The 48,156-nt window shown below is 53.2% G+C and carries 46 protein-coding genes and 1 other RNA gene; 44 read left to right on the top strand and 3 right to left on the bottom strand.

What is annotated here, in order from left to right; genetic code table 11:
* Window positions 1-677 precede the first annotated feature (677 nt).
* The 7 genes from J7M22_05155 (at window position 678) to J7M22_05125 (ending at window position 9,501) form a co-directional block, all read left to right on the top strand.
* Window positions 678-1,736, top strand: a complete 1,059-nt coding sequence (locus J7M22_05155; GenBank protein MCD6505997.1) for a Gfo/Idh/MocA family oxidoreductase — start codon at window positions 678-680, stop codon at window positions 1,734-1,736.
* Between the two features lie 49 nt (window positions 1,737-1,785).
* Window positions 1,786-2,514, top strand: coding sequence for a sulfite exporter TauE/SafE family protein (locus J7M22_05150; GenBank protein MCD6505996.1), 729 nt, complete (start codon window positions 1,786-1,788; stop codon window positions 2,512-2,514).
* Between the two features lie 99 nt (window positions 2,515-2,613).
* The gene (locus J7M22_05145; GenBank protein MCD6505995.1) at window positions 2,614-4,488 is read left to right on the top strand and encodes a polysaccharide biosynthesis protein; all 1,875 of its coding nucleotides are present in this window, start codon (window positions 2,614-2,616) and stop codon (window positions 4,486-4,488) included.
* Window positions 4,488-5,780, top strand: coding sequence for a histidinol dehydrogenase (hisD, locus tag J7M22_05140; GenBank protein ID MCD6505994.1), 1,293 nt, complete (start codon window positions 4,488-4,490; stop codon window positions 5,778-5,780). Before J7M22_05145 ends, hisD begins: the two co-directional genes overlap by 1 nt.
* A 197-nt stretch (window positions 5,781-5,977) precedes the next feature.
* Window positions 5,978-6,436 (top strand): Hsp20/alpha crystallin family protein, encoded by a 459-nt coding sequence (locus J7M22_05135; protein ID MCD6505993.1) that lies wholly within the window; start codon window positions 5,978-5,980, stop codon window positions 6,434-6,436.
* Window positions 6,437-6,578: 142 nt separating this feature from the next.
* Window positions 6,579-7,229 (top strand): hypothetical protein, encoded by a 651-nt coding sequence (locus J7M22_05130; GenBank protein ID MCD6505992.1) that lies wholly within the window; start codon window positions 6,579-6,581, stop codon window positions 7,227-7,229.
* A 259-nt stretch (window positions 7,230-7,488) separates the two neighbouring features.
* Window positions 7,489-9,501, top strand: coding sequence for a diguanylate cyclase (locus tag J7M22_05125; GenBank protein MCD6505991.1), 2,013 nt, complete (start codon window positions 7,489-7,491; stop codon window positions 9,499-9,501).
* A 1-nt stretch (window position 9,502) separates the two neighbouring features.
* Here the strand turns inward: J7M22_05125 and J7M22_05120 are convergent, their stop codons facing one another.
* A complete protein-coding gene (locus J7M22_05120; GenBank protein ID MCD6505990.1) occupies window positions 9,503-10,417 on the bottom strand; it encodes a radical SAM protein in 915 nt (304 codons plus the stop codon).
* A gap of 292 nt (window positions 10,418-10,709) precedes the next feature.
* Between J7M22_05120 and J7M22_05115 the strand changes: the two genes are divergently transcribed.
* The 4 genes from J7M22_05115 to J7M22_05100 are packed head-to-tail and all read left to right on the top strand — an operon-like array spanning window position 10,710 to window position 15,400.
* Window positions 10,710-11,516 (top strand): 4-hydroxy-tetrahydrodipicolinate reductase, encoded by an 807-nt coding sequence (locus J7M22_05115; GenBank protein ID MCD6505989.1) that lies wholly within the window; start codon window positions 10,710-10,712, stop codon window positions 11,514-11,516.
* Window positions 11,513-12,619 carry a DnaJ domain-containing protein gene (locus J7M22_05110; protein ID MCD6505988.1) on the top strand — a complete coding sequence of 369 codons (1,107 nt, stop codon included), beginning with the start codon at window positions 11,513-11,515 and terminating at the stop codon, window positions 12,617-12,619. The genes J7M22_05115 and J7M22_05110 overlap by 4 nt, the downstream gene beginning before the upstream one ends.
* A gap of 13 nt (window positions 12,620-12,632) precedes the next feature.
* A complete protein-coding gene (locus J7M22_05105; protein MCD6505987.1) occupies window positions 12,633-13,439 on the top strand; it encodes a hypothetical protein in 807 nt (268 codons plus the stop codon).
* Between the two features lie 23 nt (window positions 13,440-13,462).
* On the top strand, window positions 13,463-15,400 hold the full coding sequence (locus J7M22_05100) for a hypothetical protein (GenBank protein ID MCD6505986.1): 1,938 nt from the start codon (window positions 13,463-13,465) through the stop codon (window positions 15,398-15,400).
* On the opposite strand, the gene J7M22_05095 is transcribed toward J7M22_05100, so the two are convergent.
* The gene (locus J7M22_05095) at window positions 15,397-16,140 is read right to left on the bottom strand and encodes an N-acetylmuramoyl-L-alanine amidase (GenBank protein ID MCD6505985.1); all 744 of its coding nucleotides are present in this window, start codon (window positions 16,138-16,140) and stop codon (window positions 15,397-15,399) included. The two genes, J7M22_05100 and J7M22_05095, sit on opposite strands and share 4 nt — an antisense overlap.
* A 180-nt stretch (window positions 16,141-16,320) precedes the next feature.
* Here J7M22_05095 and J7M22_05090 point away from each other — a divergent pair, with 180 nt between their 5' ends.
* The 33 genes from J7M22_05090 to J7M22_04930 all read left to right on the top strand — a co-directional run bounded on the left by J7M22_05090 (window position 16,321) and on the right by J7M22_04930 (window position 46,807).
* The gene (locus J7M22_05090) at window positions 16,321-16,632 is read left to right on the top strand and encodes a hypothetical protein (protein MCD6505984.1); all 312 of its coding nucleotides are present in this window, start codon (window positions 16,321-16,323) and stop codon (window positions 16,630-16,632) included.
* Window positions 16,633-16,655: 23 nt separating this feature from the next.
* The gene (locus J7M22_05085; protein ID MCD6505983.1) at window positions 16,656-17,354 is read left to right on the top strand and encodes a response regulator; all 699 of its coding nucleotides are present in this window, start codon (window positions 16,656-16,658) and stop codon (window positions 17,352-17,354) included.
* 3 nt (window positions 17,355-17,357) lie between these two features.
* Window positions 17,358-18,587, top strand: coding sequence for an exonuclease SbcCD subunit D (locus J7M22_05080; GenBank protein ID MCD6505982.1), 1,230 nt, complete (start codon window positions 17,358-17,360; stop codon window positions 18,585-18,587).
* 23 nt (window positions 18,588-18,610) lie between these two features.
* Window positions 18,611-19,660, top strand: a complete 1,050-nt coding sequence (gene rlmN / locus J7M22_05075) for a 23S rRNA (adenine(2503)-C(2))-methyltransferase RlmN (GenBank protein ID MCD6505981.1) — start codon at window positions 18,611-18,613, stop codon at window positions 19,658-19,660.
* 177 nt (window positions 19,661-19,837) lie between these two features.
* Window positions 19,838-20,229: RNase P RNA component class A (rnpB, locus tag J7M22_05070), an RNA gene on the top strand.
* A 31-nt stretch (window positions 20,230-20,260) separates the two neighbouring features.
* Window positions 20,261-20,917, top strand: a complete 657-nt coding sequence (locus J7M22_05065; GenBank protein MCD6505980.1) for an ABC transporter permease — start codon at window positions 20,261-20,263, stop codon at window positions 20,915-20,917.
* Window position 20,918: 1 nt separating this feature from the next.
* Window positions 20,919-21,656, top strand: coding sequence for an ABC transporter ATP-binding protein (locus tag J7M22_05060; protein ID MCD6505979.1), 738 nt, complete (start codon window positions 20,919-20,921; stop codon window positions 21,654-21,656).
* A gap of 195 nt (window positions 21,657-21,851) precedes the next feature.
* Complete coding sequence (gene flgF, locus J7M22_05055) at window positions 21,852-22,613, top strand: flagellar basal-body rod protein FlgF (GenBank protein MCD6505978.1); 762 nt, start codon at window positions 21,852-21,854, stop codon at window positions 22,611-22,613.
* Between the two features lie 12 nt (window positions 22,614-22,625).
* Complete coding sequence (gene flgG, locus J7M22_05050) at window positions 22,626-23,411, top strand: flagellar basal-body rod protein FlgG (protein MCD6505977.1); 786 nt, start codon at window positions 22,626-22,628, stop codon at window positions 23,409-23,411.
* A 6-nt stretch (window positions 23,412-23,417) separates the two neighbouring features.
* Window positions 23,418-24,413, top strand: coding sequence for a flagellar basal body P-ring formation protein FlgA (gene flgA / locus J7M22_05045; GenBank protein MCD6505976.1), 996 nt, complete (start codon window positions 23,418-23,420; stop codon window positions 24,411-24,413).
* The gene (locus tag J7M22_05040; protein ID MCD6505975.1) at window positions 24,385-24,984 is read left to right on the top strand and encodes a flagellar basal body L-ring protein FlgH; all 600 of its coding nucleotides are present in this window, start codon (window positions 24,385-24,387) and stop codon (window positions 24,982-24,984) included. Before flgA ends, J7M22_05040 begins: the two co-directional genes overlap by 29 nt.
* A gap of 7 nt (window positions 24,985-24,991) precedes the next feature.
* A complete protein-coding gene (locus tag J7M22_05035; protein ID MCD6505974.1) occupies window positions 24,992-26,104 on the top strand; it encodes a flagellar basal body P-ring protein FlgI in 1,113 nt (370 codons plus the stop codon).
* 5 nt (window positions 26,105-26,109) lie between these two features.
* Window positions 26,110-26,460, top strand: coding sequence for a rod-binding protein (locus tag J7M22_05030; GenBank protein MCD6505973.1), 351 nt, complete (start codon window positions 26,110-26,112; stop codon window positions 26,458-26,460).
* Window positions 26,444-26,875, top strand: coding sequence for a chemotaxis protein CheW (locus tag J7M22_05025; protein MCD6505972.1), 432 nt, complete (start codon window positions 26,444-26,446; stop codon window positions 26,873-26,875). Before J7M22_05030 ends, J7M22_05025 begins: the two co-directional genes overlap by 17 nt.
* Window positions 26,865-28,100: a hypothetical protein gene (locus tag J7M22_05020; GenBank protein MCD6505971.1), complete on the top strand. Its 1,236-nt coding sequence runs from the start codon at window positions 26,865-26,867 to the stop codon at window positions 28,098-28,100. The genes J7M22_05025 and J7M22_05020 overlap by 11 nt, the downstream gene beginning before the upstream one ends.
* On the top strand, window positions 28,079-28,585 hold the full coding sequence (locus J7M22_05015; protein ID MCD6505970.1) for a chemotaxis protein CheW: 507 nt from the start codon (window positions 28,079-28,081) through the stop codon (window positions 28,583-28,585). The genes J7M22_05020 and J7M22_05015 overlap by 22 nt, the downstream gene beginning before the upstream one ends.
* Window positions 28,586-28,589: 4 nt before the next feature.
* Complete coding sequence (locus J7M22_05010) at window positions 28,590-30,698, top strand: hybrid sensor histidine kinase/response regulator (protein MCD6505969.1); 2,109 nt, start codon at window positions 28,590-28,592, stop codon at window positions 30,696-30,698.
* Entirely contained in the window at window positions 30,698-31,348 is a 651-nt protein-coding gene (locus J7M22_05005; protein ID MCD6505968.1) for a response regulator, read from the top strand. Before J7M22_05010 ends, J7M22_05005 begins: the two co-directional genes overlap by 1 nt.
* A gap of 4 nt (window positions 31,349-31,352) precedes the next feature.
* Window positions 31,353-33,170: a methyl-accepting chemotaxis protein gene (locus tag J7M22_05000; protein MCD6505967.1), complete on the top strand. Its 1,818-nt coding sequence runs from the start codon at window positions 31,353-31,355 to the stop codon at window positions 33,168-33,170.
* A gap of 89 nt (window positions 33,171-33,259) precedes the next feature.
* On the top strand, window positions 33,260-33,559 hold the full coding sequence (flgM, locus tag J7M22_04995) for a flagellar biosynthesis anti-sigma factor FlgM (protein ID MCD6505966.1): 300 nt from the start codon (window positions 33,260-33,262) through the stop codon (window positions 33,557-33,559).
* A gap of 11 nt (window positions 33,560-33,570) precedes the next feature.
* Window positions 33,571-34,032: a flagellar protein FlgN gene (locus J7M22_04990; GenBank protein ID MCD6505965.1), complete on the top strand. Its 462-nt coding sequence runs from the start codon at window positions 33,571-33,573 to the stop codon at window positions 34,030-34,032.
* Window positions 34,033-34,034: 2 nt separating this feature from the next.
* Entirely contained in the window at window positions 34,035-35,351 is a 1,317-nt protein-coding gene (flgK, locus tag J7M22_04985; GenBank protein ID MCD6505964.1) for a flagellar hook-associated protein FlgK, read from the top strand.
* A 14-nt stretch (window positions 35,352-35,365) separates the two neighbouring features.
* Window positions 35,366-36,253, top strand: coding sequence for a flagellar hook-associated protein FlgL (flgL, locus tag J7M22_04980; GenBank protein ID MCD6505963.1), 888 nt, complete (start codon window positions 35,366-35,368; stop codon window positions 36,251-36,253).
* 18 nt (window positions 36,254-36,271) lie between these two features.
* Window positions 36,272-36,739, top strand: a complete 468-nt coding sequence (locus J7M22_04975) for a flagellar assembly protein FliW (protein MCD6505962.1) — start codon at window positions 36,272-36,274, stop codon at window positions 36,737-36,739.
* Window positions 36,720-36,968, top strand: coding sequence for a carbon storage regulator CsrA (csrA, locus tag J7M22_04970; GenBank protein ID MCD6505961.1), 249 nt, complete (start codon window positions 36,720-36,722; stop codon window positions 36,966-36,968). The genes J7M22_04975 and csrA overlap by 20 nt, the downstream gene beginning before the upstream one ends.
* 97 nt (window positions 36,969-37,065) lie before the next feature.
* Entirely contained in the window at window positions 37,066-38,259 is a 1,194-nt protein-coding gene (locus J7M22_04965) for an SLBB domain-containing protein (protein ID MCD6505960.1), read from the top strand.
* Complete coding sequence (locus J7M22_04960) at window positions 38,256-39,614, top strand: hypothetical protein (GenBank protein ID MCD6505959.1); 1,359 nt, start codon at window positions 38,256-38,258, stop codon at window positions 39,612-39,614. Before J7M22_04965 ends, J7M22_04960 begins: the two co-directional genes overlap by 4 nt.
* A 3-nt stretch (window positions 39,615-39,617) precedes the next feature.
* Window positions 39,618-40,271, top strand: coding sequence for a CpsD/CapB family tyrosine-protein kinase (locus J7M22_04955; protein ID MCD6505958.1), 654 nt, complete (start codon window positions 39,618-39,620; stop codon window positions 40,269-40,271).
* On the top strand, window positions 40,261-40,905 hold the full coding sequence (locus J7M22_04950) for a hypothetical protein (GenBank protein MCD6505957.1): 645 nt from the start codon (window positions 40,261-40,263) through the stop codon (window positions 40,903-40,905). The genes J7M22_04955 and J7M22_04950 overlap by 11 nt, the downstream gene beginning before the upstream one ends.
* A 118-nt stretch (window positions 40,906-41,023) precedes the next feature.
* Complete coding sequence (locus tag J7M22_04945) at window positions 41,024-41,533, top strand: tetratricopeptide repeat protein (GenBank protein ID MCD6505956.1); 510 nt, start codon at window positions 41,024-41,026, stop codon at window positions 41,531-41,533.
* A gap of 21 nt (window positions 41,534-41,554) precedes the next feature.
* A complete protein-coding gene (locus J7M22_04940) occupies window positions 41,555-44,719 on the top strand; it encodes a DNRLRE domain-containing protein (GenBank protein MCD6505955.1) in 3,165 nt (1,054 codons plus the stop codon).
* Between the two features lie 9 nt (window positions 44,720-44,728).
* A complete protein-coding gene (locus J7M22_04935; GenBank protein ID MCD6505954.1) occupies window positions 44,729-45,691 on the top strand; it encodes a hypothetical protein in 963 nt (320 codons plus the stop codon).
* Between the two features lie 75 nt (window positions 45,692-45,766).
* Entirely contained in the window at window positions 45,767-46,807 is a 1,041-nt protein-coding gene (locus J7M22_04930) for a Gfo/Idh/MocA family oxidoreductase (protein MCD6505953.1), read from the top strand.
* Between the two features lie 13 nt (window positions 46,808-46,820).
* On the opposite strand, the gene J7M22_04925 is transcribed toward J7M22_04930, so the two are convergent.
* The gene (locus J7M22_04925; GenBank protein MCD6505952.1) at window positions 46,821-47,879 is read right to left on the bottom strand and encodes a Gfo/Idh/MocA family oxidoreductase; all 1,059 of its coding nucleotides are present in this window, start codon (window positions 47,877-47,879) and stop codon (window positions 46,821-46,823) included.
* Window positions 47,880-48,156: the final 277 nt, after the last annotated feature.

Genomic DNA, 48,156 nt, shown 5'->3' with positions numbered 1-48,156 from the left:
GCAGGAAAGCTATGCAAAGCGTTGAAAAAACCTTTTGGTAACATTATCATTTGATCTGCATTCTCCTTTCGGTAACATTATCATTTGACTTGACACGGCGTGCAATTGTATGGTTCTGTTCAAGGATGTTGAAAAAAAAGCTGATTCTCGATATAATTGCAGGGATAGTTAGATGAGGCAAGGAGCCCTCAGCAGTTGACCGAAAGTGTGTCGAAGAAGGAACGAGGAACTAGGATTTTTATCTCCTCGTTCCCGGTTCCTTTCTCCTCGTTCCTCCTCCGCACACAGGGCTTCTTAAGAACAGGTTAAGGTTTAGGTTGAGGTTAAGAAGAATCTCAACCTTAACCTTAGCCTTAACCTCTGTTGGTGGCCGCCTACGTGAACGATTCTCGCTTGGCGAGTAAGCATGACAGGGTGTCGCACCAGCCCTGTCTGGCAAAACCGTCGCATTGCCGAGGTGCACCTTAACCCCGAAAGGGAGAGGCAGGAATGCCAAAGTGCGGGCGAAAGATCTTTCGCCCGTACCTCAAGGGAAATAGGAGCGAACACAATTGATAGGCTTCGGCTCATAGAGCGGCCGGGAGCCCTGGTCTATCTGCCGCAATGGGATAGAAAGGAGGGAGGTTCCTCAACCGGCAGATAGGTCAGTTTGACACAGTTTGAGGAACCAGGAGAGGATGGGAAGGATAATTCGCCTGGGCTATGTTGGGGCCGGGTTTATGGCGCAGAAGGTGCACCTGCCGAATTTCACGAGCATCCCGGAATGTCAGGTCATCGCCCTCGCTGAGATGAGAGGTCGGCTGGCGGAGAAAGTGGCAGAGAGGTTCGGTATCCCTAAGGTTTACCGCCATCATACCGATCTGCTGAAGGACCCCGACGTGGATGCCATAGCCGTCTCGGCGCACTTTGCCGCTCAGGGGGAGATCGCACGCGACGCCCTGCTGGCCGGCAAACCGGTCTTTATGGAAAAGCCGATGGCCGTTAGCACGGAACAGGCCGAGCGCATCCTGGCGGCGCAGCGTGAATCGGGCGCGCCTCTCATGGTGGCCTACATGAAACGCTATGATGCCGGTTACGAGCTGGCGAAGGAGCTCGTAGGGAGGTTCCGGGAAAGCGGAGAGCTGGGACGGATCACCTTCATGCGTATACATTACTTCGGGGGCGATTGGACATGCGGTCTGGATACGCCTTTCATCTCGACGGATGAACCGCCGCCACCTCCACCATCCTTCAAACCATCATGGCTTCCTGAGGAGAGGACCGGACAGTTTGTTTCCTTCCTCCAACAGTATGTCCATGCCTTCAATTTCATGCGATGGTTTCTGGACGCCGGCGATAATGCGAAGGTGGTGAAGGTAGATCTGGACGATGACGGCTATACAGGGCTCATCGTGTTAAGGGTGGCCGGCGTGCGAGTGGTGTTGGAGACAGGCGGCATCGCTCACCATAGATGGGACGAACACACTCAGGTTTATTTCGAACGTGGATGGGTTCATACCTGGTCGCCGCCGCTTCTGCATCGCAATCAGCCCGCTGAGGTGGAGGTTTATATCGGGGGAGATCGACACGAGTATCGACGGCCCCTCCCTCAGGAGAGATGGTCGTGGTCTTATAAACGCGAGGCCGAACATTTCATCCGGTGCCTGCTGAAGGATGAACCCTTCCGTTCGCCCGGCCAGGACGCTTTGAACGATGTAAGGCTTTGCGAGGAGGTATACAGGGAATGGTTGCTTTGAACCACCCTCAGAATGTATAATCATTCATCATCCCAGCAGGGAGATGACGTTGTCGGCTTCGATGATGCTTCCTATCGGTTTGATACTGCTCGTGGCGGGGTTCATCCAGGGGTTGACAGGGTTCGGCTTTGGGATGGTCGCCATGAGCCTGATGCCGCTTCTGGTCGATGTCAAGTTCGCCAGCATACTTATAGCCCTGCTTTCTACGGTGAACAATTTCCTGGTTCTCTGGAGCGTCAGAAGATCGGTGAACCTGAGAAACGTCCTGTTTATATTTCTGGGTGGGGCGATGGGTATACCTATAGGAGTTTATCTGCTTAAAACGCTGGATGCAGCTCTCATAAAGAGGATACTTGGGACGGTCCTTGTGGTCTTCTCAGGGTATTCACTGGCCAGGAGAGGTGATCCGAAATTCAGAATAGGTGAGATCTGGGCCGTGCCCATGGGGATATGCAGTGGGGTGCTTAACGGTATCATCAACATGGGCGGGCCGCCGGTGATCATCTATACCTATCATAAGGGATGGGATAAAAGGGTTGTTAAGGCAACCATGGTTTTCTACTTCTGTGTGCTTTCAACCTACAAAATAGGTCTGTTTGTGGCGGCGAGGATGATCTCCAGGGAGATACTAAAGCTTTCGCTCATACTTATCCCTATTATGTTCCTCGGAACAGGGCTCGGGTTCCCGATCTTTGAAAGGATAAACAGGGAAGGGATGCGAAGGATCACCTTCACTCTGCTTCTCGTCCTCGGGGTGATCCTAATTTTAAGGACGTGAGTGAGGGGAAATCATTTTCCCCTAGATTATAGGCTCGTTATGGTGTAAAATATGTCTATGTCCGGGTCAAATCCGCAGATGTACCCGAAAGGGTAGAAGATGACACATCGCCCGATCAAAGCTCTTCTGGATAAGCTCTTAAAGCCCAACGGGGCGAAGAGGGTCTTCCTCTTCCTGATGGGAGATCTCATCGTATTTGCCGTCAGCTTTTATCTCTCCACGCTTGTAACGGGCTGGAGGCCGAATCGATACGGGGTGGCTCTGTTCTTCGCCTCCAGCTTGCCCATCAAAATCCTCTTCAACCATATCTTCAGGCTCTATAACGTGTACTGGAGGTTCGTGAGTATAGGGGAAGCAATAGGAACGATCAAAGCGACGACGATCGGTTCGCTCGCTCTTGCGGTTCTATCCTTCACCCTTAAATCCTTCCCGCCGCCTCGGATGATCTTCGCCGATTACCTGTTGACCATGTCCGGCGTCATGATGGTCAGGATGCTGAAGCGGTTTTATCTGCATATCTTCAGAAATCAGGATTTCTCCAGCTCCACCAGGGTGCTGCTCGTAGGAGGAGGAGAACTGGCGGAGGTGGTGGCGCGTAAGATCGCTAACGGAGTATTGAACCATTATGTGCCGGTGGGGATAATAGAGGATGATCCCTCCAAACGCGGCACCTATCTTCATGGGATCAGAGTCCTGGGAACGCGTGAGAGGATGGAACGCATTATAAAGGAGTATGAGGTAGATGAGATATTGATAACCAACCCGAACGTCGGTCCGGAGGTGATACACGATGTCATAGAGAGGGCCAGAAGCGTAGGACTCAAGAGGATAAAGATCCTGCCCGGCCTCAGGTATATAACTTCCGGCAAGCTCATTCCATCCGAGATAAGGGATATCCGGGTCGAGGATCTGTTGGGCAGGGAACCGGCCGAGGTCGATATGGCGCTTATAGAGAGGTTCGTTAAGGGGAAATCCATCATGGTGACCGGCTCGGCGGGGTCTATAGGATCGGAGCTATGTGAACAGCTCTCCCAGTTCGATCCCAAGGTGCTCATCCTATTGGAACAGGATGAGACCGAGCTTTATGCGCTCAGAGAGAACTTGGGCGCCAAACATCCGAACCTCGCCCTTCAGGCGATCGTCGGGGATATCAGGGACGAGGAGAAGATGCGTTACGTTATGAAGCGTTGGAGGCCGGACATTACCTTCCACGCCGCAGCCTATAAACACGTCCCCATCATGGAGGAAAACCCCTCTGAGGCGGTCAAGACCAACATCTTCGGCACCATGAACGTCGCTCAGGCTGCCCTGGAAGCCGGCGTGGGAAAGTTCGTGCTCATCTCGACGGATAAGGCGGTTAAACCCTCAAGCGTCATGGGAGCGACGAAACGAGTGGCCGAGATGCTCCTTAACCTCTACAATCACGGCAAGGGAAACACCAAGTTCATCGCCGTCCGGTTCGGAAACGTCCTGGGAAGCAGGGGGAGCGTCATACCGATATTCGAGGAGCAGATCCGCAGGGGTGGTCCCGTGACCGTCACACATCCGGATATGACCAGATACTTCATGACCATCCCTGAGGCCGTATCGCTCATCCTCCAGGCAGGTGCGATGGGACAGGGCGGCGAGATCTTCATCCTCGATATGGGCTCGCCGATGAGGATACTGGATCTGGCCCGCGAGATGATAAGACTCTCCGGATACGAGCCCGAAAAGGATATCCCGATCATCTTCACGGGGATCAGGCCGGGCGAGAAACTGCATGAGGAGCTGGTCACGGCCGAGGAGGGAAGCTGCATGACCAGGCATGAGAGGATATTCGTCGCCAGGATGAACTCAGATTTCGATCCGGATACCTTCTTCAGAACGCTCGAGAAGCTCCGCAAGGCCTCCCAGACCGATAACGATGATGAGGTCATAGGATATCTGATGCAGCTCGTTCCATCATATCAGCCCGCCAGAGGAGAGAGATGATGATACTGAAACCCGAACGGCTCAGCGAGATATCCCAGGATAGAATGCGATCGATACTTCAGAGATCCATGGAGGATATCTCCGATATATTCGCCGAGGTCAAAGAGATCGTCGATCGAATTCGGGATGAAGGGGATGTCCCTACGCTTGAGCGTTACAGAAAGTATAAACAGGACATAACACCCTCAGATCTGATCGTCACTCGAGATGAGATCGAGAGGGGATATGAGAGGATCAGCCCCAAGGTGGTGGATCACCTCAAAAGGGCCGCCGTCAACATCGAGAGGTTCCATAGATCTCAGCTTGAGCGTGAGATGTGGGCGGTGGAGGTTTCAAAAGGGGTAATAGCGGGCAGGCTGTATCGGGCACTCGAGGCCGTCGGGGCATATGTCCCTGGAAGACAGGCCGCATATCCATCGAGCGTGCTTATGAACCTCATCCCTGCTAAGGTCGCCGGAGTTGAGAGGATCGTCATCTGTACCCCTCCGGGGGAGGGGATGTCCGTCAATCCCGCCATACTTGTAGCGGCGGATATCGTCGGGGCAGACCATGTTTTCAAGATAGGCGGGCCGTGGGCCATAGGGAGCATGGCACACGGCACGGAGACCGTCCCAAAGGTGGATAAGATCGTCGGCCCGGGCGGCAAATACGTCACCGCGGCCAAGATGGCTGTGTTCGGCTTGGTCGATATAGATTCGCCCGCCGGACCGAGCGAGGTGCTTATCCTGGCCGATCAGGCCGCCGATCCGAACCTGGTCGCCGTGGACATGCTCTCTCAGGCGGAGCACGACGCCGATGCCGCCGCTGTGTTGATCACAACCTCCGAGGATCTGGCCGGAGAGGTGTGTCGAATCATAGACGAAAGGCTCCGCTCGGCCGCCAGAGGGGAGATAATCCTGGAGGCGCTGAGGAGAAACTCGGCCGTGTTGATAGCGGACGATATGGATGAGGCGATCCGTTTCACCAACCAGTATGCGGCCGAACATCTGGAGATACTCACCGAGGATCCGTTGGGGTTACTCCCCAGGATAAAGCATGCTGGATCGATTTTCTTGGGTAGGTACGCTCCTGTTCCCGTCGGCGATTACGCGTCGGGCACGAATCACGTCCTGCCGACAGGTCGGTGCGCGAGGATGTTCAGTGGGCTGTCGGTGGACGATTTCATCAAAAAGCCCACCTTCCAGTATCTGACGAGGGAGGGGCTTGAAGGGCTGAGCGAAACCGTCATCACCCTCGCCGAGGCCGAGGGGTTGCCGATGCACGCCGAGGCGATAAGGGAAAGATTAAGCTGAAGATAGCGATAATATACGGAGTGAAGCGGTCAAAATGGCAAACTGAACCCGGACAGGGTTTGTCATAATGACAGCTGATCCACAGGGGAAAGCGAACGAGACCGGTTCTCTCAGCATCGAGGAGATGGCACGCAAATTGCTCTGTAATATAGCGAGCGGATTGGCCCGAAAAAACCTCAGCTAAGGAGGTGATTGACATGGCCCTGATGAGATGGAGGCCGATGAGGGATCTTCTCTCCATTCAGGAGGAGGTTAACAGGCTTTTCGATGAGTTCTTCGGCAGGTTCCCGTCCAGGTTGGATGTCTTCGAGACGGGGTGGACTCCGAGCGTGGATATAAGGGAAACCAAAGACGATATAATCGTTGAAGCCGAACTTCCGGGGATCAAGCAGGATGATGTAAGCGTGTCTATAACCGACAATGTGCTGACCATAAAGGGCGAAAAGAAGCAGGAGAAAGAGGTTAAAGAGGAGCAGTACCACAGAATAGAGCGAAGCTACGGAGCGTTCCAGAGAAGCTTCACCCTGCCGACCGTCGTTCAGGCCGATAAGGCCAAAGCTACCTTCAAGGACGGTGTGCTGAGGGTGGTGATACCGAAGGCCGAAGAGGCTAAACCGAAGGAGATAAAGATAGAGGTCGGCGAGGGTGAGAGCTGATAACGCGGGAAAAACGGCGCACGCGAAAAGGGCGGCTGAAGCCGCCCTTTTTCTTTCATGTCATTGGATTTGCCTGGTAAAGCTCCCCTGTGAAATCCATATATCCTGCCCATGGAAGCGAACTTGATTTCGAGATAAGCTCATGATAGAATTAGATGTAGAAACATACCCAATGGTAACAAAGGAGGATGCCCATATGAAAAGAGTAGAATGGGTTTTAATTCTCACAGCCCTGGTGGTCGCCTTCAGTATCGCTATAGCAGGGGACCTTATTGAGGTCAAGAACCTCAAGGCGAAAAGTGGGAAACCCTATAAGGTCGCCGAGAAATCCCTTGATGTGGGAGATGTTTACTATATCGATAGGCAGTACACGATAGTTTCAATGCCCGATGAGCTTAAAGGTGGAACGTGGATAATGACCGCAAACGACGATAAGCATTCCAAAGGTGAGGACTTCCTGACGTTTGAAGTTACCCAACCCGTCACGGTCTATATACTCCATGATAGCAGAGGTGAAGAGGAGAAAGGAGGAACTCCACCGGAATGGCTTTCCAAGAACTTTAAGAAGGTAGAGGGTTGGAAAGTTGAAGTGACAGACGCCGGTATGGGATGGTTTAACGTCTGGAAGGCTGATTTTCCCAAAGGGGAGATAAAAATCGGCGGAAATGAGGACGCACCCGCCGCCGGGCATGGAAGCAACTACGTAGTTGTCCTGCTTCCGAGCAAGGGTGGAGCTCCCGTCGAATCCCACGGAAAGCTTCCCACAACCTGGGGTAAGATAAAAACAAAGTAGATAAATCTGAAGGGTGAGCCTTCGCTCACCCTTCCTCCTACCATAGAATATTGACTTTCCCACCGATTTCATGTATGCTCATAATTGCCCTCTTTGGTAAACTATCTACATACTGGGATTGGGAGGAAGGTTTGTCAAACTCGGTAAATTCAGCTTATCATTCCTGGAATGGTTTTTGCTAAATTTAGGGTAAGCTTCCCCTGAGCCATTTCCTCTGATGAAAGGCCAGGGGCGATCATCTCACCTGCCGGGGGAAAAGATGGGACTGTTGAGGGAAGAATTGATGTCCAAAAGGCCGGAGGAGATAAACTTCCTGTTTGAGATCGAACCGATTTTGCTTAGCAGAGATGAGGAGGGTGCATATCTGATTTTACCTCACCTTATGAGAGAGATACTTAATTATGACCTATGTGCAGTGTTCAGTTGGGACTCCGATGAGGGGGAATTAAGCCTGAAGACAATCGAAGGGGAGAAAGGCATTTGGCCGGCAAGACCGCTCTCAAATACAATTGCCGCCTCAACGCTTCGTTCTACAGAACCCGTTTACATACCGGATTTGACGGAATATAAGGGAGATCTGTATCCGTTTGATAAGGATATGAGGTCTCTCTTAGCCATATCGATGCGCTCCTATGGATATCCGGTCGGCGTGATCCAGATAGGATCGAAACGACCGAACGCCTATTCCAAAGAGGACCTGGAGCTGGCGAGGATATTCGGGATTAAGGCCGCCCATTCCATACTTCATCTCCGTCAGATTCCCGCTCCGTCTGATTATTTCGATCCTGTGACCAGAACCTATAGATATCCTGTCTTCCTGGATCATCTCCGCAAGGAGATAAACTTCTCGCGCCGAAATAAGATCCCCACCTCTCTTATCTACATCGATCTAGATGAATTCGATGACTTCAACAGACGTTACGGTTATAGGATCGGCGATCGGATCCTTCGTGAGATCGCCTCGAAGATCAAGGAGAGCATAAGGGCGGAAGATTCGATATGCAGATATGGAGGCGATGAGTTCCTGGTTCTGCTGACGAAGGCCGATAGAGAAGGAGCAATCAGAGTCGCTCAGAGGATCATGGATAGAATCGGAGATGATAACGACCACCCTTCCCTCACGATTGGAGTGGCAACCTGTCCCGATGATGTGGATCACCCGGAAGCGCTGGTGAACCTCGCTCAAAGGGCGATGGGAAGGGGGAAAGAAATGGGAGGCAATGCGATCCAAATCCCCTCCGAAACTGACCTGAAGGAGTTGGTTGATCTCTTCAACGTCAAACCGCCTCTAGGCTACAGCCGAACGAATGCCTGGGACTCACTAACGGACGAGTTCCTCTGGCTTGCTCTGACGATGTTGACTCAAGCCCTACATGTGGAGAGGGCATCTCTGATGATCCTCGATCCTAAGGAGGAGGTCCTTAAGTTCGAGGTGACGAAGAACCTTAATGAGTCGGTGAGAAGAAAGGTGAAGGTCAAGATAGGTGAAGGTATAGCGGGGAAGGCATTGATGGAAGGGAAAGTTATATGGGCTGATGACGCTCTGAAGAAGGGGATCTCCACTGGAAACGGAAGAGGATATCGGTCCAACTCCTTCATCTGCGCTCCGATCCTCAAGGGGGATCTTAAGATCGGAGTTATAAATCTCACCGATAGATCAGATGCTCAGCCGTTTAGCGAACATGAGGAAGAAATCGTGGAGGAGTTCGCCGCCGCCATCGCTGAGGTAATGACAGATATGCGGGTCAGATATGTGGAAGGTGTGGGGAAATTATGCGAAGTTCTGGAGAAACGATCTGCATTCCTAAACGGCTATTCCAAGAAGGTCTCAGAATACGCTCGTAAGATCGCCGAGAGGTTGAGCCTGCCCTCCGAGAAGATCGACTACTTAACGGAACTGGGTATGATCCGAGAGCTTGGCGAGATAGGTATGGATGAGATCGTATCCAAGCCGGGGCCGCTCGATGAATCAGATCGCAAAATCGTGGAGGAGAGGGCGAAGACCATCACCAGGATTTTCAACGGGGTGAGGTTCCTAAGGCCCTATGCTGAGCCGGTATCACATCATCATAACAGATTCGACTCAAACGGCATGTCGCTTGAGTCCAGGATAATCGCCGTGGCTGAAGCATACGCTGCAATGACATCTCCAAGGGGATATCGGCCGGCCATGAGACCGAATGAAGCTCTGAAACTGCTGCATCAGGAGGCAGGGGGCAGGTTTGATCCCCTCTTGGTTCGGACACTTAGCGAATCGATCGCCATCGTATAGGTTATTTCTTCTCTCGCTCCGGTTGCCAATCGAGCAAACTCCTGGCGAGGCTGAGGGCTTCAAGATACTCCGATCTCGTTATCCTTCTGTTTATCTCCGGATATAAGTTGGCCCTGAAGGTTGGACGGTATTGATCCATAACGTTAACATAGGAATGAGGGGAGATCTCGGAGGCGATGAACTTGAGAACCTTGTCTGTCCGAGCGACGTTATTGGGCATGACGAGATGTCTGATTATCAACCCTCTCCTGGCTATCCCGAACCCATCCACCTGTAGGTTCCCCACCTGTCTGTACATTTCCTTGATGGCCTCTTTCGCCCTGTCGAAGTAATCTTTAACGCCGGAATATCTCGCTCCGGAGGCGTTATCGCCGTATTTTAGATCCGGCATATAGATGTCCACCACCCCATCTAGTATCTTCAGCGCCTCAACGCTCTCATATCCCCCACAGTTGTAGACGATCGGCAGCTCCAATCCCTCCTTGGAGGCGAGATATATCGCTTCCAACAGCTGAGGCATGAAGTGGGTCGGAGTGACGAGGTTTATGTTGTGACATCCTCGTCTCTGAAGGGATAACATCATCTGAGCGATCGATTCGATAGAGCATCCATATCCCTCTCCGAGCCAGCTTATCTCATAGTTCTGGCAGAAGATGCATTTTAAGTTGCAGTTGGTGAGGAATATGGTTCCCGATCCACCTATACCGACCAGTTCCGGTTCCTCACCAAAATGCGGGCCGGCGCTTGAGACCTTGACCTGAAGGCCGGAACGACAAACTCCCACCTCGCCTTCCAGCCGGTTCACCCTGCATTCCCGCGGGCAAAGCCTGCATTCAGCGAGCATCTCCCTGGCCGTCTCAACCTTATCCCTGAACTCCTTATCGCTGAGTTTTCGATAGGCGGGAATAAACCTCATGTCTTTCACCTCTACCCCCTCGTTCCGATCGAGCGATCTGTCCCTAGGCCGCAGCTGATCGGCTAAGATCTCTATCAGCCTTATAAAATCGCCAGCTCCCCAAGCCGATCGAAGGCATATCTGAACATATCGGAAACTTTCTAAGGAGTAATCTCGGATTATAGTATAGCAGATGTTGATAATCAAGGTCAATACTAAGGAAATCCAGGGATCGGCGTTGACCATAGCTGAGATTTTGTGGTATTATTAAGAATTGAGAATCAACCTCCAACGGCTTGAGAGGGAACTCAAAATGGTAAAGGTGATCGCCAACGGCGCGGCCGGAAGGATGGGTCGGATGATCGTCTCCGGCGTGTACCGTGATCCTGAGATGGAACTTGTAGGCGCGACCGAATATCCGGGACACCCTGAAGTCGGTAGGGATGCCGGGGAGGTGGCCGGGGTCGGGAGCTTGGGAGTGAAGATATCGCCTGATACGGAGTTGGCGAAGCTATTTGAAGAGGCTGACGTGGCGATAGAGTTCACCACCCCTGAGGCCACGCTCAAACATCTCGAGGAGGCGGTTCGCGCCGGAAAGCCGATGGTCATAGCCACTACGGGATATACCCCACAACAGCGCGAAAGGCTTGAGGAGCTCGCATCGCAGATCCCCTGCGTCATAGCCCCGAACATGAGCGTCGGCGTTAACGTGCTTTTGAGGATGGTCTCCGAAGTTGCCAGGATATTGGGAGATGATTATGACGTCGAGATAGTGGAGATCCATCACAACAGAAAGAAGGATTCCCCCAGCGGCACCGCTCTCAGATTGGCTGAGGTGATAGCCAAGGCGCTGGCGAGGGATCTGGATGAGGTTGCCGTCTACGGCAGGAGAGGACTCGTCGGCGAAAGAAGCAGACGCGAGATAGGGATACACGCCGTCAGAGGCGGGGATGTGGTCGGTGATCACACGGTGCTGTTCGCCGGGGAGGGCGAACGGATCGAGATCATACATCGCGCTCATAGCCGCGAGGCCTTCGCGAAAGGGGCGCTCAGAGCCGCTAAATGGGTTGTCAACGCATCTAAAGGTATTCACGATATACAGGAGGTTCTCTTCGGGTGAGCATAAAGGATTACTATGAAATCCTAGGACTCTCACCCAAGGCGACTGATGAGGAGATAAAAGCCGCCTTCAGGCGGCTGGCGCTCAGATATCATCCGGATAAAAATCCCGGTGATAGATCGGCCGAGGAGAGGTTTCGCCTGATAAGCGAAGCGTATAGCGTGCTCGGGGACCCCCATAAAAGGGCGGAGTACGATAGAAAACGTTCGGAGCGTTCGGGACGAAGGGGGAGCAGGCGAAGGACGGAACGTCCACAACGACCGCATCACCATAGACCCCTCAGGGATCTGCTGGGTGGAATCACCATACGTGTTCCCAGAACAAGCTCGTCGGTGTTGGGGAGGCTATTTCTCTCATTCCTTAACACTATGAAGGGAAAAGCGCCCAAAGGCCAGTGGAACATAGGCGATATAACGGTCGAGCTCACCATCACTATGAGAGAGGCATCCAGAGGGACCAAGAAGGTGATCGAGATACGCAGGGAGGAGATATGTCCCTCATGTGGCGGTTCCGGCAGGGGAGCGGATAGCACACTGGAACCCTGTACCAGATGTGGGGGCACCGGAAATGTGTTCATGAAGAAGGGAAATTCGGTGGAGAGCAGCCCATGTCCTGTATGTGACGGGACGGGTTTCATTCTCACCCATCCATGCCCTACCTGTCGTGGACTGGGGACGATCGAGACGCCTCAGAGGTTATCGGTTAAAATACCGCCGGGCGTCAGGGATAAAACCAGGATAAGGATAAAAGGACAGGGCAGGCTCGATCCCAGGGGGAGAAGGGGGGATCTCTACGCGGTTATAAGGATTAAGGAGGATGAACCTCTTCGCAGGGAGGGAGATGATATCTACTGTGAACTCGACGTGAGCTTCGTCGATGCCGCTTTGGGGGCGACGGTGGAGGTTAAAACGCTGGACGGAAGGGCAAGGCTCAGGATACCGCCCGGAACCCAATCCGGATCGATCCTCAGAATGCGGGGACGGGGTTTCCCGAAACCGGATGGCTCTCGTGGGGATCAATACGTCAGGATCAACGTCGTCATACCCGAAAACCTCACGCCCGAACAGAGAAGGCTTCTGGAGCGATTTCGCTCCCTGAACTAGAGGGAGGTTGAAGATGACTTTCACGGCACAGGATTATATGGGCCTTGTAAAACTATTGGATGAACACCCTGAATGGAAAGCCGAACTCAGGCGGTTGCTTCTAACGGAGGAGTTGTTAAGCTTGCCCGAAACCGTTCGGCAACTATCCAGATCGATCGAACAATTGACGAAGGCTCAGCAGAGCTCGGAGGAACGTCTGAGACGGCTTGAGGAGACGGTCGAGAAACTGGCCGAGGCTCAGCGTAGAACGGAGGAGAGGTTAGGTCGGCTTGAGGAAACGATTGAGAAATTGACCGAAGCCCAGCGCAGAACAGAGGAGCAGATACGGTATCTGGCTGAGGATCAGGGGCGAATATGGGATAAGCTCAGCAAGGTTGACGGCCGAACTTTGGAACTGGAATACCGTGAAAAAGCGCCCGCATACTTCGGTCATGTCATGCGAAAGACCAGGGTGATATCCCGTGAGGATCTGGCGAATACGCTTGAGGGTAAACTGCCCGTTGAGGAGCTCAGAGATGTATTGTTCACCGATATGGTGGTAAGCGGTCAACCCCGCGACGTGGAAGGAGAGGAGATGATCTGGCTTGTCGTGGAGGTCTCATCGGTCGTCGATGAGAGAGATGTAATAAGGGCGAAGAGACGGGCCGAACTGTTAAAAAAGGCGGGTTATACCTCTGTTCCGGTTGTGGCTGGGGAGAGGATAACGATGGAGGCCGAAGCGGAGGTGAGAAGGCAAAAGGTCGTGATGTTGAGAGATGGGGTGGTTTCCCTATGGGATGAGGTTCTGGCGGAAGCTCGATCGAAATCGAGGCCTCAGTGAGGCTGTCGGCTGTGAGGAGCCAGATGTCGCTTCGTGCTTTGGTCTTAGGAATTTTGTTCGCTGTCCTGACCTGTTTTGTGGTCTCCTACGCCGAACTGGTGATCGCCTATATCCAGATCGGATTTCTCCAGCTTCCGCCCGCCGTGATCGGCCTCTTCTTCTTCATAATCGTCCTGAATCGCCTGGCAGGCAAGCTCAACCGTAGGTTGAGTTTATCCCAACAGGAGCTGATGGTCATATACTGCATGATGCTTCTCGCCTCGATGATCTCCTCAAGGGGGCTGATGGAGAAGCTCATCCCCGCACTGATCGCCGTTAATTACTATGCGAATGAATCCAACGAGTGGGCTGAGATCTTCTTCAAGAACATGAGGCCGCAGCTCGTCCCCTTTGACGTGACAAAGGGCGGATCACAGCCGATAGCGGTCTCATTCTACGAGAACATAGATCCCAATCAGCCCATCCCCTGGAGGGAGTGGATCCCGCCTCTTCTGACGTGGGGGGTGATGGTGGTTCTGATCTTCTTCGGCTTTCTATGCCTGGCCTCCATACTGAGGAGACAATGGGTGGATAATGAGAAGCTGACCTTCCCGCTTGTGCAGCTTCCCCTTGAGTTCGTCAGAGATTCCGAGACACACGGATTTTTCAGCAACAGGTTGATGTGGATCGGGGTCGCCATACCGGTTCTCATCTTCTCGCTGAACGGGTTACACAACATCCGCCCGGTTGTGCCTCACCTGAACCTGAACATATATCTGAACCGGTATTTTACCGAGAAGCCCTTCAACGCCATGTTCTACACGCCGGCGTTCATATCCTTCGCCGCCATAGGCTTCTTTTATCTTCTGCCGGTCCAACTGCTTTTCAGCCTGTGGTTTTTCTTCGTTATGACCAGGGTTCAGGACATCGTCGCCGCTGCGATGGGACAGAGGATAAGCAACATGCCGCTTTACCCGACGCGCAGCTACATAGGATATCAAGTGGCGGGGGCTTACTTCGTCCTGATAGCATATCTGATCTACGTCAGCCTTCCCCATCTCAGGGCGGTTTTGAAGAGCGCTTTCGCAGGGGGTAACGGTGAGGAGGATTCGAACGAACTACTGCCTTATAGGATGGCGGTATGGGGATTGATCCTCTCTTTTGGGCTGGCGGTCATATGGTGCTGGTGGGCCGGGCTGACGATGTGGTTTGCCCTTTTCGAACTGGCGATCTACATGTTCCTCGTCGCCATCGTCATGGCTCGGAGCGTAGCTGAGGGAGGGATGTTGATGACCGAAACGTCGTTCAGGCCCATTGATCTCTATGTCATGTTTCGCGACAAGGCGAGCCTCGGGGGGGACAGCGTGACATTCCTCTCCTTCTTCGATGCGATCTTCACCCGCGATCAGAGGGGACTGATATTGACGGGATTCCTCGACAGCCTGAAGTTCGCCGATGGTGTGAAGATAAAGCGCAGGGCGTTACTGCCCGTCTTCGGCGTGGCCATTTTGGTCGCGCTTGTAGCATCCGCGACGATACACCTATACCTTCCATATCGGCACGGTGCCAACTACATGTACAGCTACGTCTATAGGGGGAATCCGATCTGGGCGTTTCGGGATTACGCATCCGCTGCCGCCGGGATACACACGGGCGCCAACCCGAAGTATCTGATCCCCTTTTTCGCCGGCGTCGCCGTGACGGCCTTTCTGGCGATCATGAGGACGCTGTATTGGTGGTGGCCCTTTCATCCTCTCGGATACGCCCTCTCGGCCTCCTGGACGATGATCGTCTTCTGGTTTCCCGTTTTCGTCGCATGGCTGATCAAATATCCCGTTATGAGATACGGCGGAATGAGGCAATATCTGAAGCTGAAACCTTTCTTCTTGGGGATGATCTTCGGCGAGTTCAGCATGGCCGTTTTATGGACCGGTATAAGCTGGCTGACCGGAGCACCAGCTCCATTCTTCCCGTGGCCCTAAAGGGTCCCTGCTTCCTGGGCAAACGCCTTAATCCCGGCATATATCGCTTCGGCGATCAACCTCTGATATGATCGTGATCTAAGCTTTCTCTGCTCGTTTCGATTCGATAGAAAACCCATCTCAACTAGGATAGCGGGCATCTTGACGTCGGCCAGCACCTTTAAGGGTGCCTTCCTCACCTTTCTGTCGCCTGCCTTGAGAATCCGAACCAAGGCGCTCTGCACGGATCTGGCGGCAAGATCGTTATATGGGGCGCATGATCGGTGACGCAGATCGTTGAGTATGAACTTAAGCGGATCAACCTTCTCCTCGGCGTTTTCCCTCGCCGCCACCTGTTCGGCGAACTTATCGCTGGCTTCCAGGTCGAACACATAGGTTTCGATCCCCTCGCCCTTGCCATTTGGTGAGGAGTTGCAATGGAGGCTTATAAACAGCGTTCGATTGGCAGGAAATCTATTTGCTATCTCCGCTCGCTCGCTCAATGAAAGTTTCCTGTCATCCTCACGGGTCAGATACACCCGGTATATCCCCGCCTTCCGGATCACCTCTTTCAAAAGCAGGGCAACTTTCAGGTTGATCTCCTTCTCCATCACGCCCCATCTGTTGACACAGCCCGGATCCTTTCCGCCGTGGCCGGGATCGATCACGACATATCCAAGTTCGAACAGACCGTTTTCACCAGCGAAGGCGATGAGACAGAGACAGAGAATGAAGGCCGAAAGCGACAGAGTTAATTTCATCCTTCCACTCCGTGGCTCACGTTAGCGAATGAGGGATGACGGTAAAATAATAAGCTCATATCACGATCTTGTCAAGCCCTTGTGGTAATGGCACACCCGTTTACACTTTATCTTTGGCCAGCTCTTTGGTATAATATTTTAAAGTTGAGTATGCACCATTATAAGCCGGGGTGAGACGAGATGATAAACCTGGACCTGAAAAACGAGACCCTTCAGATTCTGAAGGATCTACAGGAGATAACGGTGGCGGCTATAGAGACGGGGAAAAACACGGCGATCGTGGGAATCAACTCCGCCGAAGAGGTGAAAGGGAGATTAAGGGATTTCGGACTTAACGCCCTGCGTGATACCCTTCAATCGATGGATTCACTCACGAGGATGACCGCACATATGATGAGGAAATCGATCAAGGATGGAATTATAGGTCTGGTTGAAACGGCAGAGGAGATAAACTCAGCCCTTAAAGGCAAAGGACCGGTGTCGCCGAAATAGATCGAGGAGATCAGGTAGATCCGATGAGAATAAGGGATAACAGGGACATATTTCCGCCGCTGCGACCGCCTAGATCTAAGCCTCCCTTTTACGGCCACTCCTCGGAGAGGTGGAGAGAGCTTGAGAGAAGGATCGAGCAGGCGCGTAGACGGGTGATAGAGCCGGTCAGGAGGAGGTTAAATCTACAGGTGGAGTATCACACGGAACCCGTCAGGCTCTGGTATAAGGGCGAGGTTCTGAGCGGCAAGCTGGTCACCGCCGACATGCTGATCGCCATATCAGAGGGATGGATCAGACGCCAGGCGGTGAACGCCGTCAGGGCCGAGGGGTTCAGGGCGATAGCTGCCAACTCACCCATGTCCGTGCTCGGGCACATGCAGATGACCAAGTTCCGGGGGGCGGTCATAGATATGGAGATGCCCGGATTTCCAGGATGGCGGTTGATAGGATGGATTCGGAGGCGCTTTCCCACGGTCAAGCTCATCATCGTCGGCCCGCAGCGTCCCGATTGGATCAGAACAGCCATACAGATGGGTTGTTTCAGCTATCTCTATAAGCCTCTCGATATGTCGAAGCTTATCACCTGCATGCGCAATATCCTGTATACCCGAAGGGAGGTCTGTCCCGTGGAACAAACGGGAATTGCATGTGATCGATCTTGCGTCCCGGAAGGGACGGATCTCCAGAGGTTTGGAAGGGAATTCACGTCGAGTCCGAGGTAGCACATGAAAGTCAGCTTCCTCCACTGTGCCGATCTGCATCTGGGCCGAATGCAGTTCAACAGCGAGGAACGGTTTGAGGATTTCGGCAGGGCGTTCGGTCAGATAACCGATTACGCCGTTGAAAACGAGGTCGATTTCCTGCTGATATGTGGTGATCTCTTCGATAGACGTAACATCAACGCCCAGACGCTCATCCAAACCACATATCACATGAAAAGGCTCAAAGACAGCTCCATCCCTGTCATCGCTATAGAGGGCAATCACGACAGGGCCTTCCGGCGCGATAGGGTCTCGTGGATGAGATACCTGGCCGAGGAGGATTTGATCATCCTGTTGAAACCGCAATACGAGGAGGGAAGGCTCGATCTCAAGCCATGGGACGAAAGTTCCAGGACCGGCGCCGTGGTGGAGATCGGCGGGGTAAGGATATATGGGCTCGGTTATCTGGGCGCTCTGACGGGGAGGAGGTTAGTAGAACTGGCTCAAATTCTCCCTGATAAGAGGGATCACTTCACACTCGTCATGCTCCATGCAGGTGTCAGAAGCATGATGGGATCGGAGATCGGCGCGTTGGATGAGGAGGAGATGGATGCGTTGCGCGGGAAAGTGGATTACCTCGCCCTCGGCCATCTACACAGAAGATATGAGATCGACGGCTGGATCTTCAATCCCGGCGCTCCGGAGTGCGTCGACGTAGACGAGGCGATCTATGAAAAGGGATTTTATCACGTGAGGGTGAGCGAAAATGGATTTCAGGCCGATTTCGTCCCCTCCCGGAGAAGGGATATCTACCTGGATGAAATAGACGTTACAAACGCCCCCGATCCCGACTCCACGGTCGAAATGGTGATGAAAAAGATAGATTGGGCAAGGCTCTCCTCGATGGACAGGCCTATAGTTCAACTGGTGATCGTTGGGCGGGTGAAATTTAACGCTATGGATATAGATTCGGAGGAGATCAAGGCGGGGATCACGCGGAACAAAGATTGCCTGGCGGTTGAGGTGATCAATAACGCCAACCTGATCTCCGGACCATCACAGATTCCGGGGATTTCCGGCAGAGAGGAGATCGAAAGAGAAGTACTAAGGGGATTGATCGAGGAGAGCAAATACGCCGAGTGGGCGGATGAACTGGTGGAGGCGGCACTGGAACTGAAATCCATGGTCCGATCCAGATCCGATCCGGCCGATATCGTTGATTACATCAAAAGGCTTTCGGCCAGAATGATGTAGGGCGATCGCAAAGCATAGCAACGATGATGACGGATAAGGTCAACCTGATGGGGCTCTCCAGGGAGGAGCTCGAATCTCTGGTTGAAAGCTGGGGCGAACCCAGGTATCGCGCCAGACAGATCATGGTGTGGCTTTACCACAAGCGAATCGATGACTTCGACGCCATGACCGACCTGTCCAAGAAGTTCAGGGCCTTGCTCAGAGATCGGGCCTATGTGCCTCATCTCGAGATCATCGCCAAAGAACGATCCTCCATAGACGGGACGACCAAATATCTGTTTGAGCTTGAAGACGGAAACCGCATAGAGAGCGTGTTGATGTTCGACCGAAACCGCGTGACCCTGTGCGTCTCGAGCCAGGTCGGATGCGGGATGGGATGCAGGTTCTGCCAGACCGGTAGGATCGGCCTCATCCGAAACCTCAAAGCTTGGGAGATCATAGCCCAACTGATGGAGGTTGAGAGGGATATCGGGAGGATCAGGTTCGTGACGAACCTCGTCCTGATGGGGATGGGTGAGCCGTTGGCCAATTACGACGAGACGATGAAATCCCTCAGGCTTATGACGGCGCCCGAGGGATTGATGTTCCCCGCACGTAAGATAACGCTCTCGACATGTGGGCTTGTCCCCCAGATGAGGAGTTTCACGCGGGAGGGTATGAAGGTGGGATTGGCGATCTCGCTGAACGCCTCCGATGACGAGACCAGAAACCGGTTGATGCCCGTAAACCGGAGATATCCGATCCGAGAGGTGCTCGATGCAGCTATGGAATGGCACGGCAGGGTCAGAAGGCTCTTCACGATAGAGTATGTCCTGCTTAAGGGGGTTAACGACAGCGATGAGGATGCCCGCAGGCTTGTGAAGCTCTTCCGTGGCAAACCCGCCAAGTTTAACCTGATCCCGTTCAACCCGGCCGAGGGAGTGGAGTTCCAGCCGCCCGATATCGAAACGGTGGAGCAGTTCAGGTCGATACTGGCTAAAGAAGGGCATTTCGTCGCCTCAGTCAGGTTCAGCCGAGGAGCGGATATATCCGCCGCCTGCGGACAGCTCAGGGCCAGATATCAGACAGGTTGATGGGATCTAGCGGATTCTTAAGAGCTCCACGTCGTCGAACCAGACGGCGCCTCCGTTATCCTCCGAGCGGAGGATGACCCTCATCCATCTTGCCCCCTGAGGCGGTTCCGATTCGAGGGATGTCCGATATAATGCTTGACTCAAGTTTGATATAATGCTATATTTATGTCGGCATCCGGAGCAGGTCGGGCGATCGCGCCCGTCTCTCAAGCTAAATGAGGGGCGGGTGAGGAAAGTCCGAACTCCTCGGGCCAGGGTGCTGGGTAACGCCCAGGCGGGGTAACCCGACGGAAAGTGCCACAGAGAACAGACCGCCGAAGGCCCCGAAAGGGGCCAGGCAAGGGTGAAACGGTGGTGTAAGAGACCACCAGCGGCCGTGGAGACACGGTCGGCTAGGCAAACCCCACCCGGAGCAAGGCCAAATAGGGGAGCATGGGATGGCCCGCCCGAAGCTCCCGGGTATGGCCGCTTGAGGCCAGCGGCAACGCTGGTCCCAGATGAATGATCGCCGCCCCGCGCCGGGCGACCGACGCGGGGAACAGAATTCGGCTTATAGACCTGCTCCGGTGCCAATAAACCTTCCCATCGGAGGTGTGCCCTTTGGCTCAGGAGAGGGGAATAAGAAGACAAATTCAACTTCCGCTGAGCGAGGCGGTTAAAATCAGCTTCGAAAGCCTCAGGATAAGGTTTTGGCGTTCGATCATCACCACCGCAGGCGTGTTTTTGGGAATCGCTTTCCTGGTTTCGGTCTTAGCCGGAGCGGCGATATCCTCAAGCGTCGAGGCCAATAGAGGCAAGGAGGCTGTGGATGCCTTTTCGATGGAAGAGCAGGCCCAAAGCAAAGGGGAGATATCGCCCCAGCAGATATGGCTTATCACGATGTCGCTGATCGTCTGCGTAGTCGGCATAGCTAACTCGATGCTCATGGCCGTCACCGAGAGGTTCAGGGAGATCGGCACCATGAAATGTCTCGGTGCCCTGGATAGATTCATCGTGGAGCTTTTCCTGTTAGAATCCGGCTTCCAAGGTCTGGCCGGGGCAATCATAGGGGCGATAATCGGCCTGCTGGCCGCCGTGTTGATGAACCTGAAGGATTACGGCCTTGATACCTTCTGGTACTTCCCCGGATTGAAGGTGCTGGCGATAATAGGCATTGCCTCCATCGTGGGTATGATCCTCTCTGTCATCGGCGCGGCGGGTCCTTCCTATAAGGCTGCAAAACTGCCACCGGCCGAGGCGATGAGAGTGGAGGTGTAATATGGCAACGGTCGCCGACGATGTGGTCATCAAGACGGAAAACGTAGTCAAAGAATATAAAATGGGAAACACCATTGTCAGGGCGCTAAGGGGAATATCCGTCGAGGTCAAACGTGGTGAATATATCTCCATCATGGGCCCATCAGGTTCAGGGAAATCCACCCTCTTCAATATGATCGGCGCGCTGGATAAACCCACCGACGGTAAGGTCTATATCGAAGGGCAGGATATGTCCGAGCTGGATACGCATGAGCTGGCCTGGCTCAGATGCCACAAGATCGGCTATATCTTCCAGACCTTTAATTTGATCCCCGTTATGACCGCTCTGGAGAATGTCACCCTGCCCATGATATTCGCCGGCATACCGCGCAAAGAGCGTGAGGAGAAAGGGAAGATGCTACTGGAGATGGTCGGGCTGGGACATAGGGTTCATCATAAACCCTATGAGCTTTCGGGAGGGCAGCAGCAGCGGGTCGCCATAGCCAGAGCTTTAGCCAACGATCCGGCCATACTCCTGGCCGATGAGCCAACCGCTAACCTGGACCTCAAGACCGGCCGCGAGATCATCACCCTTATGAAACGGCTGAACGAGGAGAGAGGGGTCACCGTGATCTCGGCCACCCACGATCTGAAGATGATCGACGTCTCCGACAGGATAATCTTCATCAGAGATGGCTTGATCGAGCAGATCAAGAACAGAGATGAAATGGATATAGTGGTAGGCACCGTTGAGGAGTAAAGAGGCATCCTACAAGCCTCCATTCAGACGGAAAAAATTTCCCAAGCCCGATCCCCCCTTTCCGTGAAATCTCACCCTATCAACTGATATTGTGTCTAACCCTCATTGAGTCCAACCATCCTCCCCTGCTGGCATGCTAATTGCATATCAGGTTGAGCGCTGACGGCTGATCGCCTTCTATAGGAGGGTTGTCAGATGGTGAGGGGGCTTTATGAGGCCGCTCAAGGTATGCTTTACGAGCAGATGCGCCTCGACGTCATAGCCAATAACCTTGCGAACGCCGACTCGATCGGGTATAAGAAAGGAAGGATAGGGTTCAATCTCGCTCTGCCGACGAACTACGTCCCACCTCAGAGGATCATCCTCGCCTCCAGACCCCTGCGAAATGCCGGCGAGATGCCGTGGATGATGTTGACGAGATACAGCGTGGATCTCTCGGAAGGGAGTCTCAGACAAACCGGAAATCCGCTGGATTTCGCCATAAACGGCGAGGGATACTTCTCGATTCAAACGCCGAGTGGTGTCAGATACACGCGCGATGGGCGTTTTTCGATCGACGCCAACGGCTATCTGGTCACGAGGAACGGGTATAAGGTGTTGGGGCAGAACGGGCCGATAAACCTGGGGGTAGGATCGCAGATCCAGGTGAGTAAGGATGGAACGATCAGGGTTAACGGTCGCGTTGTGGATAGATTCCTGATCGTCGATTTCCCCCCGACCAGAGGCGGTGGCGGGTTGAGCAAGGAAGGAGGTGGGCTGCTGGTCGCCCCATCGAACCTCCAACCTCTACCGCCCAACGTCGAGGTGCTGCAGGGTTACCTGGAGGACTCAAACGTCGATATCGTCAAAGAGATGGTTCAGATGATAGAGGCTCTCAGGAATTACGAGAGCTATCAAAAGGCGATCCAGGCCATCGACTCGACAGTTCAACAGCTCAGCGAATTTGTCAAAGCATAGGAGGGATCGAAAATGCTGAGAGCGCTTTGGTCCGCCGCTTCAGGAATGAAGGCACAGCAGACCAATATGGACGTCATAGCCAACAACATCTCAAACGTCAATACAATAGCCTTCAAAAGGCTACGTCCGGATTTCGAGGATCTGATCTATCAGGTCGTAAAGCCGGCCGGGGCCATGAACATCTCAAACGCCCAGATTCCGACGGGAATAGAGCTGGGCCATGGAACGAAGCTGACCTCCACACAGAGCATATTCACCGTCGGTGACCTTCAGGAGACGGGAAATAAGCTCGATCTCGCCATTCAAGGCGACGGGTTTTTCAAGATCAAGCTCGGCAATGCTACCGTCTACACGCGAAACGGTGCCTTCAAGAAGGACGCACAAGGCAGAATAGTTACGGCGCACGGCCTGCCGCTTGAACCGGAGATAATCATTCCCAAAGACGCCACAGATGTCTTCATCTCCGAGGACGGCACCGTTCAGGTCAAATTGCCGGATCAACCGGACGGAATGGTCATCGGCAGGATAGAACTGGTGAAGTTCATCAACCCGGCGGGATTACATCACATAGGCAGAGGACTATACGAGGAGACAGCGGCCTCAGGACAGCCGATCTCCGGAAAGCCCGGCGAGAACGGATTCGGATATATCGAACAGGGGATGTTGGAGATGTCCAATGTGAAGATCGTGGATGAGATGGTCAACCTGATCATATCACAGCGCGCCTATGAGGTTAACTCAAAGGCGATCCAGGCGGCCGACGAGATGTTGAACATAGCAAATAACCTCAGAAGGTGATGAGCCGTGAGAACCCTAAGGATAATAGCGCCGATCATCTTCTCACTCCTTCTCCTCCTCCCCTCCCTCACCCCTGCCAACGCCCTCGTCAAGCTGATGAATGAGGCGGAGGTGAAGGGCGGGGAGATCACCCTGGGTGAGATCGCCCATATCGAGGCGGATACCAAAGCCGAGGCGGAAAGGCTTAAAGCCGTGACTCTGATCTCCGCCCCGCGTCCCGGAGAGAGCTATAGGATCAGCAGAGCACATGTCGAGACGATGTTGGAAAGGGAGGGGATCGATCTCAGATCGGTTAAGATAGAGGGAGGATCGGTCCTAGTCAAAAGGAGCTATCAGAGGGTGAAGGCCGAACGGCTGATGAAGGCCCTCGAGGAATTCCTGAAGAGAGAGACGGGATCGCCTGCAAGGGTGAGCATTATTCCGACGACGCCCGTGAGGGATTTGCTCGTGCCGGAGGGAAAGGTATCCATCTTCGTCCGTTCCATCTCTGATGATCCGCTTTGGGGATGGTTCAGGATCAAAGTGATGGTGGACGGGAAGACGGCCGAGGAGACGTCGATCTTCGCCCGCGTCAGGGTGGAGAGGGATGTGGTGGTGGCCGTTAAACCCATCAGGGCCGGTCAGAGGATCTCAGCGGATATGGTCAAGGTGGAGAGGATGATGATAGGGCTTGAGGGAAAGGATGCCTTTGAAAAGGTAAGGGATGTTCTAGGTAAGATACCTTCCCGATCGATCGGAAAGGGAGAGTTCATCAAACGGTCCGATCTCCGTCTGCCGGTGATCGTCAGACGGGGCGATGTGGTGATGATCGTGGCCAGATATGGGATGATAAGGATCACGGCCAGAGGAAAGGCCGTCGAAAACGGGAAGCTCGGCGACGTAATAGAGGTTGAGAATCTCAGCTCAAAAAGACATATCCGCGCCGAGGTGATAAGCCCAGGCGTGGTGATGGTCCGTCTGGGAGGGGAAGGAAATGTTGAACGTAAAACGTTGGAGCGTTAAATGTATCTTGCTTTGCCTCCTGATCCTGACGGGATTGGCCTTTGGAAAGCCCGGCAAATTGAGTGAGATATCGCTCTTCACCGATAACAAGGCGTATCAGGTGGGCGATATCGTGAGAGTGATGGTCGTCGAATCGGCCTCCGCCAAAAAAACCTCATCTGCAAAAACCTCCAGAACCTCCGGCAAGAAAGGAGCTGTCAGCACCTTCCCGTGGCTGAAATATAATCCCTTAGCCAAGGGGGTGGACCTCTCATCCGAGAACACCTTCTCCGGCAGCGGCTCCATCTCGACCGAAGGAGAGTTGAAAGCCGAGGTGGCCGCCGTCGTCAAGGAGGTCCTGCCGAACGGCAATCTGGTCATCGAGGGGACGAGAGAGATCGTGATAAACGGGGAAAAGCAGATAATCTCCGTCAAAGGGATTGTCCGCCCCGTGGACATCACACCGCAGAACACCGTTCTCTCCATAAACCTTGCTGAGGGCGAGATAAGATATGAGGGGAAAGGGATGATCTCGCGACAACAAAAACCCGGCTTGCTGAGCAGGCTGCTGGATTGGCTGTGGATATTCTGAGGAGGTGATGGCGGTGCGCAAGACGAGGGTTTTCTCGCTTCTACTTGTGATCCTGATCCCCATGGCGGCGGTGGCTGAGACCGTCAGACTCAAGGATATATCGGAGATACAGGGCGTAAGCGAGGGTCATCTCTTCGGCTACGGATTGGTGGTCGGCTTAAACGGGACAGGCGACTCCAGCAGTCAGGTGACGGTTCAGTCGATGAGCAACATGCTTCAGAGGCTGGGACTGAGCATATCGGCCGATCAGATCCGATCGAGGAACGTCGCTGCGGTGATGGTGACGGCGAAGCTTCCGCCCTTTGCCAAGCCCGGAAGTCGGATCGACGTGACCGTTTCGTCGATAGGGGATGCCAAAAGCCTCCTCGGCGGGACGCTTCTACCCACCCCTATGAGGAATCTCTATGACCCCGATACGGTCTATGCCGTCGCCCAGGGCGAGATAACCGTCGGCGGATACTCCTTCTCGGCCATCGGCGCTAAGGCTCAGAAGAACCATCCCACGGTCGGACATATCCCCGGAGGCGCCATAGTTCAGGCTCAGATGAAGGTCTCCCTCCTGGAAGATGACAGGTATCTGGTTCTGGTGCTCGACAATCCCGATTTCACCACGGCCACAAGGGTGGCTCAGGCGATAGATTCCAAATTCGGCTCGCATATCTCGACGCCGATAGATAGCGCTACGGTCAGGCTGACTCTGCCGGATGAATACAAGGACAAGGTGGTTCAGTTCATTTCCCAGGTCGAAAACGTCGAGGTTGAGCCGGACACGGTCGCCAGGGTGGTGATAGACGAGAGGACGGGAACTGTGGTGATCGGCAAGGATGTTAAGATATCCACCGTCGCGGTCGCTCACGGCAATATCAGGGTGGAGATATCCACCGCTTTCAAGGTCTCACAGCCTTATCCTGAAAGCCAGGGACAGACGGTGGTAGTTCCCCAGACAAGCATGAACGTCACTGAAGAGCCCGGCTCCGTCGCTCTTTTAAAGGAGACCGCCACCATAGGGCAGCTCGTTCAACTTCTCAACGCCATAGGTGCCAGCCCTCAAGACATGATAGCGATCCTACAGAATATCGAGAAGGCGGGGGCTTTACAGGCGAAGCTCATTGTGAGGTGAGTAAGATGGAGATGGATCTTACCCTTAAAAGCAAGCTTATAAACACCGAACTTTTAGATGCCGATATGCGGCTCCTCCGGGCCGCAAGCTCCCAAAAACCCACACCTCAGCAGTTGAGACGCCTCGCCCATGAGTTCGAGTCCATATTCATCAACCTGCTGCTCAGGGAGATGCGAAGGACAATCCCCAAAGGTGGGCTGCTCGATTCGGGATTTATAGGAGAACTCTACACCTCCATGGCCGATAGGGAACTCTCAAGGTTGCTTGCCCGCAGGGGAATAGGACTCGGGGAGATGATATACAGAAACATGATCGGGAGAATAAGGGGAGGGAAAAGCTATGAGGGGAAAGCATGAGGAGAGAGAGTTTCTCTGTTTTACGATAGAACGGAGTTGCTTCGCCATCCCCGTCCGTTCTGTCGTCAAGATAACGCCGATGATGGCCTTTTCCCCTCTTGAATCGAAGTCGGAGAGTTGTCTGGGTATGGTCGTGCTACACGGCAGACCGGCTCATCTGCTGGATATCTCGCCAAGGCTTAATCTACCGCCCAGAGGGGTAGATCCACAAAAGATGATCATCTTCATCGAGGACGGAGGCCCACTCGTGGGGGTGATTGTGGATGATCTCAAGGAGATTATCAGGGTTGAAGGGGCGAACGTCGTCGAGGGGGTATCCCCCGAGCTCATATCGGCTATGGCGAGGGTCGAGGACGAGATGATACCGATCCTCAATCCCAAGGCGATAACGGAGATGGTGAAAGATGAGGTATAATGTGGATAGGATCATACGGATGCTGAGGGATAAGTATGGGCTTGACATGCAAAGGCTCAAACGGGGCGCGATAAGATCGAAGATCGAAAGGATAGGAGAGCTCGATAGCTCAAGGCTACTGGATGAGGTGCTTGTCGGGGAATCCTATTTCTTCAGGGATCAAGGCCAGTTTGACGCGTTCTTCAAAGAGGTTCTGCCGATCCTCGAGCGATCCAAGAAGGATAAGAGGCTTTCGATATGGAGCGCTGGCTGCTCAACAGGGGAGGAACCCTACTCGATCGCCATGACAATCGACAGATACGGCCTCTATCAGAAGGGATGGAAGGTGAGCATCCTCGGCACAGATCTCAGCCGGAAGGCCATCAAAAGGGCGAGAGAAGGGATCTACACCGAGTGGTCTTTTAGAAACACGCCGGGTGGGATTATAGATCGATACTTCGTTCAACTGGGCGAAAACGGATACAGAATACGTGACGAGATCAAAGGAAGGGTATCCTTCGGAGTGATGAATCTGATGGACACCTTCGCATATCCCACAGGGTTGGACATCATATTCTGTCGAAACGTGCTCATCTACCTCGATCGAGATGTGATCGGAGGGATCATCAACGGCTTTCACAGGAGCTTAAGGGAGGGTGGATGGCTGTTTGTAGGGCCCGGGGAGTTCAACGGGGTCTGGTTCAGGAGATTCAAACCGGTCTTCTTCGAAAACGCCCTCGTCTATCGCAAGCCTTTCTCCTCACGTGGTGGTAAGGTCATTCGTCTGCCGAAGAGGGCAGAGACGACCGATCCTTCAAGCGTGGAGCTGAAGGATGCCGTTATCGCTTTAAGGGGGAACGACCTCGCCAGGGCTGAGATGCTGTTAAGGAGATACATCAGACAAAACCAGATGGACCCCTATGCGTATTACCTTTTGGGGTTGATATTCCAGGAGAAAGGCTTCAACTGTGATGCGGTGGAGATGTTCAGACGGGCTTTATATCTGGATATGGACTTCGCCGCCGCCCACTTCCACATCGCCAACCTCTACCGATGCAGGGGGGAGGTTAAAAAGGCGATGAAACACCTCTCGTTGGCCGAAAGATTACTGCGGATGAGAGATGAAGATGAACCCGTTCCGGGAGAGGGCGAATTGAGATGCGGCGAGCTCCTGGCGGCGGTTAGGATGCAGAGGAAACTGCTGAGCTCATGTGGAGGCATCAAATGCGAGAAAACGCCGAACTGATACTCAAGCAGAGAGCACATCTGTATGCCAGGCCTCCCGAAGAACCTGAACCGATCGACAGGGACCTGATAGCTGTCTTCCAGATAGGGAGGATGCGACTGGGTTTCGATGTGAAGTTCATAGACGGGATATACCGGCTCGGCACCATAACCCCGATCCCATGCACCCCTCCCTTCATTCTGGGAGCGATCAACGTCAACGGCAGGGTGTGCCCTCTGATCGATATATCGGCCCTGATGGGTGAAAGCGCGGAGGAGGATTATAGGGTCGTCGTTATGATCAGATCGGACGGGATAGAGATTGGAATCCCGGCCGCCGATATACTCGGCGTGGAGGGAGCGCCCGAAAAGCTTTCAAAACCCGAAGCCGGATCGATCAGATCGAACGAGGAGTTCATCGACGGTATCACCCAGGATGGTGTACTTATCCTGAATCTGGAAGAACTCCTCAAAGGCAATAGGCTGATCGTCATGGAGGAGGTATGAGAGGATGTTATCGGAGGATCAAATGATGCAGCAGCTGATGGAGACATTTAAGGCCGAAGCGGAGGAACATATCCGGCGGATAACCCAGATGATCCTCGCCCTTGAACGCGGCGAGGTGAATCAGGAGATGTTGGAGGAGCTGTTCAGGGAGGCGCATAGCTTGAAAGGAGCGGCCAGGGCTGTCGAGCTTAACGATATATCGGCCGTGGCACATAAGATTGAGGCTCTCCTTTCAGCGCTTAAATCAGGCGATATCCCCTTCTCCGACGACCTTGCCGATCTGATCTACGAGGGGTTGGATGGGATCTCAGCTATGCTCGGCGATGAGGAGTTCAACGCGAACGAGTTTGCCCATAAAGTCGACTCATTTCTGAGCGTAAACGAAAAGGCCAAGAGTGGAGAAAAGATAAAGCCCGACGATCGTTTCAGCACGGAACTTACACCTTCACATAAGGCCGGCAGAAGCATGATGTACGTCGATATCTCCAAACTCGATCGCCTCATGGAAAGGGTGGGCGAGATAATAGCGGCCAAGATCAGCGGGGAGGAATATCTCAGATCGGGGTATCATATCTTAAAGGAGATAGAGAGAATCCACAGAAAATTTCAGGAGGAGAGGCGCGATGGGGTTGAAAGACTGGAGAGAATTATAGGAACCTACAGGGATTTTCTCGATGATATGGAGTCCATCTGCCGAAATATCTCCAGGCTGTCGGATGAACTCAACGAGGACGTCAAATCGCTCAGGCTACAACCGCTTTCCATTCTCTTCGATTCCTTTGACAGGATGGTCAGGGATATCTCCAAACAGGAAGGTAAGAAAGTCAGGCTGGAGAAAATCGGCGGAAATACCGAAATAGATAGACGAATACTGGAGGAGTTACGGGAACCCCTGATGCATCTTCTGAGAAATGCTATCGATCACGGCATAGAAAGGCCTCAGGAACGGGTTAAAGCCGGGAAGGAGGAGTATGGAACGATCCGGATCTCGGCGAGGGGACATGGCGATAGAGTCATAATCGAGGTGGAAGATGACGGTCGGGGCATAGACCTGGAACGGATCAAGGAGACGGCCTTGAAATCCGGCTTAATAGAGGAAACGGAGGAGATGAGCGAGGAGGAGATATTGAACCTCATCTTCAAGCAGGGCCTTTCCACTTCAAGTGAGGTCACGGAGATATCCGGACGTGGTATCGGTCTAAACGTCGTATGGCGTAAGGTGGAATCACTTAAAGGGACAATAACCGTCCATACCGAGTTGGGGAAAGGATGCAGGTTTACGCTCAGTCTGCCGCTTACCTTGATGATCACAAAGGTACTGATAGTTGAGGTGAACGGTGACAGATATGCTATCCCGGCCTCCTACATCGACAGAACGCTTAGGATAAAACGGAGCGAAATGGTGGAGATAGGGGATAGATCATTCATAAGACATAACGAGTCGCTGGTGAGCTTGATACCGCTCTCCGCTCTACTTGAACTGGAAGGGGGAGATATCGGGGAGGAGATCAGGGTTCTGATACTGAGATTTGGGGGCAGAGCTGTGGGTATCATGGTGGATGATCTGGTCGTTGAACAGGACATCGTGGTTCAGGGGTTCTCCAGACCGCTGGTGAGGATCAGAAACGTTTCGGGGGCAGCGATCTCATCGGATGGTAGAGTGCTGATCGTGCTCAACCCGATGGACCTGGTAAGAACCGCCTGCAAATTGGGAAGCACCTCGATCTCACCCCTGCTTCAAAAGGCTAAACCCAAGACGATTCTGGTGGTGGAGGATTCGATCACCACCAGGACGCTTGAGAGGAACATACTCGAATCGGCCGGATATAACGTCGTAACGGCCAAGGACGGCGTAGAAGCAAAGGAGATATTGCGCAGAGCAAGTTGCGATCTGGTCGTCTCGGACGTCAGAATGCCAAACATGGACGGGTTTCAGCTGACCTCCTGGATAAAGAACCATTCCGACCTCAAAGATATACCTGTGATATTGGTCACCTCCATGGAATCGGAGGAGGACAGGCGCAGGGGATTGGAGGTCGGTGCCGACGCATACTTCATCAAAAGCGGCTTCAACCAGGAGGAACTGCTTGAAATGATAGAGAGGTTGATATGATGGATAGGATACTTGTAATCGAGGACAGCAGGACTCAGGCCCTTAAAACGCAGCTCCTGCTTCAGAGAGAGGGATATGAGGTGGAAACCGCCTTCGACGGAGAGGAGGGCTGGGAGAGGATATTGAACTGGAAACCGGACGTGGTTCTGCTTGATATAAATCTGCCGATGAAAAATGGATTTGATCTGCTCAAGGAAATCAGAAATAGGGATGAACTCGCCAGCATGCAGGTGATCATGCTGACCGCATATGGAGATGTGGATAGCCTCGCGAAGGCCTTGGAGCTGGGTGCTGATGATTACATCAGCAAGCCGTTCAACGACCGTGAGCTTTCAGCGAGGGTGAAGGCATCGTTGAGGATGAAGAAACTGCAGGATAGAGTCATCAAGGCTGAGAGGTTGGCTGCTGTGGGGGCCCTTGTGGTAACCATGAGCCACGAGATAAACAACCCTCTGACCGGTATTATAGGAAACTGCCAGATTATTCTCACAAAGGGCGACTCACTCGATCCCGAGATAAAAGAGAGGGTCCGGTCCATAATGGACATGGCGGGTAGGATCAGCAAGGTGATTCAAAAAGCAGCCAACCTGAAGGATGTGGTGACTAAACCGTATCTGGGTGATACTAAAATGCTCGATCTGGAGAGGTGAGAACATGTTTAAGAACCTATATCAGAAGGCCATTGCTCGCTCAGTGCTCTTTCCCCTCATCCTGGTAACTGTTCTGGGATTCGTTATCTATGAATATTCGCGAAGGGTCGTTCTCGAGGAGATGGAGTATATCATAGATCAAGCTGTCGAGGGTGGGAAAACCACCTTCAACGCGTGGATAGACAGCGAGCTTAATCTGCTGAGAAAACTCGCCTCTGACCCCAAGGTGGAAAAGCTGCTATCCGGTGAAGCTAGACCATCGGAGGTTGAAGAGATACTTTCGATCGGGGGGAACCAGTTCACCGCCTTAGCGGTGGTGGACAGAAATGGAACGATACTGGCGGGCATCCGAACAAATGAAATCCCCACAAATCTCGCACGGCAGATCGATGGGAGGGAGGGGCCATATATCGTTCGGAACGATCTCTTCCTCTCAGCCTCCGCTTCCAAAGGGGTCTTGATCGCCAAACTCGGTAGGGAGGTGGTGGAGGAGTTCATGAAGGGCTTTAAGTTCAGCAGGAGCGGTAATATCCATATCATCTCAGAGGAAGGAGTGGTCTCACCTCAAGGTACGGCGAAACCTGAAGGTCGATTTATCGAAAGGTTGAAGGTTGAAGGGAAAATAAAATGGGATGAAAGGCGCTCTCCCTCCGGCAAAAAGGTGATCCTGAGCGGGAGATGGCTTCCGCGGTATGACCTCGGCATCGTCAGCGAGATAGAGAGCGATGAGGTGTATTCGGTGCTGAGGAGGCTCAAACTCGGGATCGTGTCAAGCTGCGCTGCTTTGCTTCTCCTCTCGATACTCACCGTCTTGCCGATGGTCATTAGAATCGCCTTTCCTATCCGCAGGCTGACCGAGGCGGCCGAAAAGCTGGCCCAGGGCAGGATAGACGTTGAGGTGGAGGTCAAGGGGAAGGATGAGCTGGCGATGCTATGCAAGACGTTCAACGGGATGGCCTCATCCATCAGAGGGATGATATCCAAACTGAAGGAGGCGGCGGATAAGGTGTCGGAGATGAGTGGGGAGGTTTTGAAGGCCGCCTCCCAGCACTCCTCCAATACCGCTGAGCAGTATGCCGCCATAAACGAGGTGACGGCAACCATGGAGGAGATACATCAGACCTCACAGAGCATAAGCGAGCAAGCTCAAGGAGTGCTTGAAGTGGCCAGGAAGGCCGTGGATATCTCCTCCTCCGGCAGAGAGGTGGTTCAGGAGATGATAGAGAACACATACAGTATGAAGGAGAGGATAGAATCGATAGCGCAAAGCATACTCTCCCTCAGCGAGCAGACCCAGTCGATAGCGGAGATAACGACGTCCGTGAGCGATATAGCCGAGCAGTCCAGACTGCTGGCCTTCAACGCCGCCATAGAAGCGACAAAGGCGGGGGAGTACGGAAGGGGGTTTTCGGTGATCGCCTCGGAGATAAGGAGCTTAGCCGAGCAATCGCAGAGCGCTACGACGCAGATCAAACAGATCCTTTCCGATATCCAGCGAGCAGCCAACTCAGCGGTGATGATAACCGAGGAGGGAACCAGAGGGGCTGAAGCAAGCATAAAACTCGCCAATAGAGCCGGAGAGGTTATAAGGGATCTGGCGGAGATAATAGATGAATCGGCGAGCTCCGCCGAAAACATAGCAAACGCCATATCTCAGCAGAGGATCGGTATCGAACAGGCTACCTCCGCCATCCAGCACATTAACGAGACTACAAAAGCGAATTTGGATAAGACCAGACAGATAGAATCCGCCGTTCAAAGTTTGAACGAACTGGCCGAGGATCTGAGGGAAGCCATAGATACACATCTGACGGGAATTTAACCTAAAGATATGATACAATTATTCCGATAAAAAGTGCAGGAGGGCAACTCTCGATCATCGAAATAGCACTTCCAGGAGAGGTCAGCGGTATGAAAATAGTCAACGGCAACATACTCAACATCTACATGAGAAAGACCCGACCGGTAAGACAGGAGGAGGTAACCGGTCAGACCCAGAGATCGCCTTCCGATCGTAAAACCGATGTGGTGGAGCTGTCTCCGGCCGTTAAAGAGGTAGATCGGGCGAAGGAGATGGCTCAGACCATGCCCGAGGAGAGGGCCGAGAAGGTGGAGCAGATAAGAAATCAGATTGAAAACGGGCTTTACAGGATTCAGCCCGAAAAGATCGCCCAGAAGATGATAGAACATGCCATCGACATCCTGGCTTGAAGGGTGATGGGATGCACCGGCTGTTAGGTAAACTCATCGAGATACTTTCCAGAGAGGTCGACCGTTATTCGGGGTTGGTGGAGCTCATGCGGGAGGAACGAGGGCATATCGCCTCCAACAACGTCGATCAGTTGGACGAGGTATTGAAGCATCAGAACACGATCATCCTCGAGCTCAAAGCGCTGGAGGAGGCGAGAAAGGTTCTGATCAGGAAACTTGCCGAGCTCCTGGGCCTGCCCTTTGAAGGGGTCACCCTGAGGAAGCTGATCGACGTGGTCGAGGAGCCATACGCGACGATGCTGGCCGGATATGGAGATCGGATAGATGAACTGGTGGCCGAGATAAAGAGGTTAAACGATGATAACTCCTATCTCATAGATAAGTCCATCGAGTATATAACCGGCGCCCTTCAGATCTTTATCTCAGCGGGCGCCATACCAGGTCAGGGCAACCTGATATGTGACGTAGCTTAGCCATGTCGCTCATAAGTGGACTGGAAATAGGAAGGCGTTCGCTTAACGCCTATAAATCGGCTATCACCATCACGGGCCATAACATCTCCAACGTCGAGAACCCCAACTACACGCGCCAGAAACCCGATCTGAAACCCTCCATGCCCCGGTCCGGTATACCTTCAGGCGTCGATCTGGAGACGGTATCCCGTCAGAGAGATAGATTCGCCGACCTGAAATACAGGGAACAGGCGGCTCTCCTTGGGAAGTGGGATGTCCAAACCGGATATCTGGAACAGGTGGAGGGAATCGTAGGGGCCGATGGAGAGGGGAGCTTGACCGATCTGATGAACAGGTTCTGGAACAGTTGGCACGATCTGGCCAATTCATCTGAGTCGAACGCGACGAGAATATCGCTTGTCCAGTCCGCCCTCGCTCTGACCGACAAGCTAAATGAGATCAGCTCCTCGCTGAGTTCCATTCGATCGGTCCTGAACGATACGATTGAGGATAAGGTCTCCAGAGTCAACGATCTGCTCGAGGAGGTCGCCGAGTTAAACGTGAAGATCGCCTCGTTGATTCGAGGCGGTGGAAATCCGTCTGATCTGCAGGATAGGAGGGAGATGGCTCTGGACGAGCTTTCCAGGCTCGCATCGATCGGTTACTTGGAGAAGGGCGATGGGACGGTAAGCGTGAGGATCGGAGGCGTGACGCTCGTCGAGGGAGCCAATAGCTCCGCCATCGAGCTGCAGAAAGGCTCGAACGGAAATCTCATCCCCACTCTCGCTGGCAACTCCCTTCAGATAAGCTCCGGTGAGATCGGAGGACTGATCGAATTTAGAGATAAACTCGATGGGATGATCGGGAGGATAAATGAGATGGCCGGCTCGCTTGTCCGGAGGGTCAACGAGCTTCATTCCTCCGGATATGGGCTTGACGGGTCAAGCGGGATCCCGTTTTTCTCGGGTGAGAATGCTTCAGACATAACCGTAAACCCTGACCTTGTCGATGCCCCTGAAAAGGTGGCGGCGGCCGGTCAGCCGGACTCCCCTGGTGATAATTCCATCGCTCTGGCGATCGCCCGACTGCGAGATCAGTTCGATAAATACCACGCATCGACTGTGGCACTGATCGGTTCCCAAACGGCGCAGGCTGAGAGGGAGGCGGAGAACAACGAGATACTGCTCCGACAGATAGAAACGTATCGGCAGGGCGAATTCGGCGTCTCTCTGGATGAAGAGCTGACAAACCTCATAAGGTTCCAGAGAGCCTATCAGGCGGCGGCGAAGTTCGTCGCCTCGATCGATGAGCTGCTTCAGAGCCTGATAAACATGAAATAAGGAGGGGATAAAGGGTGAGGGTCACTCAGAGTGTCATGGCGGAGATGCTTAAATCCGACATACAAAGAAACCTGAAGAGACTGCAGGAGAGTCAGGAGATGATCTCCTCCGGCAAGCGCATCCTCAGCCCTTCTGATGATCCTTCTGCAGTTGGGCGGCTGATCGGATATAAGGTGGATCTGAGCCGATCTGATCAGATCCTGAAGGACATAGATAACGCCTTGGTTTTCCTAAACACGGCCGACTCGGTTCTTGCTGACGCTGAGAACCTCGTATCGAGGGCCCGTGAGATAGCTATCGAAATGGCGTCCGACACGGTTAACGCCCAGGATAGGATCCAGGCCGCCGATGAGATAAGACAGATCAAAGGACAGCTGATCCAGATAGCCAACACATCGGTGGCAGGACAATATATATTCGGTGGAACGAAAACGACCGAGCCACCGTATGAGGCTTCCGATGGCAAGGTGGTCTATAGAGGTAACTCAGACGTAATCCTGCGTCAGATAGGATCAGATGAGACGATCCGGGTAAATGTGCCGGGCCATGAGATATTCGGCAACGGCGAGGTGGGGCTGTTTAAGACGCTATCAGATCTGGAGAGAGCCCTCACCTCAAACGATATCGGGGGGATAAGGGATGCGGCAGATGAGTTGAAAGTGAACCACGAGACCATCCTTTCCGCGAGGGCGAAGATAGGAGGATACTCACAGAGGGTCCAGTTCGCCAAAAGCTCGATCGAGGGATTGAAGGAGCAGTTGGAGAAGATGATCTCGCAGATCGAGGATGTCGATCTTGCTGAGGCCTCGATCCAATTGGCCAGAAATGATAACGCATACAAGGCATCATTGCTGGCAGCGGCAAGACTACTTCAATCGTCGCTGCTGGATTTCCTGGGATGAGGCGAGGGAGCGAGCGATATGAGGGTTAAAACTTTAAGGTTTGGTGAAATTGAAGTAGATGAAGGGGAGATCATAACCTTCCCCGAAGGTCTGCTCGGATTTGCCGGGCATAAGAGATATGTTATCTTGGAACCCAGAGAGATAGCGCCGTTGAAGTGGCTTCAATCGGTTGATGAGGGCTGGCTGGCGTTCGTGATCGTCGATCCGTTCATCTTTAAACGAAACTACGAGTTCGACGTGCCGGAGGATTGCGCCAAACAGCTCGGAATGAGAGATGCATCTGACGCCATCGTATACGTCATATTGACGGTGGATGACGACCCCTCAAAGACGACGGCGAACCTTCAGGCTCCTATACTTATATCTAAGAGGACGAGATTGGCCAAACAGCTTATCTTGATGAACGGGGATTACGACGTTCGATATCCCGTCCTCCGCTCGGAGGAACAGGTGGAAGGAGAGAGCTATGCTCATTCTGGCCCGTAAGAAGAACCAGAGCATAATGATCGGCGACGATATAGAGATAATGGTCACCGATATAAGCGGTGATTGTGTCAAGCTCGGCATAAATGCTCCTAGACATATAAGCGTCCACAGGAAGGAGATATACGAGGCGATAAAGCGTGAAAACGAATCCGCCGCCAGGGTGAAGGAATCCGGCCTCAGCAGGCTAAGTATGATGTTCCAAAAACTGGGAAGAGGCAATGAAAGATAGAACCCGCCATGCTTATGAACGCATTTATATGGTCCTGCCCGATCATCTTTAGATAACCCTTGCAATCATACTCGATTTAGTTTATTCTAATGATGAGATGAAGCTCAAGCTGTCCTTGAATATCATCTTTACCTTCTTGTTTGTAAACCTCTGCGCGGGGGAATACAGGATTGGGGTGGACGATGTCCTGTCCATATCCGTGTGGAATCACCCTGAGATGAGCATCTCTGCTGTCCGTGTCAGACCTGATGGGAAGATCTCCCTGCCTGTGGTGGGCGACGTTCAGGCGGCAGGCTATACCCCCGCCGAGCTCCAGAGGGAGATCTCGACTGTCCTGAGACGATATCTGAGGGGGGAGCCGATCGTCACCGTTACCGTCACTCAGTTCAACAGCCTAAAAGTTAGCGTTTTTGGAGCTGTCGTCAATCCTGGAAGTTATACCTTTGTCGAACCGCCCACGCCGCTGGAGCTCATCGCCAAGGCGGGCGGCATGACTCAGAACGCAGATCCTTCCTCAGCGAGGATCGTTTCCTCTGATGGCATCAGCACCACGGTGGATCTATCAAAGGCGATTCTGTCGGGCGGCGGGCTGCCGAAGCTAAAGGCGGGTGATGCGCTTTTCATCCCTTCCTCCAGGAGGCCGCTTTCGCGGAAAGATGCTGGAAAAATCGTCCGGATAACCATCCTAGGCGGCGTCCGGTCTCCAGGAACATACGAGTTCCCCAAAACGCCTACCTTGGTCGAGGCCATCTCAAAAGCGGGATGGGTCAACTCGGAAAGCTCGCTCGAAAAGGTAAAGGTGATCAGAACGATCGCTGGTCGAAGCGAGTCGGTGAGCGTAAATGTGAGGGAGTTCCTCGAGAAAGGAGATCCCTCCCTGTTACCAGCCCTCGAATCGGGAGATCTGGTTCTGGTTCCCACTTCAAAAGAGGAGATCACCATCTTGGGTGGGGTGAACAACCCTGGCACTTATCCCATCATAGGACAGATTACAATCCTCGAAGCGATAGGAATGGCCGGTGGGCTCTCCGAAAAAAGCGATCCCAGAGCCGTTAAGATAGGGCGGAAAAAAGGGGGAAATTACGTTTGGAGCAACGTAGATGTGACCCCTTGGATCAATGGCAGATCGAGCTCAGGAAATCCACCGCCCACAGTCATTCCTGGTGACCTGATCATCGTGCCGGTCAGGAGGTTCTCCTTTTGGAGCGCGGCTGGGACTTTGAGAGCAGTTATAGCTTTTGTAGTTGATCTGATAGCTGTCTACGGGGTATATCAACTGGCGACAAGATGAAGCTTAAAGAGATGACCTTTCAGGATTATCTGGGCCTGATCGTCAGAAGGCGTAAGGCTATCATAATACCGGTGCTGGTAGCTTGGCTAGCTGTGATACCGGCGGCGTTGCTGATGCCAAAGGTCTACAGCGCTAGGGCGGTGGTGGAGCTCGGAACGGAGACGGCGAGGATGCTGCAGAGCGTGGGCCAGGTTGAGGTGCCTAGATATGAAAGCGAGGCATCGGTGCGAGAGAGGATCTTCTCGCGAAGTTACGTCCTTCAGGCAGCTGATAGGGTGAATCTACGTGGGCTACTGGCCAGAGAGAAGGGCAAAAACGTAAGGGACGATGATCTGATGGAGTTCTTCAGAAACGCCGTATCCGTCAGGGTAAACGGCGATCTGATGGAGATATATGTCGAGATGCCAGACCCGAATCAGGCGGCGAATCTCGCTAATTCCATTGCAGAGGTCTACATCAAAAACACCTCCTCCGCCAGACAGACCGCTGCCAGTCAATCCTACGAATTCTTGAAACAACAGGTTGAATATTACAGAAAAAAGCTTCAGGAAACGGAGGATAAACTGCAGAAGCTCAGGGAGAAAAACCCCATATTGACTTCCAAAGGTGAAACCTCCCTCGAAACCAAGCTGGAGAAGCTTAAAAACGACCTGTTAGATGTCGAGGTTCAACTCGAATCTGCCAGACGCGAGCTCGATAGGCTCACATCGAATCAGGGCGGAGGTGGTGAGATGGCGGCCGAACAGTTAGCCGTTATGAAAAAGAGGCTGGCTGAGCTCAGGACGAAATACAGCGACGAGTGGCCCGAGATCAAAAGGTTGAAGGAGGAGATATCCAAGCTCGAGGGCGAAGTAAGATCAAGTTCCGTCTCCCTTCCGATCGATTCGACCGAGCGAAACAAGAGGATTCTTGAGCTGCAGGATAAGATCTCGTCCTTAGTTCTCAAGAAGGAATGGCTCAGAACCGAGATATCAAAGTGGGAGAAAACGTTGAGAAAACTACCTCAGATCGAGATGGAGTTGAACAGATTAGCTAGGGAGAAGGAACTCTACGAGAGGAGTTACTCGCTTCTCTATGACAGGCTCAACAATGCTATGCTGGCTAAAGCGGCGGAGCTGGAGAAGCTGGGCACCTCAGCGAAATTACTCGATCCAGCGGTTCCGCCCACCAAACCGATCAAGCCTCGAAGGGTGAGGATGGTCATAATGGCCACCATTTTGGGATTAGGCATAGGGTTCGGTTCTGCGCTGTTGCTGGAATATTCGGATAGATCCTTCAGGGATGAAGAGGAGATGAGCGAGTTTCTGAGGCTTCCGATCCTGGCCTCGCTGCCAAGGTTGTCCGAATTGGAGTGAGAGATGAGGGGAAGCGTTATATCGAAGTTCAAAGAGGATTCGCCCGCCGCCAGCCAGATGCGTAGGGCAATAAGGAACATAAAGATGGCCGTTAATGGAATCAGATCGATTCTGATCACGAGCCCCGCCCGCGGCGACGGTAAAAGCCTTATAACCTCCCTTCTGGCGCTGACCCTCGCAAGGGATAATCCCGAAAGGCATGTTCTTATAATCGATTGTGACATGAGAAAACCGTCCCAGCATCTGCTCTTCAATATATCCCGTAGACCCGGTTTGAGCGAGCTTTTGGTGGAGATGACCGATATGGATGAGGCATGTAGAGAGACGGAGATGGAAAATCTATGGCTGATCCCCTCAGGCGGTGAGGCCAAATCGCCCGAACAGCTGCTCTCATCGCCTAGAGTCTCCGACCTTGTGAGGGCATGCAGAACGTATTTCGATTTCATCGTGTGCGATTCACCTCCTGTGTTGCCGGCTAACGATGCCATATTGGTGGGAACACATCTTGATGGCGTAGCCTTGGTGGTGCGGGCATATAAAACCCAGAGAGGGGAGGCGAAAAAAGCCCTGGAGCTGCTGAGATCGTCGGGGATCAAGATCTTCGGTTTGATAGCAAACGATATCGAAGTCAGAGGATATTACGGATATGAAAGCTAAGGTGATTCTCGCACTCATAATAATACTCATTCCGTCGACGGCGATCTGTCGGATCGACCCGCTTAAAAGGCATATAATCGAAGGAACGTATTATATGATGGTCGAGGGCGATCTGGCAAAGGCACAGGAAGAGTTCACCGCCGCTCTGAAACTCGATCCCCGAAATCCTGAGGCAGCCTTCCTACTCGGGAAGATCATATTCGACAGAGTTGTCAAAGGTGAACTTCCCAGGGAAAAGCTGAGGGATTCGGAGAGACTTCTCAACTTGGCTGATTTGGAGGGAATCATCTATAATAGGTTTCACCCTGATCTCCTCCACGGCCAAAGGGTGCGTAAATCGGCCTCAAAAAGGACAAGCTTCTGGAAGGGCGTGGAATCCGAAAGGGGAGGTCCGAAGGAGACCGCCATAGCCGTCTTTGAGATGCCCTTGTATCTGGGAAGAATTAAGCTGTTGAGCCCGGATGAGGAGGGATATACCAGGAGTCGGATATGTAGGCCGGGAGACGCGATACAGATCGAGTCGGGTGTGAAGTATCGGGTGGAGATCGAGAGGGAATTCAAGTCCCGATCATATATCAGATTCCTTATCCCTGTCGCCGCAGCTGCCGGAGCGCTGTGGCTGACGATGAGGTAGGTGCTCTTGCATGAGTCGAGGTAGAGGAGTCATTATCGCTTTAGGTATTCATTGCGCCATATGGTGCCTGATAATAGCATCCGCCTTAGGAGAGGAAGGGACAACGCACAGAGGGGAGATGCTTTATCTAGCGGGGGATTACGCCGATGCTGCCTCACTGCTCAAAGAGGCACTCAAGGTAAATCCCGATGACGTGGAAGCCCTTTTTCTCCTGGCCCTATCGCTTTATGAGCTCGGCGAGGATGATAAAGCGAAAGCCAATCTGAAACTCGCTCATGAGAAGCTATCCTCGCAACAAAACACAACGTCGAGCAAGTCGAAGTCCTTATGGCGGTCACTGGCTGGTACCCCGCTTCGGGGCGGGAGAGGGAAAGGTGAATCCCGCATAACATCGCTCAACCCGGCTCTTATCAAATTTCCGCCGGGATGTAAGGTTTCGGTGTTCAAAGGAGATACCCTTATAAAGCCTGATCCGCTCTACTCTACTACATCCCAACCGGTCTATGCCCTTCGGCCGGGTGGGGTCTACAGAATAAAGATCGAACCTGGAGAGTCAGCGATCAGTTCAAAAGGTCTTATCTGGATCGCCGTCTCAGCGGCCATAATCGGCTTTCTGGCGATGAGATGAGTTCGCTTTATGGGGTGGTCTATGAGGATAAAAGAGATGATCTTTTCGATTTTCCTTGTGTTTTCCCCTTTCCTCACGATGGCGGCTCCCGTTGTGGTTGAATTACAACAGGGGCTCGATGGATATGAGGGGTGTTATGATGCACATATCTTCCCCGATGCCAATCACGCCGGCAACATCGTAGACCTGAGCGTGGGAGGCGCGGATCAGTTCGGATTTCCAAATCTCGTGTTGATCAGATTTGATGGTATCAGAGAGGCCCTTGGCGAGACGCGGATACTGCATGCTGAGCTAAGGCTCTTCCTCAAAGAGGAACAGACATCAACGCCGGAGAAGATCTTCGCCTACAGAGTCTTGCAGAATTGGAATGAGGGATTCCTCGAAAAGGCAGGGGTTAAAGGATGGACCCAGTTCGATGATGGTGAAAACTGGAACGGAGAGGGACTCTCGGAGGCGGACGATAAAACTGCTGAGGACGGCAAGGCCGACAGGGCCGCCACTCCTATATCCTCTTCATCCATCGACGCCGGAACAGGCAGATGGTATGCCTGGGACCTCACCGAGGCGGTGAGAAACTGGTATGACGGAACGTGGAAGAACTATGGTATCGTGCTCATAGGCGAGGTGAAAGCCTTTTCGCTCAAGAGCTTTGCCTCCTCAGAGGACACCGCACAGCTCAACCGGCCGAAGCTTGTCATCACCCATATGCCTCCTGAGCTGATCGAATCCATCTCCTCCTATGATGAGGCAAATGCTGCCGATAACGACGGGGTATACCACCCCGGCCAATCCATCGTCATTTCCATCTCCTCACATAACAAACAGACGGGGCTCGTAGGGACCGTGAGGATACAGTCCGTCGGAATTATCCCGGGGATGCCAGGGGGATATGACACGGGAGAGAGACTGCTTGAAGATAAAGGGAACGGAACCTATGAGTATGTGTGGGGTACCGACGGACTGGGAGAGGGAAGATATCAGGTGACAGCGAGGCTCGTCGATCCAACTTCCAAGCGCGAGAGCATAAATAGCTCCCTCACCATTCAGCTCGATGCTACTCCTCCGGTGGCGATCTCCGTCTCCGTAAACGCCGGAGCAAAGCTGGTTACCAAAAGGGATATCACGCTCACCCTTTCCGCGAGGGACGCCACGTGGGCTTTCATCTCAGGAGATCTATCCCCCACCGATACCGTTATGAGATGGATCCCGTATGTCCAGACCGTTCCCGCAACTCTCTCGCCGGGGGATGGGATGAAAAGCATCAAAGTCAAATTCATGGACGGCGCGTCAAACGAGAGCAATGAGCTTGAGATACAGGTTCAGCTGGATGAGATGCCTCCACAGATCGAATCGGTTAGCTCCCATGATGTGGATAACCCAACCGATGCTGATGGAATTTACCGTCCTGGACAGAAAATTCTGATAATCGCTAAGACAAAGGAGGGAGAGAAAGGACTGAAGGGGCTGATCAGAATATCGGGGAAGGGATATGACACTGGCGATCAGCCGATGAAGGATGAGGGGGATGGCAGCTATACATATCTCTGGGAAAGCGGCGGGGTGCCAGATGGGGAATATACGGTCACTGTGACTTTAACCGATACCCTGAGCAGATCGACCAAGAATTCAGATTACAAGATCACGCTTAAAGGCACCGGGCCATCCAATCCGAAAGTGGCGATCCTCAACGCCGCTCAGTTCACGACGAGTAGGGATGTGATGCTTGCCCTCCAAGCGGAAGGTGCGGCAGAGATGTTTATCTCAGGGGATGTAGTTGACGATGTTAACACCTTCAAATGGATACCTTATAAACAGAGCTTATTGGTGACGCTTACCAAAGGGGATGGGCTCAAGACGATAACGGTCAGGTATAGAGATGCATCGCTAAGCGAAAGCCAAGCCTCGACATCTATAACCCTCGAGACTACTCCTCCGGCGCTCCTCAACTTCGGAACGTTGACGATCAAGGAAGATGGGGGAGGGACGATGACCTTGTTCTTCAGCGAGGATATCTCCAAGGTAAACCCCACCCTCTTCTCGCTATCGCTCTCTTCAACCGTCGATCCGACCAAATCTGCTCTGATAACCGGTTCATCGGTGAAGCTCTCCACAGATGAAAACAGGGTGTATCTCGATCTACCTTCAGAGCTAGTGGATAAGCTCAGAGGAGTAGGGGCCATATCGGGCAGAAACATGATACTCAACCTCGATCTCTCCCCGGGCAGCGTTCAGGACAGGGCAGGTAATCCCAATCCTCAGACGAAGATAGAGAAGTACGAGCTCGATCTTGTCAACCCGATAGCTTTGTCGAAGGTCGAGCTGTTTACGAGTTTCATCAGCCCGAACGGAAATGGCGTCAATGATACACTTGATTTCTCCTACATCCTGGCTGAATCGGGTGACGTGGTCCTAAGGGTTCTCAACGAGAAGGGAGAAACTGTCTTTGAAACGAAATTTACGACTCGCCTGGCAGGCGTGAAATACGAGGAGAAATGGGACGCGAAGGTGGATGGAGCTCCTCTCGCCGATGGGAAGTATTCATTGAATCTCTTCCTGATAAAAGGGGAAGGAGAGGTGAAGCTCAATCCTGAACCCCTCAAATTCATTGTGGACACTATCCCACCTCGCGTAACTTCCGTTCAACCGATAAGCGGTAGCCGCATCCCCGGATCGATTTCACTGAGCGCCGGATGCGAAGATGAAAATGGGATATCCAAGGTGTATCTACTGATCGATTCCGATCCGGAAAGCCGTGTTGATCTCAGACAAAGTGAGGAGGGCAGATATATCACACCATCTCCGCTGACCCTTTCTCCGGGCCACAGATCGATTCAGATACACGTCCTCGATAAGGCCGGCAATGAGTCAGTTAAAACCGTCTCCTATACCGTTACAGCATCAGTCAGACCGATCCTTTCGTTTTTTAACTATCCCAACCCGTTTTCCGCCGGTAGCACGACGCGGATCGTTCTTATCCTAGGGGCACCCGTGGAAGAGGCTGAGCTGATGATTTATGACCCGGCGGGCAAACTGGTCTTCAGGAGGAAAATGAGTGGGGAAGAGGGCGAACATCTGGTGGAGTGGGACGGTAGAGATCTCCAGGGTGATCTTCTCCCCCGCGGTATCTACTTCTGCAGAGTTGTGGTCGGCAAGGAGGAGGGAACATTTAAGATAGGCATCAAATGAGGTGTGAGGATGTCGCGTACCATCGTGATTTCGCTTTGCCTTATGATGCTGGGCCATGCGATATCGGCCGAGGCAGGAGCTCCATCACCCTTTGAGATAGGGAGCGGCATAAAGCAGATCTCGCTCGGCGGAGCCTTCGTCTCCATGGCGGATGACCCCACCGCCGTTTTCTGGAACCCGGCCGGGATGGGGGCGATGAAAAACCCTGAGGTGAAACTGGAGGGAAGGCTTAAAACCTTAGGCACAAATCTGATAACGCTCAGCGGCGCATATCCGGTGGAAGGTCAGGGCACGATAGGACTTAGCGGGCTCTATTACGACTCCGGTCCCGCCGATTCGTACTCCGAATCCGGAGTGAGGCTCGGAACCTTCTCCGATAAAAGGATGGCGCTTACAATTGGGATGGGATACAAATCGGGGCTTCTCTATATCGGGGGAAATGGATTTTATCTGTGGCAGGGGATGCGAGGCGAGGGGATAAATGAAAGCGGAAACGGATACGGTATCACGCTTGGGGCGATCTATCAACCGGATGAATCCCTGCGCCTCGGCATTGCGTTCCGAAGCAAGGCCAAACTGAAATGGAGCGACGAGGTTGAGGAGGAGATCTCTCCTTCAGCGAGGATAGGTCTGCTTTACTCGTTCAAGAGCTACAATTCCACCTTTAAGGTGGAGGCGGATTTGATCCAAGTTAAAGGTGAACCATTAAAGCTGTCCATCGGAGCTGAGATGGCCGGCGAGGAGGAGGGAAACGCCTTCTTCATAAGGGGCGGAATGGCCGACGTATACATCGAAGGGGGAAAGACGGGCCTGTCGCCGGGGGAGCTCACAAAGCTCAACATCAAACCGGCGATGGGATTCGGTTTCAGATGGAAGCTTTCGGGAGGTGGAGCGCTGCTTTTCGATTACGCACTCAGATTTGAGCCCACAGGCATGAGACACTTCGTGAGCGTGGGATATGGGGTCGAATAATGATATAATTTAGGATGGTTAGGGGAACGGTGGTTGAGGGGTAATGAGTTAGAGATTAACGAGGAGGTTTGAAAGATGGTAAACGTGGGAATAGTCGGTTATGGATATGCGGGGAGATGTTTCCACGCATATCTCGTGAGCCTCACCGAGGGATTGAACCTTTATGCCGTCTCATCTCGTTCGCCTGAAAGGCGTGCCCAGGCCGAGAGGGATTACGGCGTCAAGACCTATGAGACCATAGATCAACTGATAGCCGATGATAACGTGGACCTGGTCATCATCGCCACTCCGCACTATACCCACGCTGAGCTTTCGATCAAGGCGATGGACGCCGGCAAACACGTCGTCACCGATAAGGTCATGTGCATGAACGCCGCTGAGGCCGACGCCATGATCGAGGCGGCGCGCAGGAATAACGTCATGCTGAGCGTCTTCCATAACCGCAGATGGGATTGGGATTACCTCACGGTCAGGAAGATCATAGAGGACGGGATGATAGGGAAGCCCTATCGCTTCGAGACGGCCATCATGGGCTACGGCCCGCCGAGGGGATGGCGCGGGATAAAGGAGATGAGCGGCGGGATACTGTACGACTGGGGCGCGCACCTGGTCGATCAGGCGATGATCTTCGGGAGATATCAGATAGATTCGGTCTATTGTGAGATTCAGGATCTACACAAGTGGGAAGGAGTTGATATCGGAAACTTTGGAAGACTAGTGATGAGGTTCAAGGACGGGTTGATCTATGAGGTCCAGATCAGCAACCTCGCCAAAACCCAAAAGCCCAGATGGTTCGTGCTGGGCGATGAGGGCTCGATAATCAAATTCGGCCTCGATCCCCAGGAGAGGCCGATGGTGCAGGGGAACATAGACGCGGCCGAGGAGCCGCCCGAACATCACGCTCGGGTCTGGACGAAGGTGGACGGCGAGTGGAAAGAGATCGTCGTCGAGCCGGTCAGGGGAAGTTGGAAATCCTACTATCAGAACATCTCGGACGTGCTCAACAAGGGCGCTGAGCTCGCCGTCAAACCGGAGGAGTGCCGTAAATGTATGGTCGTCTTCGATGCCGCCATGGAATCCGCTGAGACGGGACAAACGGTTAAGGTGGAGGGATGAAAGCCCGGGGCTTTCATCCCCCTACTTTGTCGCGAATATAGACCGTTTTGCCGGTGCGGGCGCTTTTAAGAAGCGCCTCCATCATCTGCTGAACGATCAGGCCGTGTCTCAGCGGCGCCATACACTCCTTGCCGTCAAGGATGCATTCGATGAAATGGTTGGCGATGTTGTCCCACGCCTCAGGACCTCTGGGCAGGTTGACGGTGATATCCTGAGGAGCGCCGTTCTCCGTCCGATAGAGCGTCAGCGGGTTCATCCTCGCTCCGGCTTCCGTGCCGAAAAGTTCGATCTGAAACTCACCCGGCTGATGTGATGCCCAGAAGCTTTCGACCTGAAGCCCTATGCCGTTTTCGAACCTGATGAACCCCCCGGCGTAGTCATCGGCCTCAAACTGCTCGTAGATCTCCCTGGGAGGGGTTGAGAAATCCCAATAACCCAGCCCTTTCGGCCCAAATTTGGCTCCGGCGACGCCCATCACGCAGATGGGTTTGGGCATTCCTAGGATCCACCAAACGGCGTCAAGCACGTGAACGCCCATATCGCGGAAGGCTCCTCCTCCCTTCTTGATGAATCCCAGGTTCCAGGCGGGGATTCCGCTGCGACGGACGCTTCGAGCCCTGGCATAGTAGAGTTCCCCGAAAAAGCCCTTTCGAGCCAGATCTCCCAGGTAAAGGCACGTCCGACTGAACCGAGTGGACAGAGACATCATGTTGACAACACCCGCCTTTTCAGCCTCCTCGACAAGGGTGGCGGCGGCCTTCTCGGAATCGGCGAGAGGTTTGGTCACAAGCACGTGTTTGCCGTTTCGAACCGCCTCGAGGGCGACGGGGACGTGCAATTGGTTCGGCGTTCCGACGAATACGGCGTCGACCTCGGGGTCCTTACACATCTCCCTGTAGTCGGTATAGAACTTGACCTCGCCTGGCAACTCTTTGGCGAAGTCTCTCATCCTCTCCTCGATCAGATCACATAGGGCGACCACCTCGCCGCGGGGATTTCTCGATATGGCGCGGCCGTTGACTCGACCTATTCCCATCCCGACTATTCCAACTCTCACCTTATTCGCTGCCATGGGTTGACCCTCCTCGATATCATATCCGGAGTTGACGCTGTTAGCATAACTCAAAAGGGGAGGAAAATCAAGGTGAACACAGAGCTTCTCAAAAATTTCGGGGAAGCTGTTGGATTGCGGCGGCAGGTTCTCCGGAGGGCGGATCAGTTCGGCGGGGGCGCGGGGCTCCGCGCCCCCGTGGGAGGGTCATATCCTGACAAGATGAACTGAGCATGAGATGCAGGGATCGTAAGCCCTTATGACCATGTTGATCTTGAACTTTATCTCCTCGTCGCTT

The organism is Candidatus Poribacteria bacterium, from assembly GCA_021162805.1.
In the GTDB taxonomy this organism is placed as follows: Bacteria; Poribacteria; WGA-4E; order B28-G17; family B28-G17; genus JAGGXZ01.
Note: the sequence above shows the minus strand (reverse complement) of the source record. Positions and strands in the feature narration are given on the sequence as shown.

Bases quoted from the DNA above. Each gene is read 5' to 3' on its own strand.
- J7M22_05155 (MCD6505997.1), top strand. From the start codon at position 678: ATGGGAAGGATAATTCGCCTGGGCTATGTTGGGGCCGGGTTTATGGCG.
- J7M22_05145 (MCD6505995.1), top strand. From the start codon at position 2,614: ATGACACATCGCCCGATCAAAGCTCTTCTGGATAAGCTCTTAAAGCCC.
- hisD (MCD6505994.1), top strand. From the start codon at position 4,488: ATGATACTGAAACCCGAACGGCTCAGCGAGATATCCCAGGATAGAATG.
- J7M22_05135 (MCD6505993.1), top strand. From the start codon at position 5,978: ATGGCCCTGATGAGATGGAGGCCGATGAGGGATCTTCTCTCCATTCAG.
- J7M22_05130 (MCD6505992.1), top strand. From the start codon at position 6,579: ATGATAGAATTAGATGTAGAAACATACCCAATGGTAACAAAGGAGGAT.
- J7M22_05125 (MCD6505991.1), top strand. From the start codon at position 7,489: ATGGGACTGTTGAGGGAAGAATTGATGTCCAAAAGGCCGGAGGAGATA.
- J7M22_05120 (MCD6505990.1), bottom strand. From the start codon at position 10,417: ATGAGGTTTATTCCCGCCTATCGAAAACTCAGCGATAAGGAGTTCAGG.
- J7M22_05115 (MCD6505989.1), top strand. From the start codon at position 10,710: ATGGTAAAGGTGATCGCCAACGGCGCGGCCGGAAGGATGGGTCGGATG.
- J7M22_05105 (MCD6505987.1), top strand. From the start codon at position 12,633: ATGACTTTCACGGCACAGGATTATATGGGCCTTGTAAAACTATTGGAT.
- J7M22_05100 (MCD6505986.1), top strand. From the start codon at position 13,463: ATGTCGCTTCGTGCTTTGGTCTTAGGAATTTTGTTCGCTGTCCTGACC.
- J7M22_05095 (MCD6505985.1), bottom strand. From the start codon at position 16,140: ATGAAATTAACTCTGTCGCTTTCGGCCTTCATTCTCTGTCTCTGTCTC.
- J7M22_05090 (MCD6505984.1), top strand. From the start codon at position 16,321: ATGATAAACCTGGACCTGAAAAACGAGACCCTTCAGATTCTGAAGGAT.
- J7M22_05085 (MCD6505983.1), top strand. From the start codon at position 16,656: ATGAGAATAAGGGATAACAGGGACATATTTCCGCCGCTGCGACCGCCT.
- J7M22_05080 (MCD6505982.1), top strand. From the start codon at position 17,358: ATGAAAGTCAGCTTCCTCCACTGTGCCGATCTGCATCTGGGCCGAATG.
- rlmN (MCD6505981.1), top strand. From the start codon at position 18,611: ATGATGACGGATAAGGTCAACCTGATGGGGCTCTCCAGGGAGGAGCTC.
- J7M22_05060 (MCD6505979.1), top strand. From the start codon at position 20,919: ATGGCAACGGTCGCCGACGATGTGGTCATCAAGACGGAAAACGTAGTC.
- flgF (MCD6505978.1), top strand. From the start codon at position 21,852: ATGGTGAGGGGGCTTTATGAGGCCGCTCAAGGTATGCTTTACGAGCAG.
- flgG (MCD6505977.1), top strand. From the start codon at position 22,626: ATGCTGAGAGCGCTTTGGTCCGCCGCTTCAGGAATGAAGGCACAGCAG.
- J7M22_05040 (MCD6505975.1), top strand. From the start codon at position 24,385: ATGTTGAACGTAAAACGTTGGAGCGTTAAATGTATCTTGCTTTGCCTC.
- J7M22_05035 (MCD6505974.1), top strand. From the start codon at position 24,992: ATGGCGGTGCGCAAGACGAGGGTTTTCTCGCTTCTACTTGTGATCCTG.
- J7M22_05030 (MCD6505973.1), top strand. From the start codon at position 26,110: ATGGAGATGGATCTTACCCTTAAAAGCAAGCTTATAAACACCGAACTT.
- J7M22_05025 (MCD6505972.1), top strand. From the start codon at position 26,444: ATGAGGGGAAAGCATGAGGAGAGAGAGTTTCTCTGTTTTACGATAGAA.
- J7M22_05020 (MCD6505971.1), top strand. From the start codon at position 26,865: ATGAGGTATAATGTGGATAGGATCATACGGATGCTGAGGGATAAGTAT.
- J7M22_05015 (MCD6505970.1), top strand. From the start codon at position 28,079: ATGCGAGAAAACGCCGAACTGATACTCAAGCAGAGAGCACATCTGTAT.
- J7M22_05010 (MCD6505969.1), top strand. From the start codon at position 28,590: ATGTTATCGGAGGATCAAATGATGCAGCAGCTGATGGAGACATTTAAG.
- J7M22_05005 (MCD6505968.1), top strand. From the start codon at position 30,698: ATGGATAGGATACTTGTAATCGAGGACAGCAGGACTCAGGCCCTTAAA.
- J7M22_05000 (MCD6505967.1), top strand. From the start codon at position 31,353: ATGTTTAAGAACCTATATCAGAAGGCCATTGCTCGCTCAGTGCTCTTT.
- flgM (MCD6505966.1), top strand. From the start codon at position 33,260: ATGAAAATAGTCAACGGCAACATACTCAACATCTACATGAGAAAGACC.
- J7M22_04990 (MCD6505965.1), top strand. From the start codon at position 33,571: ATGCACCGGCTGTTAGGTAAACTCATCGAGATACTTTCCAGAGAGGTC.
- flgK (MCD6505964.1), top strand. From the start codon at position 34,035: ATGTCGCTCATAAGTGGACTGGAAATAGGAAGGCGTTCGCTTAACGCC.
- J7M22_04975 (MCD6505962.1), top strand. From the start codon at position 36,272: ATGAGGGTTAAAACTTTAAGGTTTGGTGAAATTGAAGTAGATGAAGGG.
- csrA (MCD6505961.1), top strand. From the start codon at position 36,720: ATGCTCATTCTGGCCCGTAAGAAGAACCAGAGCATAATGATCGGCGAC.
- J7M22_04965 (MCD6505960.1), top strand. From the start codon at position 37,066: ATGAAGCTCAAGCTGTCCTTGAATATCATCTTTACCTTCTTGTTTGTA.
- J7M22_04960 (MCD6505959.1), top strand. From the start codon at position 38,256: ATGAAGCTTAAAGAGATGACCTTTCAGGATTATCTGGGCCTGATCGTC.
- J7M22_04955 (MCD6505958.1), top strand. From the start codon at position 39,618: ATGAGGGGAAGCGTTATATCGAAGTTCAAAGAGGATTCGCCCGCCGCC.
- J7M22_04950 (MCD6505957.1), top strand. From the start codon at position 40,261: ATGAAAGCTAAGGTGATTCTCGCACTCATAATAATACTCATTCCGTCG.
- J7M22_04945 (MCD6505956.1), top strand. From the start codon at position 41,024: ATGCTTTATCTAGCGGGGGATTACGCCGATGCTGCCTCACTGCTCAAA.
- J7M22_04940 (MCD6505955.1), top strand. From the start codon at position 41,555: ATGAGGATAAAAGAGATGATCTTTTCGATTTTCCTTGTGTTTTCCCCT.
- J7M22_04935 (MCD6505954.1), top strand. From the start codon at position 44,729: ATGTCGCGTACCATCGTGATTTCGCTTTGCCTTATGATGCTGGGCCAT.
- J7M22_04930 (MCD6505953.1), top strand. From the start codon at position 45,767: ATGGTAAACGTGGGAATAGTCGGTTATGGATATGCGGGGAGATGTTTC.
- J7M22_04925 (MCD6505952.1), bottom strand. From the start codon at position 47,879: ATGGCAGCGAATAAGGTGAGAGTTGGAATAGTCGGGATGGGAATAGGT.